Source organism: Sphaerisporangium sp. NPDC004334 (assembly GCF_053602655.1).
In genome coordinates, this window is sequence record NZ_JBSGDZ010000004.1 from 1 (window position 1) to 56,571 (window position 56,571).

The following is a 56,571-nucleotide window of genomic DNA, read 5'->3' on the forward strand; positions in this document are numbered from 1 at the left end:
TGCCGACCTCGATGACCCGTGCCGTGGAGAAGGTCGCCACCCGCCGCGCCGTGGCCACCTCGCGCAGGAACCGGCGCTCCGCGTCCGGGTCCATCGCCTGGTAGGCGTGCAGAACCTTGATGGCGACCCGGTCCCCCGCGGACGACTCGGCCAGATACACCGTTCCCTGGCCACCCTGACCGATGCGGCCGAGCACCCTGTAGTCGCCGAACCGGCCCGGCTCACCGGTGCGTAACGGGGACAGGTCGGACATCCACTCCTCCAGCGTGTCGGTCCGACGATAGGGGATCGCGCGCTTCCCGCGCGAGGAATCGCCGACGCGCCGGGGGTACCGGCGCGATCGGCTTCGTGGGCTCACGCAAGCAGAGAGTGGCCCGTCGACACGCACCGTTTGTATAACCAGATCTATAATAGATGCAGTTATACATCGGAGGCGCGTGTGGACAAGCCCAGTGAGATCTTCGCTCGGGACTTCGAGTGGGCGGAGCTAAGCCGCTTCGCCACCTACGAGGCCCCCCAGGCGACCCTGGGTGTGGTCTCCGGGCGTCGCCGCCAGGGCAAGACCTTCCTGCTCGACGCGCTCACGACCGCGACCGGCGGCTTCATGTTCACTGGCACCGAGACCACCGAAGCCGACGCGCTGCGGCAGTTCGGCGACGCACTCGCCGCGTACGTCGGCGAGCCCCATCCGTTCCGCTTCGCCACCTGGGACGAGGCCATCACCCGGCTCCTGCGCATCGCCACCGCCGGTCCCACGGTCGCGGTCATCGACGAGTTCCCGTTCCTCGCCAAGGCCTCTCCCGCCCTGCCCTCCATCATCCAGCGCGCGCTGGACCCGACCGCCCAGCGCGGCAACACTCCCGTCCGCCTGCTGCTGTGCGGGTCCGCCCTGTCGTTCATGGGACGCATCTTGTCGGGGAACGCTCCGCTGCGCGGCCGTGCCGGACTGGAACTGGTCGTGCCCACCCTCGACTTCCGTCTCGCCGCCCGGTTCTGGGACATCGCCGACCCGCGCACCGCCGCGCTGACCAACGCCGTCGTGGGTGGCACCCCCGCCTACCGTCGGGAGTTCACCCAGGGTGACACGCCCGCCGGCGCGGACGACTTCGACTCCTGGATCGTCCGCGCGGTCCTCAACCCCGGCCGCCCGCTCTTCCGCGAAGGCCGCTATCTGCTCGCCGAAGAACCCGAGCTGCACGACACCGCCCTATACCACTCTGTGCTGGCCGCGATCGCCGACGGCAATCACAACCGCGGCGGCATCGCCTCCTATCTCGGCCGCAAGTCGACCGACCTGGCCCACCCGCTCACCATCCTCCAGGACGTCGGCATGATCACGCACGAGCGGGATGCCTTCCGCGGCAACCGCTCCACCTACCAGATCGCCGAACCTCTTCTCGCCTTCTACCACGCGGTCATGCGATCCGCTTGGGGGGAACTGGAACGGCCCGGCCGCGCGCCGGACGTATGGCGTCGCCTCCAGCCGACCTTTCGCAGCAAGGTCGTCGGACCGCACTTCGAGCGCATCTGCCGCGAGTGGACCCGCTGGTACTGCCGCCCCGAGACCATTGGCGGTTTTCCCTCGACGGTGGCCGCCGGCACCGTTCCCGACGCGACCGACCGGACCGCTCACGAGGTCGATGTCGCGGCCTTCGGCCATGATGAGGCCGGTCGCGAGCGGCTCCTGGCCATCGGCGAATGTAAATGGAACGACATCATGGGCGTGGGACACCTGCGCCGGCTCGGCCGGATCCGCGACCTGCTCCGCGCCCGCGAAGGCGTCGACGCCGAGCGCACACGCCTGCTCCTGTTCAGTGGCACCGGCTTCAGCGACGACCTGCGCACCCTGGCCCGGCGTGATTCCGCCGTCCAACTCGTCGACCTGGACCGCCTCTACACCGGCGCATGAATGCGCTCAGGGGCGACCAGCCCTGATGGAGTGCCCAGATGCCGGTGGCGGCGTCAGTGCTTGACGGCTCGGAGGACGACGAACCTGGGGTCGCTCGCGGCGACGTCGCAGTTGCCGAAGAGCCGGCGCAACTTGGCGTGGTAGCCGAGATGCCGGTTGCCCACCACCCACAGCTCACCGCCGCGGCGGAGCGCCGCGCGTGACCCGTTGAACATCCGCCAGGCCGTCTCGTCGGTCGTCGTACGGTGGGCGTGGAACGGCGGGTTGTTCAGCACCAGGTCCACCGTGCCGGCGGGGACGCCGGACATGCCGTCGGCGGCGAGGAACCGTGCGGTGGTGCTCGCGTCCGCGTTGTCGATGTGCGCCCGGAAGGTCGTCTCCGCCGACGCCAGCGCCTGGTAGGACTCGTCGATGAACGTCACCTGGGCCTCGCCGTTGCCCAGCGCGGCGGCGAGCCCGACGACCCCGTTGCCGCAGCCCAGGTCCACGACGTGCTCGGGGCCGCGGCGCGACGGCAGGTGCTGGAGGAAGAAGCGGGTGCCGACGTCGAGGCGGTCGGCGCAGAAGATCCCCGCGTGGTTGGTGACGGTCAGGCCCGACACCGCGCCGATGCCGGCGGGCAGCGCGTAGCTTCGCGGCCACGGGTTCTCGCCCCGGGACAGCCCCGGATCGGGCGCGCAGAAGATGAGCCGCGCCTTCTTCACGGCCAGCGACGTCCTGGTCGGCCCGAGGATGCGTTCGAACAGCCTCAACGTCGAGGTGTGGATCTCGGTCACCATCCCCGCGCCGACGACCACGGTGCCCGCGTGCACGTGCGGGGCCAGGCGGTGCAGCTGGTCCTCAAGGAGGGCGAGGCTCTTCGGCACCCGGACGAGCAGCACGTCGATGCGGTCCGGCGGCGGGTCCTGGGTCGTGGCCAGTCGCACGGCGTCCGCCGCGACCCCGTTGCGCTCGATGTTCGCCTGGGTCGCTTGCTGGGTGAGGTAGGAGTCGGTGATCTGCACGGGACGGTGATCGGCGAGCGCCGTGACCAGGGCGCCCCACCGGTCGTTCAGCACCACCACGGTGCCCGACAGGTCCGTCGGGGCGCCGTCGATCCCCTCGAGCTCCCGCAGGAGATACTCGTCGGCGGCGTCCCAGGCGCGAAGCGGGTCACGGGGACTCTCGGGGAAGCGGGTGAGGTCGAACCCACCTCTCGACGTCGTCAAACGGTTCATCACGCCCCAGGTTAGCGACCCGCCGCCACCCCGGTCGCATCCCGTCCGCTCACCGTGGCATGTCCGGGGCGGGGACGTGGAGGGGGCGTTCGAAGAAGGTCTCCAGGGCGACGATGGTCTGGGTTCTGGCCACGCCGTCGACCTCGAAGAGTCTGCGCAGGACGTCCTGGAGGTCCTGCGTGGTCGCGACCCTGATCTTGAGGAGGAGGGACGCGGGGCCGGCGATGACGTGGGCCTCCTCCACCTCGGGGATGGCGCTGAGCGCCTGGCGGGTGTCGCCCATCCACGTGGTGCCGTCGACCAGCACGTACGCCAGGACGCCCCGGCCGGCGGCCACGGGATCGACGTCCACCGTCGTACGCCGGATGACGCCGCGTTCGCGCAGTTTGCGGACGCGCTCGTGGGCGGCACCGCTGGACAGGCCCACGGCCGCGCCCAGCGCGGCGTAGGAGCGGGTGGCGTCCTGCTGGAGAAGGCCGATCAGCGCCCTGTCGATGTCGTCCATGAGGGGACGTTATCACCCGACTCCCGAACGACATCTTGTGTCTATGCAGGTCCATGAGACGAGATATCGATATAAGGCTGATTGACGATATGGCGTTCGGTAGGATTTGCTGGGGTCATGACGGAGACCATTCCCACCGAGCTGGAGGAGCTGGACGAGCGGTTCGCCACGGTCGGGGGCGACGAGCGCGTCGAGCGCATCTACCAGGGCTGCCGGTGGGCCGAAGGGCCGGTGTACGTGCCGGCGGGGCGTTATCTGCTGTGGAGCGACATCCCCAACGACCGCATGCTGCGCTGGGACGAGTTGACCGGCGCCGTGGGGCCGTTCCGGACGCCGGCCGGGTACACCAACGGGCACACCCTGGACGCCCAGGGGCGGCTCATCTCCTGCGAGCAGGGGCAACGGCGGGTGACCCGCACCGAGCACGACGGCTCGGTCACCACCATCGCCGACCGGTGGGAGGGCAAGCGGTTCAACAGCCCGAACGACGTGGTGGTGAAGTCCGACGGGTCCATCTGGTTCACCGACCCCTCCTACGGGATCACCAGCGACTACGAGGGTCACCGGGCCGACAGCGAGATCGGGGCCGACCAGGTGTACCGCGCCGACCCGGTCACGGGCGAGGTGCGGGTGGTGGCGGACGACTTCGTCCGGCCCAACGGGCTGGCGTTCTCGCTCGACGAGCGACTGCTGTACGTCGTGGACACCCGCCGCAGGCACCTGCGGGTCTTCGACGTGCACGACGACGGCACGCTGACCGGCGGGAAGGTGCTCGCCGAGTGCACGGCCGGCTCGTTCGACGGCATCCGGCTGGACGACACCGGCCGCATCTGGGCGGCGACCCACGAAGGGGTGCACTGCTTCGCCTCCGACGGCACGCTCATCGGGAAGCTGCGCCTGCCGGAGAAGACCTCCAACCTGGTCTTCGGCGGGCTCAAGCGCAACTGGCTGTTCATGACCGCCTCGACGTCGGTGTACGCCATCATGCTCAACGTCCGCGGAGCCCGCCCCGTCCACGCCGCACCGGCCGGCGGGTGATCTACGCCTGAGGGTCCCGCGTCCATCGCCGTCGGCGGACCGCGAAAGCGCCCGGGACAGGGAGGGTCGCCCCGGGCGCCGTGGTCGGTCAGTGGGCGAGGACGCGCTGGTGGAGGTCGGTTACGGTCTTTCTGGCCGACTCCAGGGCGCCGGCCTGCCAGGCGATGAGGTAGCTGAGCCAGTCGCCCGCGAAGTGGACGTGGCCGGCCGGCCTGTTGAGAAGCTGGTAGCCGCCAGTGCGGGACGGCCAGCCGACCCAGGCGCCCTCGATGAACGGCTGACGCTTCCACGACACCGAGACCGAGGTGACCAACTCGTCGCGGTACTTGGCGCCGTGGATCTTCATGCCCTGTTCGATGGCCCGTTTCTCCCGTTCGGCGTGCGGGAGCGCGGCGTAGGCGTCCTGGTTGGCGCCGTTGTTGTAGTAGCCGATGACCAGGCCGCGCCGCTTGCCGTACCCGTAGGAGGGGTACCAGACGACCGACAGGTCGAGGTCGGTGTTGGTGATGCCGCCGTAGATGTTGTCGTCGATCTCCCACCAGCGGCGGCGGTACTCCAGGCCGATCTTGCCGGAGGAGGTGACGGTCGGCGTCGCGAGGGCGGCCTGGACGTCCGGGCCGAGGTTGTGCGGGGTCCTGGCGAGCAGGTGCGGCGGCATGGCGGCCACGCAGAAGTCGCCCTTGACGGTGCGGACCCTGCCGTTCTTGTCCTGGTACTCGATCTCGACGCCGTTCGGCAGGTCGGTGATCTTGGTGACCTTCGACCGCAGCCAGATCTTGTGCCTGCCGATGGCCTCGGCGAACGCCTTGGGGATGGCGTCCATGCCGCCGACCGGCTGGAACATCAGCATGGCCTGGTCGTAGCCGAGCTCAAAGGAGAAGCGCTGGCCGACGCCGCTGGCGAGCACGTCCGACAGGGACGGGACGGGGCCGAGGGGGACGCCCGGCTGCTCCCCCGCGCCGGGGTCGGTGCTGTACCCGCGGCGGTCGCCGCTGCCGGTGTAGGCGTACCCGTCGGCCTTGGTGCCGATCGCGCCGAAGCCGCGCAGGAAGGTGAGGAGCCGGTCCTTGTCCTGCGCGGTCAGCTTGGCGTCGAGCGCGCCGCCGTCGGTGGCGGTGGCGAGCAGTTCGGAGATGTAGCCGTAGACGTCCGCCTTCGCGGTGCGCCAGGTGACCGGGGCGGTCATCCCTGCCGAGGCGTTGAAGATGTAGGTCTGCGCGTTGGAGTTGGTGAACACTTCCAGGTCGACGCCCAGCTCGCGGCAGTAGTCCATGGTGACCATCCACTGCGCGAGCCGCGCCGGGCCGGCGTTCATGTAGATGCCATCGGAGAAGCGGGCGATCTGGGTAGACCCGTCGAGCTCGGTGATCCGGTCGCCTCCCCTGATGGTCCAGTTGCGGCCGCCGACCCGGTCGAGCGCTTCCAGGACGGTGCAGTCGTATCCCGCCTTGCCCAGTTCGTAGGCGGTGGCGAGGCCGGCGACGCCCGCGCCGAGGACGATCACCTTCTTCGCCCCTCTGCCGGTGAGGGTGAAGTCGGACGGCCGGGGTGGGTCGAACCGGGTGCGGCTCGCCGCCTCGGCCGTGGGCGCGAGTCCGAGCGCGCCCATCGTGGCCAGAAGTGCGCCGGCGCCGCCCGAGGCACCGACGGCGGTGAGGAATCCACGCCTGCTGTAGTCCACAGACACCTCCAAGATCTCTGGAGGCAAGTGTGAGCGTGATCTATTGCCATGATCCGACGATCACGTTTCGTCCGCATTTCTCCGCATACTGGCGGTTTGTCACGGCGTGCCGCCTCGGGGAGAGGGTCACTGGCCGGTGCGCCATGGGCGCCGGCCCGGATTGCTCCGCCAATGACACCCGGATACCGAAAGGTGCTGGAATAGGGAGCGTTTCGAAGGGGCGCCCTCCCGTTGGAGGACGGGCCCACACCCTGCGCGTGAGGAAGTACGCATGGCCTTCATCCACCACACCACCATGACGCCCACCAAGCTGGAGTTGCTCGCCGACTGGTTGCCGAAGCAGAGCTGGTACGTGGGCGAGACGGGAACGCCGGAATTGGTCAGGGCCGGCGGATTCCGCCTGGACGATCCGGAGGGCGCGGTCGGCATCGAGTTCATGGTCGTGGTGGACGCCACCGCGCAGGAGCCGACCGCGTATCTGGTGCCGATGGGATACCGTGACGCGGCGCTGGAGGAGGCTCCCGGCGAGGCGCTGATCGGCACCTCCGAGCACGGGGTCCTCGGCACCCGGTGGATCTACGACGGCGTCCACGACCCGGTGGTGATGGCGCGGTTGCGTGCCCTGCTGCGCGGCGAGGCGATCCCGCAGCACCAGAGCCAGAGCGACACCCCGGACCCGACCGTCACCGTGCACGCGACCGCCCCCGGCAATGGGGGCGAGGTTCGGGTCAACCGCGTTCTGCGGCCGGCGGATGCCGCGCAGAGCCTGCCCGGACACCTCGTCGCCGGGTGGACCTGGCCGGACGGGACGACCGCACGGGCAGTACTCGCGACCGTCGCGCCACTGTAGGAGGTCACGCGGACCACCCGCCTGACGTGAAGCCGGCGAGCAAGCGCGGCCGACCGGACATGCGGGCCGGCGGTGCCTTCGATGCGATGCGGCCACCGGGTCCGCCGCGTCGGGGCGCAAGGTTGCTCGACGTACGGCGGCGCCGCCATCTCCGTACACCTTCCCACCGACCCGGCGCCGTCCAGTGAGCACCCCGAGCGGAAGAACCCCTCCACAGCCGGTGGCGGCGGACCGTGACAGCCCAACCGGTCACAGGCCAGCCGGTCACAGCCCGACCGGTGACGGGACGGCCGGTGGTGGGTCAGCGGGTGGCGGGACGGCCGGTGGTGGGTCAGCGGGTGGCGGAGGTGAGGAGGGCGGCGGCGGGGAGGGTGACGCGGCCGTCGTCGGTGAGGTGGGGGGCGAGGATGGCGTGGTAGGCGGCTTTCACGCGTTCGATGGTGGCCGGGTTCTGCCGGGCGATCACGGCTGCGGTGCGGGCGGTTCCGTTGAGGATGGCGGTCCACCACTCCTCCGGGTCGACCGTGTGCTCCCATTCCAGGGTCCGCGCGCGCACCTCGGTGTACCCGGCGTCCTCCAGCAGACCGGCGAACGACTCCGGGGTGCCGTACGCCTGGAAGGGGGACTTCTCGGGGACGTCGGCGGGCCGGGGCACCCCCACCGCGGCGACCGCCTCGTCGAAGACGACGATGGCGCGCATCCTCGGGTAGTACCAGGAGGTCAGCGCCACCCTGCCGCCCGGGCGGACGACGCGGCGCAGTTCGCGTACGGCGGCGCGCGGGTCGCCGACGTGGTTGATGACGAGGTTGCCGACGGCGGCGTCGAACTCTTCGTCCCCGAACGGCAGGACGGGCAGGATCGCTTGCTCGACCCGCACGCCGGGCAGGCGCCGCGCGGTGGCCGCGACCATCTCGGGCTCGGCGTCCGCGGCCGTCACCTCCGCTCCCCGGGCCAGCGCCGCCGCGCTCACCCCGCCGGGGCCGCAGCCGACGTCCAGGACGCGGCTGCCGAGGCCGACCCGCGCCTCGTCCAGCAGCGGCTCGATCAGGTGGGCGGTCAGCGGCGCGATGCCCTGCTTGTACGCCTCACTGCGGCCACGCCAGCCGGCCCGCTCGAAGGCGTCGAAGTCGACGGCGAACTGCTCTCGTCTCATACTCCTCAGTATCGCCCAGCCACGTCGGGGGCGGCTTCCGTGAGCATGCGCGTCACTCCTGGGCGGTGCGGCGTTCCGGTGCGGTGTCCGCGAACGTTCACCGGCTCGGGCGCCGTAGCGGGCGCCGGCATCGCCGTACCACGACCCGCCGACCCGGCGCCGGCCACCTCCAGCACATGGCCGGGTGGAGAGCCGCGCCGGTGAACGTGTGTGGTCACCGCACTCGACGGAACGGCTGGCGCCGTCGCCCATGATGATTTGCTCGACGACATGACGAAAGGCCGATCACGATGACCGAAACCCATGACGCGAAGGCCGAGTCCGGAGAGAGCGCCGAGGACGCCGCGGTGGGGGGCGTCACGCTGCCCGTGCGTCCTGGGGCGTATCTGCTCGAACTGGTACCGGTGCCCGTCTCCGACATCGACCGGGCAAAGGCGTTCTACGCCGACAAGCTCGGCTTCGCCGTGGACGTCGACGTCCGGCCGGCGGAGGGGGTGCGGGTCGTCCAGCTGACCCCGCCGGGCTCCGCCTGCTCGATCACCCTCACCGAGGGCCTTCCGCAGGCCGACATGCCGGCCGGCTCGCTGCGCGCCCTGCACCTGGTGGTGAGCGACATCGAGCAGGCGCGCGCGGAGCTCGTCGCGCGCGGCGCGGAGGTGGGCCCCGTCGAGGACATGGGCGGCGTCTACTACGCCTTCTTCGCCGACCCGGACGGCAACACCTGGACGCTCCAGCACATGCCGTGGCGTACCTGACAAGGCCGCCGGTACCGAGCGCGCCAACCCGGATGGCGTAGCGCGGGAGAACATAGAGACCCGGTGCGGCGTGCCGACCGGACGGTGCAGCGCGGGGCCAGTGGAGCCCGGTGAAGCGAGGTGAAGCGGGGTGAACCGGACGGCGGAGTGTGGGTGCGGTGGGGATCCGGTGGGGGGTGGCGGCGGTCTGGTTGTCGGGCGGCTTGCTGGGGGGCGGGGGTCTCCGGGGCGGCCCTTGGGGCGCCGGGGCGGCCCTTGGGGCGCCGGGGCGCGTCAGGGGTAGCCCTGGGGCCTGTCAAGATCCTTTCTTTCCGGGCCCATTTCTCGGCCACCGGCCGCTGATCAGCGCAAACGTACGACGATATCCGGCGTGGCCGGTTGATCGGAGGAGCGGCTGATCCTCATGCTCGCCTGGTAGCCGTGCGGATCGTCACGGCAGGTGTCCGTCCAGCTTGCCGGTGACATGGAGTGTGGCCATGCGTGAACAGGGTCGCGTACGGTGGAAGCGCTTCGCGATGATCTTCACCCCCGCGACGGCCGCGGCGGCGATGCTGGTCGGCGCCACCGTGCAGGGCGCCGTCGGCGCGTCGTTCGTCGTCGCCGGGACGCCGATCAAGTCGTCGGCCGACCTGGTCAAGGCGTTCGGGGACGAGGAGTTCGGCGGCTTCGTGGAGACCAAGGACGGGCAGAAGATCCCCGTCTACATCGTCGCCAGCGGGCGCCTCGAGACCTTCAACCTGTGCCAGAGCTACCTGCTGAACACCCCGATCGGGCCGGTGACCGTGCGCACCACCGCCGGGAACGACGGACGGCCGGTCGTCGCCATCCGCCAGGTCCTCAAGGCGACGATGATCTCCGGCGATGTCACCTACACCGGCATCGAACTCGGCCGTGACGCCAGCACGCTGGACCAGATCCCCGGCATCACCGGCCCGCCCGGGACGCCCGGCGTGCAGGCGCCGAAGGTCGTCTCGCGCAACAGCCGGCAGGTGTTCCTGGCGCTCAGCGCCGCACGGCTCGAGTTGCCGAATCTGACGCTCCGAATCCTGCTGGGCGACCACGAGTGCTTCTGACGACCGATGACCGCCACCCCCTGCCCGAGCGCCCGGGCCCGCACCGGACGCCCGGCGTGAACGACGCTCCCCCCGTGGACGACGCTCCCGATCCTCCCGCCGCGCCCGCCGCACGGCCGCGAGGGCGGGCGGCGATGAGAGCGTGGCGGCGTTCGCGGCCGTTCTGGGGCGGCCTGCTCACCCTGCTGGCGGGGGTGGAACTCATCAGCCTGCCCTTCTCGCTGGACGCGCTGCCGCTGATCGTCCACTCGGTGGAGGCGGGGCTGGCGTACCTGCTCTCGATCACGATGATCGCCCTCGGCGTGCTGATCGTCTTCCAGCCGGCGCAGCGCGTGTTCCTGGGCGTCGTGGCGATCCTGCTGTCGATCGCCTCGGTCGTCTACGTCAACGTCGGCGGCTTCCTGCTGGGGATGGTCCTCGGGCTGCTCGGGGGCGCGCTGACCGCCGCCTGGACCCCCGTCCCGCAGGACCCGGCCGGCGCCGTCCCGCAGGACCCCGCCGGCGGCCCCGACGTCCCGGAGCCGCGGCCGGAACCGGCGGCCGAGGTCGGGGACTGACCCGCGCGGCGATGCGGAACAGACGCCCGGACAGGCGATGCGGGGTGCGCGCCGCCCGAGTGTGGGTAATAACCGGCAATGCCGGCCGACAAGCTCGACACCTACCGGAGCAAGCGCGACGCCGCCCGCACCCCCGAACCCGTCCCCGAGCCCGGGCCGCCGCCCACCGGGAACGACGACACCTTCGTCATCCAGGAGCACCACGCCCGCCGGCTGCACTGGGACCTGCGGCTTGAGCGCGATGGCGTGCTGGTGTCGTGGGCGATCCCGAAGTGCCTGCCGCTGGACCGCACGCCGAACCACCTGGCCGTGCACACCGAGGACCACCCGCTGGAGTACGCGACGTTCGAGGGGGAGATCGCCGCGGGCGAGTACGGCGGCGGGCTGATGCTCATCTGGGATCGGGGCACCTACGAGACCGAGAAGTGGACCGACCGCGAGATCAAGTTCGTGCTGCACGGCGCACGGTCCTCGGGCCGGTACGTGCTGTTCCCGACCGACGGCAAGAACTGGATGATCCACCGGATGGACCCGCCGCCGCGGGAGGGGCCGCCGCCCGCCGACGGCCTGCGTCCCATGCTCGCGGAGGACCGCAAGCGGCCACCCCGCGACCAGGAGGCGTACGGCTTCGAGTTCGACCTCGGCGGCACCCGCGCCCTGGCGATCCTGGGCGAGGGCAAGGCGCGCTTCATCGGCGCGGACGGCGCGCCGCTCACCCCGGAGACCACTCCCGGCCTGGAGGAGCTCGCCGGTCTGGGCAAGGCCGCCTGGGGCCTGCCCGCCGTGCTGGACGGCCGGATCGCCGAGGTCGGCGGCACCGTGATCTACATGATCTTCGACGTGCTGCGGCTGAACACCGGCGACCTGCTCGGCAGGCCCTACCGCGACCGGCGCAGGACGCTGGACCACCTGTCCCTGCGCGACCGCCACTGGCAGCCGACCCCGTGGTTCCCCGGCGACGGCAAGGCCGTGCTGAAGGTGGCCAGGGACCAGGGCATCCCGGCCGTCCTCGCCAAGCGCCTCGACAGCCCCTACCTGCCCGGCGCCCGCTCCCCGTACTGGCTCCGCGTCCCCCTGGAAACCGGCGGCTGACGGCGCCCCCGGACGTCCGTACCGGCCGGACGCGCCGGCCGGACGCGCCGGCGGGCGGGCAGCCCTCCAATCTTTTTTCGCCTTTTCCCTTTCCCGCCGCGAAAGAGCAGGTCAGAGGGATCCACAGCGGAAGAATTCGCCACCGCGACGGCCTTTCCCAGAATGGCGGTGAAAGGCGTTCCCGCAGGTGGCGGCCGTATGTGAATGCGACGTTCACGTTTGCCAGTTCCGGCCGGGCCGGTCGAAGATGAATCATCACCGAAACACCCCCGGCGGGGGTTCTCTCGCCATGCCCGTGAACGCCCGCAACCCCTTGAGGAGGGGACGATGATCCATGCCCGAGGACTGACCCGGCGGTTCACGGTGCGACGCCGTGCCGTCGAGGCCGTCCGCGGTATCGACCTCGACGTGGAGCCCGGACAGCTGGTGGCCTTCCTCGGCCCGAACGGCGCCGGAAAGTCCACCAGCCTGCGCATGCTGACCACCTTGCTGCCCCCGACCTCGGGGACCGCGACCGTCGCCGGCCGCGACGTGGTGTCCGACCCCGCCGGGGTGCGCGCCCGCATCGGGTACGTGGGGCAGAAGAACAGCGCCGGCGAGAGCTTCCGCGTCCGCGACGAGCTGGTCACGCAGGGACGCTGCTACGGCCTGCCCGTGCCGGTGGCGCGGCGGCGGGCCGACGAGGTGCTCGGGATGCTGGAGCTCGAGGCGCTGGCCGACCGCCGGCCGGGCACCCTGTCCGGCGGGCAGCGCCGCCGTCTGGACATCGCCCTCGGGCTGGTCCACCGGCCCGAGCTGCTCTTCATGGACGAGCCGACGACCGGGCTCGACCCGCGCGGGCGCGCCGACATCTGGGGGCACATCCTGCGCCTGCGCGCCGAGCACGGCACGACGCTGTTCATGAGCACCCACTACCTGGAGGAGGCCGACAGCATGGCCGAGCGGGTGGTGATCATCGACCGTGGCCGGATCATCGCCGACGGGACGGCGGAGAACCTCAAGAGCGACCTGGCCGGCGACCGCATCACCGTGACCGCCGCGACCGAGCAGGACGCCGCGCGGGCCGCGGTCACCGCCGGGCGCGTCGCCGGCCCCGAGGGGGTCGGCGTGTCCGGGACGGCCGTCGAGATGCGGGTGCCGCACGCCGCAGCGGTGCTGCCGGCGTACCTGCGGACGCTGGAGGAGGCGGGCGTGCGAGTGGCCGCCGCCGAGACGGCCCGGCCCACGCTCGACGACGTGTTCCTCGCGCTCACCGGGCGCACCCTGCTCGAGAGCGACGATGCCGGCCACGGCCCCCCGGCGGGGCCGGACGGGTCGGCCGATCAGGACGGCCCGAAGGACCAGCAGGACCATCAGCACCAGAACGGGCGCGACGGCCGGGACGGGCGCGACGGCCGGGACGGCCGGAAGGAGGGATGGGCATGAGCCGGCGCTTCTTCCAGGACACCCGGACGGTCTTCGTCCGGGAGATCGTCCCCGCGCTGCGCGAACCGTACAGCACGGTCTTCGCCATGGCGCAGCCGCTGCTCCTGCTGTTCCTGTTCGGCCCGCTGCTCGCGGGCACGACGGGCCAGGGCGGGTGGGCCGGAGCCGAAGGGGCGACCTCGCCGTGGCAGTGGTTCGTGCCCGGGACGCTCATCATGATGTGCCTGTCCGGGCCGATGCTGGCCGGGTACTCGCTGCTCATAGAGCTGCTGGGCGGCTCGATGGAGCGGATGCTGGTCACCCCGCTCGACCGCGCGTCGATGCTGGTCGGGCGCATCCTGAAGGAGTTCGTGATCCTGCTGGCCCAGGCGGCGGTGCTCATCGGCCTCGCGGTGCCGCTCGGCCTGCGGCTGCCCGTGGCGGGCGTGCTGGCCGCACTGGCGCTGCTGATCGTGTTCGGCACGGGGCTGGGCGCGCTGTCGTTCGTGCTGGCGATCGCCTCCCAGCCCAGCGGGCAGCTGTTCTGGGCGGTCACGCAGGTGGTGGCGTTCCCGCTCATGTTGCTGTCGGGCGTGCTGCTGCCGATCGACCGGGGGCCGGCCTGGCTGCGGACGGCCGCCGCGCTGAACCCGGTGACCTACGTCGTCGAGGCGGAACGGGCGCTGTTCGCGGGACGGTTCGCCGACCTGTCGGTGCTGTACGGGGTGGCCGCCGCGGCCGCCGTCGCCGCGATCGGCCTGACATGGGGCACCCGCGCCATGCGACGCGGGGTGTGAGAGGTAGAGTCGCGAGTGTTCGACTGGACACGGGGCCGCGCCGGTTCAACCGGCTCCGCAGGGCCGAGTTCGACGCCCGCTTCCCCGGCCTGCTGACCCTCGTCCTGGCCGAGGATACGGCCCCGCCGACGGCGCCACAGGTCTAGACCTCTACACCTGATCAAGGCGCTGACCAGCGAGGACGTGTGAGCAACGCCACTGCTTCCCTGTGACCATTTCACACGGCGTTCATAAACGGGCAACAGCTTCGAAACGGCTGATTGGAAACCTCGGCGTTGCGGACACGAGAGGGGTCTGCCTTGCTGAAGGGATCGTCGTGACCTACAAGGCCGAGTACATCTGGATCGACGGCACCGAGCCGACCGCCCGGCTCAGGTCGAAGACCAGGATTCTTGCCGACGGAGCCGACCTGCCGATCTGGGGCTTCGACGGCTCCAGCACCAACCAGGCACCGGGCAAGGCGTCCGACTGCGTGCTCAAGCCGGTGTTCACCTGCCCGGACCCGATCCGGGGCGGCGACAACGTGCTCGTCCTGTGCGAGGTCCTGCTCACCGACATGACGCCGCACCCGACCAACACGCGGGCGCTGCTCACCCCGGTCGCCGAGCGCTTCGCCGACCAGGAGTCCTGGTTCGGCATCGAGCAGGAGTACACCTTCTTCAAGGACGGCCGCCCGCTCGGCTTCCCCGTCGGCGGGTTCCCCGCCCCGCAGGGCTTCTACTACTGCGGCGTCGGCGCCGACGAGGTGTACGGCCGCGACATCGTCGAGGCGCACCTCGACGCCTGCCTGACCGCGGGCCTGGCGATCTCCGGCATCAACGCCGAGGTCATGCCCGGCCAGTGGGAGTTCCAGGTCGGCCCGGCCGGGCCGGTCGAGGTGGCCGACCACCTCTGGATCGCCCGGTGGCTGCTCTACCGCATCGCCGAGAACTTCGAGGTGTCGGCCACGCTCGACCCCAAGCCGGTGCAGGGCGACTGGAACGGCGCCGGCGCGCACACCAACTTCTCCACCAAGGCCATGCGCGAGGGCTACGACGCCATCATCACCGCCTGCGAGGCCCTGGGCGAGAAGGCCCAGGAGCACATCACGGGCTACGGCTCGGGCATCGAGAAGCGGCTCACCGGCATGCACGAGACCGCCCCGTGGAGTGAGTTCAGCTACGGCGTCTCCGACCGCGGCGCCTCGGTGCGCATCCCGTGGCAGGTCGAGGTCGACAAGCACGGCTACATCGAGGACCGCCGCCCGAACGCCAACTGCGACCCGTACGTGGTCACCCGGCTGATCGTCGGCACCTGCTGCGAGGGCCTGGAGAAGGCCGGCCAGGTCTGACCCGGACGAACGGCGCCGCCCGCGGGGAGACGCATCCCCGCGGGCGGCGCCGTCGTCATGTCAGCGCACCAGGGCGGCGACGCGCTTGCGGTTGGCGAAGATGTCGTCGACCAGGCCGTACGCCCTGGCCTCCTCGGCGGTGAAGATCTTGTCGCGCTCGATGTCGGCGCGCACGCTCTCGGCCGTGCGGCCCGAGTGCCGGGCGAGGAGCTCCTCCTGCAGGGCGCGCATGCGGATGATCTCGCGGGCCTGGATCTCCATGTCGCTGGAGGGACCGAAGCTGCCCTCCATCGACGGCTGGTGGAGCAGGACGCGCGACTGCGGCAGCGCCGCCCGCTTGCCCGGGGCGCCGGCCGCCAGCAGCACGGCCGCGGCGGAGGCCGCCTGGCCGATGCAGACGGTCTGGACCTCGGGCCGGACGAACTGCATGGTGTCGTAGATCGCGGTCATGGCCGTGAACGACCCGCCCGGCGAGTTGATGTAGATGCTGATGTCGCGGTCGGGATCGAGCGACTCCAGCGTCAGCAACTGGGCCATCACGTCGTTGGCCGAGGTGTCGTCGATCTGCACGCCGAGGAAGATGATGCGGTCCTCGAACAGCTTGTTGTACGGGCTCATCTCCTTGACGCCGTAGGTCGTGCGCTCGGTGAAGGACGGCACGACGTACCTGGCGGCGATGGGCGCCACGCCGGCGGAGAGCTCGGGTCGGCGTTCTGACATGGGCTTGACCCCTCCTCGTCTCGGGTCAGGACACCGGGCCGGCGGAGGGCACCAGCGCGGCGCTGCCCACCACCTTGTCGATGAAGCCGTACTCGCGGGCCTCCTCGGCGGTGAACCAGCGGTCGTGGTCGGAGTCGCGCTCGATCTGGTCCACCGGCTGACCGGTGTGGAAGGCGATGCGCTCGGCCAGCAGCTTCTTGGTGTAGAGCATCTGCTCGGCCTGGATCTTGATGTCGGAGGCCGTGCCGCCGATGCCGCCCAGCGGCTGGTGCATCAGGATGCGGGTGTGCGGGAGCGCGTAACGCTTGCCCGCCGTTCCGGCGCAGAGCAGGAACTGCCCCATCGAGGCGGCGAGCCCCATCGCCACCGTGGAGATGTCATTAGGGACATATTGCATGATGTCGTAAATCGCCATTCCGGCGGAAACGGAGCCGCCGGGCGAGTTGATGTAGAGAAAGATATCCCGCTTGGCATCCTCGGCGGACAGCAGAAGAAGCTCGCCGCAGATTCTGTTGGCGATATCGTCGTCCACCTCCTTTCCGAGGAAGACGATGCGCTCGCGCAGCAGTCGCTGGCCCAGGACGTCGAGCACCCCCGGCGGGGGCACCTCGACCGGGTGCGAACCAACGACGCGGCCCGCGCGGGCGGACGCGAACGGATCAAAGGAATGAACGCCGGAGAACACCATTGCCACCTGCTCCTGAATCGGACGCGTGAACGCCGCGCCTTTCCGGCGCGGCGAATTACGTCTTCAACGGTGCCAGGCGTTCCGGCCGGCCGACACCTTTTTCACTGTCGGCGTCACCGGCCGCGCTTTTTCCGCTGCCGGCGAATTGCCACGGGCCCTGTTCCGCCCTGGACGAAATTCCTTGACGACCGCCGGGCGAACGATCACTGCGGGCGGTCCTCCGGCGACGGGCACCGGTGATCACACACCGGTGCCCGTCGGATGACGATCATCCCCGGCCGTCCCGGCGGCGGTCACGCGCCGCCGGGGTTGTCGTAGGAGACGACGAGATCGCCGTCGGTCACCTCGACGCGGATGACCGCCCCGTCCCGCACGTCCCCGGCGATCAGCGCGCGGGCGATGCGCGTCTCGACCTCGCGGGCGATGAACCGGCGCAGCGGGCGGGCGCCGTACACCGGGTCGAAGCCCTGCTCGGCGATGAACCGCAGCGCGGCCCCGGTGACCTCCAGGCTCATCATCCGGTCGGCCAGCCGCGTCCTGACGTCGTCGAACATCAGCGAGACGATCCGCTCGACCTCCGGCTCGGTCAGCGGCTTGAACAGCACCGTGTCGTCCACCCGGTTGAGGAACTCCGGGCGGAAGTGCCCGCGCAGGTCCGCCATGACCAGGTCGCGCGCCGGCTGGTCGATCTCGCCCACGGCGGTCACGCTGTCCATCAGGAACTGCGACCCGATGTTGGACGTCATGATGATCACGGTGTTGCGGAAGTCCACCGTGCGGCCCTGCGCGTCGGTCAGCCGCCCGTCGTCGAGCACCTGGAGCAGGATGTTGAACACATCGGCGTGCGCCTTCTCCATCTCGTCGAACAGCACCACCGAGTACGGCTTGCGCCGCACCGCCTCGGTGAGCTGGCCGCCCTCCTCGTAGCCGACGTACCCGGGCGGGGCGCCGACCAGCCGGCTGACGGTGTGCCGCTCCTGGTACTCGCTCATGTCGACGCGGACCATGTTCTCCTCGGTGTCGAACAGCGCCTGCGCCAGCGCCTTGGCCAGCTCGGTCTTCCCGACCCCGGTGGGGCCGAGGAAGATGAACGAGCCGATCGGCCGGCGCGGGTCCTTGATGCCCGACCGGGCGCGCATGATCGCGTCCGCCACCGCCCGCACCGCCTCGTCCTGGCCGACGACCCGCTCGTGCAGGATCTCCTCCAGCCGCAGCAGCTTCTCCCGCTCGCCCTCCTTCAGGCGGCTGACGGGGATGCCGGTCCACCGGGAGACGATGCCGGCGATCTCCTCCTCGGTCACCACCTCGCGCAGCAGCCGGTGGGCGCCCTGCTTGGACTCCAGCTGCTCCTCGGCCGCGCGAAGCCTGCGCTCCAGCTCCGGCAGCGTGCCGTGCGTCAGCTCGGCGGCCCGGTCGAGTTCGTACCCGCGTTCGGCCCGCTCCGCCTCGCGCCGCACCGTCTCGATCTCCTGGCGCAGTTGCTGCACCTTCCTCAGGGCGTGCCGCTCGGCCTCCCACTGCGCGCGCATGGCGTCGGACTCGGCCCGCAGGTCGGCCAACTCCCTGCGCAGGCCCTCCAGCCGCTGGGCGCTCGCCGGGTCGTCCTCCTTGGCCAGCGCCGCCTCCTCGATCGAAAGGCGCGTCACCCGGCGCGTCAGCTCGTCCAGCTCGGCCGGCATCGAGTCGATCTCGGTGCGCAGCATCGCGCACGCCTCGTCCACCAGGTCGATGGCCTTGTCCGGCAGGAACCGGTCGGAGATGTACCTGTGGCTCAGCACGACCGCCGCGACGATCGCGGCATCCATGATCTTGACGCCGTGGTAGACCTCCAGCCGCTCGCGCAGGCCGCGCAGGATCGACACCGCGTCCTCGACCGACGGCTCCTCCACGAACACCGGCTGGAACCTGCGCTCCAAGGCGGCGTCCTTCTCGATGTGCTTGCGGTACTCCACGATCGTGGTCGCGCCGATCAGGTGCAGCTCGCCGCGGGCCAGCATCGGCTTGAGCATGTTGCCGGCGTCCATGGCGCCCTCACTGGCGCCGGCCCCGACGACGTTGTGCAGTTCGTCGATGAACAGCAGGATGCGGCCCTCGGACGCCTTGACCTCGGTCAGCACGGCCTTGAGCCGCTCCTCGAACTCGCCGCGGTACTTGGCGCCCGCGATGAGCGACCCCATGTCCAGGCTGAAGATCGTCTTGTCCTTGAGCCCCTCGGGGACGTCGCCGCGGGTGATGCGCTGGGCGAGCCCCTCGACGATCGCGGTCTTGCCGACGCCGGGGTCGCCGATGAGCACCGGATTGTTCTTGGTCTTGCGGGAGAGGATCTGCACGACCCTGCGGATCTCGGCGTCCCGCCCGACGACCGGGTCCATCTTGCCCGCCCTGGCCGCGGCGACCAGGTCCATGCCGTACTTCTCCAGCGCCTCGTAGGCGACCTCCGGATGCGTCGAGGTCACCCGCTGGTTGCCGCGGATGCGCGTCAGCACCGACAGCAGCCGGTCGCGGGCGATGCCGTGCCCCTGCAGCAGCCGCCCGGCCGAGGTCTCGACGCCCTCGTCGGCCAGGGCGAGCAGCAGGTGCTCGACCGAGACGTACTCGTCCTTGAGCCGCCTGGCCTCCTGGTCGGCCTGGTCGAACAGCCGCGACAGCCGGCGGGTCACGTACACCTCGCCGGGGGAGGCGCCGGGGCCGCCGACCCTGGGACGCCGCTGGAGCTCCGACTCCAGCTCCAGGGTGAGCTTGTCCGGGTCGCCGCCCGCCGCCGTCAGCAGCCGGGGCACCAGGCCGTCCTGCTGGCCGAGCAGGGCGAGCAGCAGGTGCTCGCCGTCGACCTCGGTGTGCCCGTGGCGGATCGCCTTGGTCTGCGCGTCGTGCAGGGCTTCCTGCGACTTCTGGGTCAGTCGGTTCGGGTCCACGATGACACTCCCGTCGTCGATGAGGCGTGGCGGCGCAGGGCCGCCTCAAGCTCCGCGATGCGGTCGAGCAGGTCGAGCACCACGCCCAGTGAGGCGTAGTTCAGCGACAGGCCCTCGTGCAGGCGCTCGATGCGCCCGAGCACGACCAGCTGCGACGGCGCGAACCTCAGCTCCTCCCCGCACCGGTCGATGGGCTCCAGCAGGCCGAGGGCGACCAGCCTGCGCACCAGATCGGGGTGCAGGCCGCCCGCCCGGGCGAAGGACTCGACGCCGATGCCCGGCGCCGGGGTCAGGGCCGTCGTCATGGGACGCTTCCGCGAGGTCACGGCGCTCACCTCCTGGGGTCGAAGCGGGAGACCGGCGCCGGGGTCACGGCGCTCCGCTCCTGGGGTTGAAGTGTGAGACCGCCGCCAGCCGCTCGAACGCGCCGCGCTCCTCGTCGGTGACCTTCGACGGCACCATGACGCGCGCCTCGGCGTACAGGTCGCCCGGCGCGCCCCTGGGGTCGGGCAGGCCGCGCCCGCGCAGCCGCAGCCGGCGGCCCGAGGACGTGCCCGGCGGCACCTTGACCTTCGCCTCCCCGCCGGGCGTGTCGACCGGCACGGTCGCCCCGAGCGCCGCCTCCCACGGGGTCAGCGGCAGCGGAACGTGGATGTCGCGCCCCTCGACCCGGTAACGCGGGTCGGCGATGCGGACGATCAGGTACAGGTCCCCCGCCCGGCCGCCGTCGGCGCCGTGGCCGCCCTGGCCGGCCAGCCGGATGCGCTGGCCGTCCGTCACGCCCGGCGGGATCGTCACCTGCAAGGTGCGCGACCCCTGCGCGCCCTGGAACGTGATCGGACGGCGCCCGCCGTGGAACGCCTCGCCGACGTCGAGGGTGATCTCGGCCTCCTGGTCGGCCCCCGGGACCGGGCCCCAGCGGCGCCGGCCGCCCCCTCCACGCCCGAACATGCCGCCCAGCAGCTCCTCCAGATCGATGTCCATGCCGGCCTGGTCGGAGGTGTACCGGAAGCCCTGGCCGCGCCCGGAGCCCGCGCCGGCCGCCGCATCCCACGGCGCGCCGGCCCAGCCCGCCCCCGCGCCGGCGCCGGCCCGGCGGTAGGCGTCGGGGTCCACGTCCTCGGGCACCGACCGCCAGTCCGGGCCGAACGCGTCGTAGCGCCGCCGCTTGGCCGGGTCGGACAGCACGTCGTAGGCCTCGGACACGTCCTTGAACCTCTCCTCGGCGCCGGGGTCCTTGTTGACGTCGGGATGGTAGGCGCGGGCGAGCTTGCGGTAGGCGCGCTGGATCTCGTCCTGAGTGGCCGTCCTCGGCACTCCCAGCACCTGGTAGAAATCCCGCGCCGCCATCACCCCGCCGGTTCCGGCCGCTCCGGCGCCGTCGCGACGATCACCGCCGTCGGGCGGAGCTGGCGCTCGCCGTCGCCGTACCCGGGACGCACGACGCCCGCGACCGTCCCCGCCGGGACCTTTGGGTCGGCGACCGTGCCCACGGCCTCGTGGTGGACCGGGTCGAACGGCACGCCCAGCTCCTCGTGCCGGGCGAACCCGAGCCGGGCCAGCATGGCGACGGCCTGGTCGCGTACCGCGCGCACCCCCTCGACGACCGCACCGGCCTCGGCGTCGGCGTGCCGCAGGGCGAGGTCCAGGTTGTCGACGACCGGCAACCACTCGCGCACGGTGCGGGCCCGCTCCTCGGCGCGGATGCGCTCGGCGTCCCTGGCGACGCGCTTGCGCAGGTTGTCCAGCTCCGCCGCCGACCGCAGCCAGCGGTCCTCCAGCTCGGCCATCCTGGCGTCGGTGTCCTCGGCGTTCCCGCCGTCCCCGGCGGGCGAGCGGTCCGGCCCCTGGCCGGGCGCCCGGGCCGGCGGACGCCCGGCGGGCTCGCCGTACGCCCCGGCGGGGGGCGGGCGCCCCGGGCGCCCCGTGCCCCCCGGGGTCTCACCGCGTTCCTCGGCCATGTCCGTTTCCTTCTGGTCCGACGTGTCGGTCCGGCGTCGTCACTCCCGCGTGTCGATCCTGCGTGTCGATCGTTCCTGTCGATCCTGCGTGTCGATCCTGCGTGCGGTCCCGGGGTCAGTCCGACGTGGTGAACTCGGCGTCGATGACGTCGTCGCCGCCCTTCGCCCCGCCGCCCTGCGCGGCCCCCTGGGAGGCGGACGGGCCGGCGCCCTGCTCCTGGTCCGAAGGCCGCTGCTGCTGGGCGGTGACCGCGGCGAGGCCGTGGAACACCTGCTGCAGCTCGGAGGACAGGTCGCGCAGCCGCTCGACCGGCGCCTCCTCCTTGACGGCCTGCCTCGCGTCGGAGACGAGCTGCTCGGCGCGGGCCTTCTCGTGGACGGGCACCGCCTCGCCCAGCTCGCCGAGCCGCCGTTCGACCTGGTAGGCGACCGAGTCCAGCTCGTTCCTCGCGTCGATCGCCTCGCGGACCCTCGCGTCCTCGGTGCGGTGCCGCTCGGCGTCCTGGATCATCCGGTCGATCTCGCCCTTGTCCAGGTTGGAGCTCTCGCTGATCGTGATGCGCTGCTCGGCGCGGGTGTCCTTGTCCTTGGCGGCGACGTTGAGGATGCCGTTGGCGTCGACGTCGAAGGTGACCTCGATCTGCGGCACTCCGCGGGGCGCCGGGCGGATGTTCTCCAGCCGGAACCGGCCGAGGGCCCGGTTGTCGGCCGCGCGCTCGCGCTCGCCCTGCAGGACCACCACGTCCACGGCGTTCTGGTCGTCCTCGGCGGTGCTGAAGGTCTCCGTCCTGCGGGCCGGGATGGTGGTGTTGCGCTCCAGGACCTTGGTCATCACCCCGCCGAGGGTCTCGATGCCCAGCGACAGCGGGGTGACGTCCAGCAGCAGGACGTCCTTGACCTCGCCCTTGAGCACGCCGGCCTGGACCGCGGCGCCGTCGGCCACCACCTCGTCGGGGTTGACCGTCATGTTCGGCTCCTTGCCTCCGGTGAGGCGGCGCACGAGGCTCTGCACGGCCGGGATGCGCGTGGAGCCGCCCACCAGGATGACCTCGTCCAGGTCGTCGGCCGACAGCTTGGCGTCCTCCATCGCCCGCTGGACCGGGCCCATGGTGCGCTCCACCAGCTCCCTGGTGATCTCCTCGAAGGTGGAGCGCATCAGCGTGGTGTTCAGGTGCTTGGGCCCGTTGGCGTCGGCGGTGATGAACGGCAGGCTGACGGTCGTCTGGGTCACCGACGACAGCTCCACCTTGGCCTTCTCCGCGGCCTCGAACAGCCGCTGGAGGGCCTGGGGGTCCCGGCGCAGGTCGATGCCGGTCTGGGACTGGAACTCGTCGGCCAGGTGGTCGACCAGCCGGCGGTCGAAGTCGTCGCCGCCGAGGTGGGTGTCACCGGAGGTGGAGCGCACCTCGATGACGCCCTCGCCGATGTCCAGGATGCTCACGTCGAAGGTACCGCCGCCGAGGTCGAACACCATGACCGTCTCGCTGCCCTTCTTGTCCAGCCCGTAGGCCAGGGCGGCGGCGGTCGGCTCGTTGATGATCCGCATGACCGAAAGGCCCGCGATCTTGCCGGCGTCCCTGGTGGCGTGCCGCTGCGCGTCGTTGAAGTACGCGGGCACCGTGATCACCGCCTCGGTGATCTTCTCGCCGAGGAACTTGGCGGCGTCGGCGACCAGCTTGCGCAGCACCAGGGCGGAGATCTCCTCCGGCGCGTACAGCTTGCCGGCGACCTTGAAGCGCACCGCGTCGTCCGGGCCGGGCGCCACGTCGAAAGAGACGGCGTGGATCTCGCTCTCCACCTCGTCGTACCGGCGGCCGATGAAGCGCTTGACGGAGTAGAGCGTGCCCTTGGGGTTGAGGATGGCCTGCCGCCGCGCGAGCTGGCCCACGAGCCTCTCCCCGGTGTCGGTGAAGGCCACCACCGACGGCGTCGTCCGCTGTCCCTCCGCGTTCGGGATGACCACCGGCTGGCCGTCCTCGGTCGTGGCGATGACGGAGTTGGTGGTACCCAGGTCGATGCCGACTGCCTTGGCCATTGCCGCCTCCGTAAGGACGCCGGGGATGGCGGCGTGCACGCTGACGCGACGCCGCGCAGCGCGCACGCCCACACCTTCGACACTGGCCAGCGAGGGACGGCCGCACATCCTCAATACGGGTAGTCGTTGGGCGCCAGAGCCCCTGTGTACTGTTGAAGAGCAGGTGAGAACGGGTGCCGTGCCCCACCGTCCAGGGGGCTCGGGCGCGGCCCCGACGGCCGGCGGAGCACGCCGCGACGACCCGGACCCTTGTCACGGGGGAGAAATGCGTGGACGCGAGCCCGAGTGGCACATCCTCGGCCGGCTGCTGAGCGCGGCCGAACACGGCGGCGGCGGAACGCTGCTCATCGAGGGCGAGCCCGGCACGGGCAAGACCCTGCTCCTGGCCGAGGCCGCCGCCCACGCCTCCCGGCGGGGGTTCGCGCTGGCCACCGGCAGCGCCGAACGGCTGTCGCCCGAGCGCCTCGGCACGCGCGCCTTGGAGCACCTGCGCGTCCGGCTGGCCCGCGGCGCGCCCGGCCGCCCGGTGCTGGTGGGCCTGGACGACCTGCAACGGGCCGACTCCGCCACACTCGCCACGCTGCGCGCCCTGCACCGCGACCTCGGATGCCGCCGCCTGGTGTGGCTGCTGTCCCGGTCGGTCACGACGGCCGGGCGTCCCTGCCCGGCGACGCGGGCCGGGGAGTGCAGCGAACACCTGTTCCAGGCCCTGGAGAGCCACGGCGCCACCCGCCTCGCGCTGCGCCCGCTGCCGGAGGAGGCGGTCGCCGCGGTGGCCGCCGACGTGCTCGGCGCGGTGCCCGACCCGGGCCTTCTGAGCTTCGCCGCGGGCGCGGGCGGCAACCCGTTCCTGCTGGTGGAACTGCTGCGCGGGCTGCGCGAGGAGGGCGCCGTCGAGGTGCGCGGCGGCCGTGCCCGGCTGCCGCCGCCCTCCCCGGCCGCCGCCCGGCCCGGCGGGGAGAGCCCGTGCCCGCCGCCCGAGCCGCCCGAGCGGGTGCGTGCCGCCGTTCGGTCGCGGCTGCGGGGGCTGAGCCGGGAGGGGCGCCAGCTGGTGGAGGTGGCGGCGGTGCTCGGCCGGCGCTTCTCCCCCGAGGACGTGGGCGACCTGGTCGGGACCGGCCCGGCGGCGTTGCTCCCCGCGGTCGAGGAGGCGCTGGACGCCGGACTGCTCCTCGCCGCCGGCGACACGCTGGAGTTCCGGCACGAGCTGGTCTGGCGGGCCGTCCTGCACGATCTGCCCGCGGCCATGCGCAACGCGCTGCACCACCAGGCCGGCCGCCTCCTGCTCGGCCGGGGCGGCGCGGCGGCGCGGGCCGCCGGGCACCTGGTCGAGGGGGTCCGGCCGGGCGACACGCGCGCCCTCGCCGACCTGGACCGGGCGGTCACCGAGGTCCGCGCCACCGCGCCCGGCGCCGCCGCCGACCTCGCCGTCCAGGCGGTCGAGCTGAGCGACTGCGCCGACCCGCGCCGGCCCGCGCGCGTGGTCACGGCCGTCGAGGCGGCCACCGAGGCCGGGCGACTCGCCGACGCCGAACGGCTGGCGCGTTCGGCGCCGGCCCGGGCGACGTCCCCGGCCGCCGCCGAGTTGCACTGCGCCCTGTCCGGGGTCCTGCTGCCGGCCGGGCGGCCGGCCGAGGCGGTGGCCGAGGCGGAGGCGGCGCTCCGCGAGCGAGCGCTGCCCGCCCCCTGGCGCGAGCGCGCCACGCTCGGCCTGCTGTACGGCCTGGCCGCCCTGCCCGACCGCGAACGGGCCGAGCGGGAGGCCGTCAGGGTCCTCGCGGACGCCGGACGGCACGGAGAGGCGGCGGAGGCGGCGGCCACGGCGGTGCTCGGGACGATCTGGTGGGAGTCCGGACGCCTCGCCGAGGGCCTGCGCGCGGCCAGGGAGGCCGTCGGGCGGGCGGAGGACGCCGGCGATCCGGAGGGGCGGGTCTGCACGCGGCTCGCGCTGGCCGCGATGCTGATCGACGTCCGCCTGATCGACGAGGCCCGCGCCGTGATCGGCGAGGCCGCCGAGGAGGACGAGTCTCCCGGCCACCACGCGTGCGCGGCGGGCGAGGCGCCCGGTCACGACGTGTGCGCGGCGGGAGAGGCGTCCGGCCACCGCGCATGGGCGGCGGGGGGAGATGTGCCCGGCCATGGTCCGTGGGCGGCGGGGGCGGCGGCCCTGTCCGCGCGGGCCGAGCTGGCCGTCGGGCATGCGGAGGACGCCGCGGTCCGGGCGAGCCGCGCGCTGGACCTCGTCCAGGCCACGGGCGCCCGCCTGTTCGGCGCCGTCGCGGCATCGGTGCTGGTCACCGTCGCGCTGCGCCGGGGCGACCTGCGCGCGGCCGAGCGCCACGCGGACGGTGACGACGGGTGGCCGCTCCAGGCCGGGACGGCCGCCTGCTGGTGCGCGATGGCCGGGGCGCAGGTCGTCGAGGCCCGGGACGGTCCCGCCGCCGCGCTGGAGCGGCTCGGCCCGCTCTACGCCGGGGTGCGGGAACGGCCGGGCCTCCTGGTGGCGGACCCGGCCGCCGCGCCGTGGCTGGTCCGCGTCGCCCTGGCGGCGGGCGACCGGCCCGGCGCCCGGCTCACCGTCGCCTCGGCCGAGCGCCTGGCGGAGGGCGCCCCCGGGTTCCCCACCGTCCGCACCGCCGCCACCCACGCGCGCGGCCTGCTCGACGGGGACGCCGAAGCGCTCGAACCGGCCGTCAAGGAGGGCGTGGACCCCTGGGCCCGCGCCTCGGCCGCCGAGGACCTCGGCGTGACGCTGGAGGCCGCCGGCGACCGGCGGGCGTGCGTGCGCAGCCTGGACCAGGCGCTGGCCGGCTACCAGGATTGCGGGGCGGCCAGGGACGCGGCCCGGCTGCGGCGCAGGCTGCGCCGGCTGGGCGTGCGGCACCGGCACTGGGCCACCGCCGATCGGCCGGTCACCGGCTGGGGCAGCCTCACCGACACAGAGCGCACGGTCTCACTGCTGGTCACCCAGGGGTGGACCAACCGGCGGGTCGCCGAGCAGATGTTCATCAGCGTGCACACCGTGGCCTTCCACCTGCGCCAGATCTTCCGCAAGCTGGGCATCGGATCGCGAGTGGAACTGACCCGGCTCGTGTTCGAACAGCACCACGACCCGGACGGTACGGAACGGCCGGAGTGAGGCCGGGCGAGCGCTCCGACCCTAAGGGTTTCGGTCGCAGCGGCCGGCACGGGTCGGTTCGTCACCGATCCGCCGGGCGGGTGTCCGCGGAGGCTCTCAGGCGCAGCGGAGGCGCTCAGGGAGGCTCTCAGGCGCGGCCGAGGCGCTCAGGGAGGCTCTCAGGCGCGGCCGAGGCTCAGGCGGAGGCGCGGTTGTGCCCGTAGGCGACGGTGGCTGTGGCGGTGGGGGCGATGAAGGCGGCCCAGACGAGCTTGCCCTGGCCCTCGGTCATCCTCCAGCCCCAGGAGCAGCTGAGGCTCTCGACCAGGTGCAGCCCCCGGCCGCTCTCGGCGAAGTAGTCGGCGCGGGTGACGACGGGCGGCCCGTCGTAGGGGTCGGAGACGGCGCAGACCAGGTGCGAGGCCCGGTGGAGCAGGCGCAGCCGGGTGGGTTCCCCGGCGTGCCGCATGGCGTTGGTGACCAGCTCGGACACCACGATGCGGGTGTCGTACGCCAGCTCGCCCAGCCCCCAGTTGTTCAGCGTCGCCATGGTGAAGTCTCGGGCCATCTTGATCGTCGCACCGGTGCGGCCGAGTGAGCACAGCTCGGCGGCCACCGGCTCCCAGGAGTCGCCCTCCATCGCGGGCAGCAGCCACCAGGGAGCCTCACCCCGTACAACGGACTGCCGGCAAGCCTGGTGGTGTGCGGTCATCAAGGTCCTCACTACGTTGGGGCCGTTCACGCGGTCCGGACATGACGGGGCGAGTCAATCTTTCTTCACGACACGTTCTGATGCAAGTGCCGATGCACGTGCAAATGCTACTTTTCCCCACGGAACTCAGACATATGCCCGTCTATGACCGTTTCCATGCAAAGAGAGGACCAAAAACCTCGCCGATGTCGCGTGGTGTACGAGCACCACTCAGGGATGAGACACTGTCGGCTGCTCATTCATCCGTGGCTCCAGGAGCTCGCATGATCACGGCCCTCGGACAAGACGACGACGTACCTGACGGACATATCCTCGCCTATTCGCGAGGCGGCCCCACCGCCTTGCGCATCCTGCTCGGCGCGAACCTTCGCCGGCTGCGCATCGCCAAGGGCATCACGCGCGAGGCCGCGGGCGACGCCATCCGCGCCTCGCACGCCAAGATCAGCCGCCTGGAGCTGGGCCGGGTCGGTTTCAAGACGCGCGACATCACCGACCTGCTCACCCTCTACGGCGTGCTCGACCCCGACGAGCGTGCCACGTTCCTCAAGCTGGCCCAGCAGGCCAACGCCCCCGGATGGTGGCAGAAGTACAGCGACCTGCTGCCGACGTGGTTCGAGCTGTACGTCGGCTTGGAGGAGGCCGCGTCGGTCATCCGCACCTACGAGATCCAGTTCGTCCCCGGCCTCACGCAGACCGAGGACTACGCCCGTGCGGTGATCATGCTGGGACACTCCGAGGCCTCGGTCGAGGAGATCGACCGGCGCGTGGCGCTCCGCATGGCCCGCCAGCGGCAGGTGATCGGGCCGGAGGGCCCCCGCCTGTGGGCCCTGGTGGACGAGGCGGCCCTGCGGCGCCCGCTCGGCGGCCGCAACGTCATGCGGGCCCAGGTCGACCGCCTCCTGGAGCTCACCGAGTCGCCCACCATCACGGTGCAGGTCGTGCCGTTCGGCCAGGGCGGCCACGCGGCGGCGGGCGGCCCGTTCACGATCCTGCGCTTCAACGAGCGCGACCTTCCCGACGTGGTCTACATGGAGCAGCTCACCAGCGCTCTTTACCTGGACAAGCGCGAAGAGACCGACCCGTACATGAAGGTCATGGACCGTCTCTGCGTCGAGGCCGCCACCGTGGCGGAGTCCCGGCGCTTCCTTGAGGCGCTCCGCACGGAGATGTGAAGGGTTCCAGATATTCGCGTATATAAGGCGAAAAGTCGGGCACGGGACGTCGAGTAAGGGAGAAAACGCAGCTCAGAGGAGGCACCATGCTCCAGGGCAAGACGATCGCCTTTCTCGTGGCCCCCGAGGGCATCGAACAGGTCGAGCTGACCGAGCCGTGGAAGGCCGTGGAACAGGCCGGCGGCACCCCGCGCCTGGTCTCCACCCAGCGCGGCAAGGCCCAGGCGTACAACCACCTCGACAAGGCCGACGCCTTCGACATCGACGCGACCGTCGATGAGGTGAGCGCGGGCGACTTCGACGGCCTGATCCTGCCCGGCGGGGTCGCCAACCCCGATGCCCTGCGGATGAACGACGACGCCGTGCGGTTCGCCCGGTCGTTCTTCGACGCCGGCAAGCCGGTGGCGGCGATCTGCCACGCGCCGTGGACGCTGATCGAGGCCGGCGTCGTCGGCGACCGCGCGATGACGTCATGGCCGAGCCTGAAGACCGACCTGCACAACGCGGGCGCGTCCTGGGCCGACCAGGAGGTCATGGTCTGCACCAACGGGCCGAACACCCTCATCACCAGCCGCAAGCCCGACGACCTCAAGGCCTTCTGCCAGGCCGCGGTCGACGCGTTCGGCGGAGGCTGACCGCCCGGTACCCGCGGGTGATCGGAGCCGAAACCGCGCCTTCTCGTTGTGAGCGATATCGGTCTCTGCCATGCTTTCCGCCATCAGCGGCAGATGGGCATGTCGCGTGGCAGGAAAGAACCTGACATGACCGAGATCTTCACGCTCGGCGAGGCGCTGGGCGTCGTCTCCGCCGACCGGCTCCGGCATGACACCGACGTCCGGCTGGACGTCGCGGGCGCCGAGCTGACCGCCGCCGTCGGCCTGGCCCGGCTGGGGCACTCCGTGACCTGGCTGGGCAGGGTCGGCGTCGACGAACTGGGCGCCCGCGTCCTGACGGTGCTGCGGGGCGAGGGAGTGGACGTCTCGCACGCCCAGACCGACTCCACCGCGCCGACCGGGCTCGCCATCCGGCAGCGGCGCATCGGCCGGGTGGGGCACGTCGTCCACTACCGCGGCGGGTCGGCCGGCTCGCGGCTCGGCCCGGGCGACATCCCCGCGCGCGCCCTGCAGTCGGCCAAGGTGCTGCACGTCACCGGCATCACCCCGGCCCTGAGCGGCACCGCCTGGAGCGCGGCACACCACGCCATCAAGCTGGCCAGGGAGGCCGGCGTCGCGGTGTCGGTCGACGTCAACCACCGGCCGCAGCTCTGGGTCGACCGCCAGGAGGCCGTCGAGGCGCTCACCGAGTTGGCGGTGAGCGCCGACGTCCTGTTCGCGAACCAGGACGAGCTGCAGCTCATCGAGCCGGCCATTGGAACGGTCCGCGAGCTGGTGGTCACCCGGGGAGGCAAGGGCGCGAGCGCGACCATCAACGGCATGCGCTACGACGCCCCGGCCGCGCCGGTCACCGTGGTGGACCCGGTGGGCGCCGGAGGGTCCTTCGTCGCGGGCTACCTCAGCGGCATGCTGGAGGAACTGCACCCCACCGACCGGCTGCGCCGCGGCTCGGCGCTGGCCGCGTTCACCGTCGCCAGCCACAGCCCCTGGCAGGGCCTGCCCACCCGCTCCGAACTCCCCCCGCTCACCTTCTGACCGAGTCCGCGCCTCGAACGCCCCTTCCGTCGCGCCTGGGACGGCCATCTGACCGGTCCGCGCCCTGTCCCTGCTCCGGCCGCTACCAGGCCAGGCCGACGCTGAGCCCGTTCGGCCACAGCACGGGCAGGCTGCTCTGCTGGCCCACACCGCCGACCAGCGTCCCCGTGCAGCCGGCGCCGGCGAACACGGCCGCCACGGCGGGGATGCCGGGCGAGCCGAAGGTGTTCCTGATCGAAGCGATCGGGAACGGCGCGGCCACGCACCCGCCGCCCGGCGGCAGGTAGACCATCTTGCCGCTGTAGTTGTATCCGCTGTACGCGCAGATCGACCCGGGCTTGCAGTCCTCGGCGGCGGCGTTCGCCGCGGGCGGGGCGAACGACAGCGCGGCGGCTCCCGCGAGCACGGCCAGCGAGACCAGACGCGCGCCTCGGCGTACGGACATTGACTACCCCCTTCTCGGACGAACACCGAGCGGCCCCTACCTCTTGCTCCGGCCGCACCGCCGTACGGGCTCCGCCGCACGTGCGGAGCCGGTTCACCCTCGGATCAACGCACCCGCGCCCGAGCCGGTCAACCCCGCGCCGGACCCGACACACGTCCGCCATGGCCAGCGCACCACCCGCCCCCGAACCCGGTGAAATTTTCGCCGCCCCACCCAGCCTCACCCGTGCACTGATCGCGAACGACGTCGCCCGCCGCACAACGGCGCCGCACTCACCAGGCCCGGCCCACTCCACCTGTCGAGGGCGTCGCTCGGGTGCGCCGGGTCCAGTGGGGGTTACATGCCTTGACCGGCATATGCATGGCGGGGCATACTGGCTGGTGTGCCCGATGTCATCTGGTCCGTGCTGATCGATCCGCATCGCCGCGCCATGCTCGACCTCCTGCGTGAACGTCCGCGCACGGTCGGCGAGCTGGTCGACGCGCTGCGCCTGTCACAGCCCACGACGTCCAAGCACCTGCGGGTGCTGCGGGACGGAGGCTTCGTGCAGGTCGCGCGGGACGCTCAGCGCCGTGTCTACACCATCGACCCGGCCCCGCTGGCCGAGCTCGACGCCTGGCTCGCCCCCTACCGGCGGCTGTGGAACGACCGGCTCGACGCGCTGGGGCGCCACCTCGACACCACCAAGGAGAACTGATGGATCTCGGAACCTTCATCGAACACCGGGGCCGCCCCGCGGTGCGCTTCGAGCGCGTCTACGACCACCCGGTCGAGCGGGTCTGGGAGGCCGTCGCCACGCCCGGAGGGCTGGCGCACTGGTTCCCCTCGGCGGTCGAGCTCGAACCCCATGCCGGAGGAAAGATCACCTTCTCGGGTGACCCGAACCTCGAGACCATGACCGGCACCGTCGTGGCGTTCGAGCCGCCACGCCGCCTGGCCTTCACCTGGGGCGGCGACGAGCTGCACTTCGACCTCGAACCCGCCGGCGACCACGGTTGCCGGCTCACGCTCGTCAACGTCCTGGAGCGGGCCGACACGGCCGCGCGCAACGCGGCCGGCTGGACCGTCTGCCTGGCCGAGCTGGACAAACACCTGGCCGGCGCCGCGGCAGGCGGGCCGCACAGCGTCACCGCGCTGCCGTGGCGGCAGGTGTACGAGGCGCATGTCTCCTCCGGCATGCCGTCCGGAGCCCCGATCCCCGGCGCTCCGCAGGAGACGACCGACACCGCGAACTGAGGCCGGCCGCGGCGGTCGGACCGAAACAGGGTGTCCTGCGCGGTCAGAGGCGGAGCGGGGAGCGGGCGCGGCCGAGCGGAGTCCAGATGGCCGACGCGGTCGGACCGGAGCCCGGTGGCCGGCGCGGTCCGACCGGATCCGGGGGGCCGGCGTGGTGGGAGTGGAGCCGGGAGGCGGCGTCAGAGGTGGAGGGGGAGGCGGGCCAGGCGCCAGGAGCCGGGCATGGGCTGGCGTTCCAGATCTTCGGGTGCGACGGCCAGGGCCATGCCGGGGAAGCGCCGCAGCAGCCCCGCGAAGGCCACCTCGGCCTCCTGGCGGGCGAGCGCCGCGCCGAGGCAGTAGTGCAGGCCGTGCCCGAACCCCACGTGGGTCTCCCTGCGCCCGTCCGGCTCGCGGGTGACGTCGAGCCGCTCGGGGTCGTCGAACACGCGAGGGTCGTAGTTGCCCCCGACCAGCACCGCCATCACCGCCTCCCCCTTGCGCACCGGCATGCCGCCGATCTCGACGTCCTCGGCGGCGTACCGCAGGCGGGTGCCCTGCACCGGCCCGCACCAGCGCATCAGCTCGTGCACGGCGCGAGGCGTCAGCCCCGGGTCGCCGCGCAGCAGGGCGAGCTGCTCGGGGTGGGTGAGCAGGGCGGCGACGCCGTTGCCGATCAGGTGGGCGGTGGTCTCGTGCCCCGCCAGGACCAGGGTCAGCACGAGGGTGACCATCTCGGTGTCGCCGAGCCGGTCGCCGTCCTCGTCGTGGGTGCGGATCAGGCCGGTCAGCAGGTCCGCGGTCGGCGCGGCGCGGCGCCGTTCGATCAGGGCGTGGATGTGCTCCACCATGTCCCGCAGGGCGCCGGCCATGCCGCCCGCCTCCAGGGTCACCAGGGCCTTGCCCCATTCGCGCCACTGCGAGCGGTCCTGTTCGGGGATGCCCACCAGTTCGCAGATGACGGTGATCGGCAGCGGGTAGGCGAAGTGTTCCATCAGGTCCACCACCCCGTGCCGCCCGAGGCCCTCCAGCCGGTCGAGGAGGGACTCGGTGATCTCCTCCACGCGCGGACGCAGTTCCAGGACCCGGCGCGCGGTGAAGGTGCGCGACACCAGCCTGCGCAGCCGCAGGTGGTCGGCTCCGTCGGCGTCCAGGACGCTGTCCAAGATGTACGGCGCGTACTCCTCGGGGATTCCGCGCGCGGCGAGTTCGCGCTCGCGGATGTCGCCGACGTCCATGTCAGGCACGTTCGCCGGATCGTTCACGAAGCGCGGGTCGCCGAGGACGGTCTTGACGTCGGCGTACCGGGTGACCAGCCAGATCGGCGTGCCGCGCCCGAAGAACGTCCCCCGGACGAGCGGGGCCCGCTCGCGCAGCCGCGCGTAGCCGCGGAAGGGGTCGCGCATGAGCTCGAAGTCCATCAGGTCGACGGCGTCCCCCGCCCCGGCGGACGTGCCGGGACCGCCGGACGTGCGGCTGTGTGCGGGAGTGCCCATGCTCGCCTCCTGGAGCGTCAGGTGAGGTCGCGCCGTGTGCCCCTCCTCGTCGGACACTCGGCGCTCGCCGGCCGCCACCGGAACAGGACACCGCGGAATCAGGAGGACCGCGTACAGGTATGCGCGGTAGGAATGATTTTCAATCCTGCCGCACCGCAACTGTGGAACGGTTGTGAAGCCGCCCTTACGCTCCGGGGAGGTGACGGACCCGGCTGTTGCCCGGGTCGTACAGCGGCTCGGCCGCGATCTCGGCCGGCACCCACCCGCCGTTCACCCCCACCTCGACCACGCCGGGCGGCGCGGCGTCCGGTCCTTCCTCGCCGACCGGCAGGTAGGCGTACGCGATCGAGCGGTCGACGCGGTGGCCGTAGCCGCCGCTGGTCACCCGGGAGGCGGGCACGCCGCCCACGCGTACCGGCTCGCCGCCCAGGCAGACCTGCCGCGGGTCGGCGAGCACCAGGCAGCGCAGCGAACGCCGCGGGGCGGTGAGGGCGTCGCGCCCGACGAAGTCCTTGCCCGCCGCGACGGCGAAGCCGAGACCGGCCTCCAGCGGCGTGGTCTCCGGCGTGATGTCCAGCCCCCAGACGCGGTACCCCTTCTCCAGCCGCAGGCAGTCGAGCGCCCGGTAGCCGGCCGGGCGCACGCCGTGCGGCGCGCCCGCCTCCATCAGGACGTCCCACAGGGTCAGGCCGTACTCGGTGGGGCAGTAGAGCTCCCAGCCGAACTCGCCGGCGAAGGTCACCCGCTGGGCCAGCACCGGCACGTTGGCCACGCTGATCTCGCGCGCCCGCATGTAGCCGAAGGTCAGGTCGTCGTCGCTGAGCTCGCCGAGCACCTCCAGAGCCTTCGGACCCCACAGGCAGTAACAGGCGTGGGCCGAGGTGACGTCCCGCACGTCGAGCCCGTGGCGGCGCAGCCAGGCGGCGTCGTGCACGCCGAACGCGGTGCCGGTGACCATGCGGAAGCGGTCGGCGGCCAGGCGGGTGACGGTCACGTCCGCCTCGATGCCCCCGCGCTCGTTGAGCAGCTGGGTGTAGACCACCGAGCCGACGGGGCGGTCGAGGTCGTTGGCGCACAGGCGCTGCAGGCCGGCCAGCCCGGTGATCTCCAGTTTCGCGAAGGAGGTCTGGTCGAACAGCGCCGCGGCGTCGCGGGCGGCCAGGCACTCGGCCCGGATGGCCGGCGACCAGAACCTCCCCGCCCATCCGGCCGGCCGGAACTCCTCCCCGCCGCCGTCCCCGGCCGCGACGGCGGCGCCCATGGACGCGGAAGCGGGGGCGGCGAACCAGTTCACCCGCTCCCAGCCGGCCTTCTCGCCGAACTCGGCGCCCAGCGCGAGGTGGCGCGGGTAGGCGGGAGAACGGCGCAGCGGGCGGGCGGCCGTGCGCTCCTCGCCGGGATAGACCACGTCGTAGTACTTGCTGTAGGAGTCCAGCGCCTTCGCGCGGGCCCACCGCGCGCCGCGGGCGTGCGCGTCGAACCGGCGCACGTCCATGCCGAAGACGTCGTACTCCGGCGTGCCGTCCACGATCCACTCGGCCATGACCTTGCCCACGCCGCCCGCCGCCGCCAGGCCGTGGACGCAGAATCCGGCCGCGACCCACAGGCCGGCGACCGCGGTCTCGCCGAGCAGGAACTCCCCGTCCGGGGTGAACGCCTCGGGCCCGTGCACCACCTTGGCGAAGTCCGCCGCGTCCCGCCCGCCCGTCTCGCCCGTCTCGCCCGTCTCGCCCAAGCCGGGGAGCCTGCGCCGGGCCGACTCCCACGATTCGGCGAACTTGCCCATGTCGGGCTCGAACAGCGTCCGGGGCTCGGACAGCGGCTCGGCGGCCTGCCAGACCTGCGGAGTGCGGATGTAGCCGCCGACCAGGATGCCGCCGTCCTCCTCCCGGAAGTACACGATGTTGTCCGGGTCGCGCACGGTGGGCGTCGAGGCCGGGACGCCGAACGGCCGGGTGACGACGTACTGGTGCTTGATCGGCACGATGGGGATGTCGGCCCCGGCCAGCCGGCCGAGCCGCCCGGCCGCCGCGCCGGCCGCGTTGACGACGGTCCCGGTGGCGATGACGTGCTCGCCGACCCGGACGCCGCGCACGCGCCCGTCCCGCACGTCGAAGCCGGTCACCTGGACGCCGGTCACGATGCGCGCTCCGAGCTTCTCGGCGCCGGCGGCGAGGGCGCGGCCGAGGCTGGCCGGGTCCAGCCAGCCGTCCCCGGGCAGCCACAGGGCCGCGCGCACGTCCCCGACCTCCATCAGCGGGAGCATGTCGCGGGCCTCGCGGGCCGAGACGAGGTCCATGCCGAGCCCGTAGGTCTCGGCGGCGCCGGCCTGGCGCAGCAGTTCCTCGTGCCGCTCGGCGGTCGTGGCCAGCCGCAGCCCGCCCACGCCGTGCCAGCCGGGGTCGAGGCCGGTCAGCTCGCGCAGCTCCGGGTACAGCCCCGCCGAGTACATGATCATGCGGGTCTGGGTGACCGTGGAGCGAAGCTGGCCGACGAATCCCGCCGAATGCCAGGTGGTGCCTTCCGTCAGCCCGTGCTGTTCGAGCAGGATGACATCCGTCCAGCCGAGTCGTGCCAGGTGGTAGGCGACGCTGCACCCGGCGACGCCGCCGCCGACGACCACGGCCTGCGCCTCGGCGGGAAGTTCCACCATCGATACCCCCGTGTAACGACCGGCCCGCAGAATCGGATCAATGGTCTGAAGGTAGACCAAAGGAGGCCCGCGTGCCAGACCTCGGCTCGGCACTCGAACTCGTCGCGGCCTGGGCGGGCCGGCCGGTCATCCCTACCCCGATCAAGGGCGGGTTGAGCCACCACATCGTCCGCGTCGACACCGAGGCCGGCGACCGCTGGCTGCTGCGCGTCCTGGACCCGCGCGTCTCCGCCGCCGGACTGGGCATCCCCCTCGACCTGGAGATCGTCAACACGGTCCGGGCCGCCCAGGCGGGAGTGGGGGCCAACGTGCTGCTGCGCCTGCCCGGCGCGGTCCTGCTGGAGTACATCGACGGCGCCACACTCGACGCCGCCGCCGTGCGCGACCCGAAGATGACCGAGGGCATCGCCCTGGCCTGCCGCCGCCTGCACGCCGGGCCGCGCTTCGCCACCGACTTCTCGATCTTCCGCAAGCTCGACGAGCTGCTGTCGCTGTGCCGCGGCCACGCGCTGCGCATCCCGGACGGGTACGAGGACCGGCTGCCCGCCATCGCGGCGATCGAGGCCGCCATGGCCGCGCGGCCGGCGCCCACCGTGCCCTGCCACAACGACCTGCTGCCGGAGAACCTCATCTTCGACGGCTCGGCGGTCCGCATCGTGGACTACCAGCTGTCGGGCAACAACGACCCGGCGTTCGAGCTGGGCGACATCGCGGCGGAGGCCGATTACGACCCCGAGATGGCCGGGCGGTTGACGCGGGCCTACTTCGGGGACGAGGATCCCGCGGCAAGAGTCCGGCTCTACCTGCTCATGTCCAACTTCACCTGGACGCTGTGGTTCAGCGTCCACCACGGCCTGCTCGCCGAGCATGCCGCGGCGGCCGGCTTCGACTATGAGGCCGAGGCCGCCGACAAGTACGCCCAGGCCGTCCGCGATCTCGACGATCCGGGGTTCGGCCGGCTCCTCGACGACGTCCGAGGCGGGCGGCGCCCGGCGGGAGGCGCGGTGCCGCCCTCCGCCCCGCCGTCCGCGCATCCTTCACCGGCCCCTCCTCCTCCCACCGCCCCGTCTCCGGCCCCCTCCACCGACCCGTCTCCGGCTCCTTCCACAGCCCCGCCTCCGGCACCCGTCTCCGACCCGTCCCCGGGAAACACCTCCGGCCCGTCCTCGGCCCCCTCCACAGGCCCGCCCCACGGAAACGCCCCCGAGGGGCGGGACCCGCGGGCCGGCTGACCCGTCCGACCTCCCGGCAGTTCCCTCGCAGTACGCACCCCCCGCACCGCACCATGGCACCACCCGCGCCACCAAGGAGGCCTCGATGGCCCAGCCCACCCTCGACGACGACGCCAAACGCCTCGCCGAACTCGGATACAAGCAGGAGCTCTCGCGATCGTGGAGCGGCTTCTCCAACTTCGCGATCTCCTTCTCGATCATCTCCATCCTGGCCGGATGCTTCACCACCTTCAGCCAGGCGTGGAACAACGGCGGGCCGATCGCCATCTCCATCGGCTGGCCGCTGATCTCGGCGTTCATCCTCATCATCGGCTTTTGCATGTCCGAGCTGGTCTCGGCCTACCCGACGGCCGGCGGCATCTACTGGTGGGCCGCCAAGCTGGGCCGTCCCGTGCACGGCTGGTTCACCGGCTGGCTGAACCTGATCGGCCTCATCGCTGTCACCGCCTCGGTGGACTACGGCTGCGCGACGTTCCTCAACATCACCATCGGCCGGTTCAGCGACGGCTGGGCGAAGGGCGACCCGCTGCACCAGACGTTCCTGCTGTTCGCGATCGTCCTGGTGCTGCACGCGCTGATCAACATCTTCAGCCACCGGCTGATCTCACTGCTGCAGAACATCTCGGTGTGGTGGCACGTGTTCGGCGCGGCCGTCGTCGTGCTGATCCTGATCTTCGGGCCGTCGGAGCACCAGAGCGTCGGCTTCCTGTTCGAGCGGTTCAACAACTCGGGCTTCGGCTCGGGCGCGTCGGGGCCGACGTTCTGGCTGTACGTGCTGCCGCTGGGCTTCCTGCTCACCCAGTACACGATCACCGGCTTCGACGCCTGCGCCCACGTGTCGGAGGAGACGCACGGCGCGGCCACCTCCGCCGCGAAGGGCCTGTGGAAGTCGATCTTCTACTCGGCCATCGGCGGATGGGTGCTGCTGCTGGCCTTCCTGTTCGCGGCCACCGACGTGGACGCCGTCAACAAGGAGGCCGGCTTCGTCGGGGCGATCTTCACCTCGTCGCTCACGCCGAGCCTGGCCACGGTGATCTTCGGCATCTCGACCATCGGCCAGTTCTTCTGCGGCATGAGCTGCGTGACCTCGATGTCCCGGATGACCTACGCGTTCTCCCGCGACGGGGCGGTGCCCGGATGGCGTCTGTGGTCGCGCGTCGACCGCAACAGGACGCCGGTGAACGCGATCATCGCAGGGTGCGCCATCGCCCTGCTGATCACGCTGCCGGCGCTGTACGCCCCCGCCGGCACCACCACCCCGGTGGCCTTCCTGGCCGTGGTGTCCATCGCCGTGATCGGGCTGTACCTGGCCTTCCTCATCCCGATCTGGCTGCGGCTGCGGATGGGCGCCGCCTTCCGCCCCGGGCCGTGGACGCTGGGCGGCAAGTACAAGGTGCTCGGCTGGATCGCGGTCATCGAGATCATCGTGATCTCGGTGTACTTCGTCCTGCCGATCAGCCCGGCCGGCGTGCCGGGGTCGGCGGACTTCACCTGGACGTCGGTCAACTACGCGCCGATCGCCGTCGGGGCCGTGCTGCTCGGCATCGCCCTGTGGTGGACGCTGTCCGCGCGCCACTGGTTCACCGGCCCGCGCCGCAACGTCGACGAGCTCCCCATGGACGAGCCCGTCGGCTGATCGGGCCGCCTGACCGGCCGCCGGCCTCGTGGGACACCCGTCCCCATGGTCGTCGCCGGACGGCCGGGGCGCGGGCGGGCAACGCCGGCCGAGCGGGCTGAGAGCACGCAGGCGCGACCGCCCGCTCCCCGGGGGCCTTCCCGCCGGCGCCGCGTCGGCGAGAAGGGGGCCGGCGGATCCGGCGCCGTCCTACGGCGAGGAACCCGGCCTCGTCCGCGCGGACGACCTCCGCGCGGAGGGCCTCTCACGATGTGGTCCGCGGCGACGACCTCTCAGGAGGCGGACGCCTCGTAGGCCTCGGCGACCACGCGGCGCACCTGGTCCATGGACGGCGGCTCTGGCAGCTCGCGGGCCAGCGAGGTCATGTCGACGTCGGGCATGCCACACGGGATGGCGTAGTGCCACGGGTCGAGGTCGCCGTCGACGTTCAGCGCGAAGCCGTGGCTGGTGACGCCCCGGCTCGCGCGCATGCCGATGGAGACGACCTTGCGGCCGGTGCCGCGCGTCCAGACGCCGGTGAGCAGCTCCGACCCCGGCGGGGTCTGGCGGCGCTCGGCCGGCAGACCGAGCTTCTCCAGCGCCTCGACCATGCGCAGCTCCACCTCGCGGACATAGTCCACGACGCCCTCGTCCGGGCGGAGCCGGACGATCAGGTAACCGACGAGCTGCCCCGGCCCGTGGTAGGTCAGCTGGCCCCCGCGGCCGGTGAGGACCACGGGGATGCCGTGCGAGGGATCGGGCAGGTGCTCGGCGGCGGTGCGCTTGGTCGCCGTGAACACCTGCGGGTGGCTGAGCAGCCACAGGGTGTCGGGCGACTCGTCGCGCTGCCGCGCGGCGACCAGGTCGTTCATGCGGTCCATGGCCTGCTCGTAGTCGACGAGGTCGTCGTCCACCAGGGTCAGCGGCCGCGCACGTACGCTTCGTTCGCTCACGGCTCCGAGCATACGTCCCATGAAAGGATGACAAGCCGCCCATGCGCCGTCGCGGGACGGCCTCGCCCCCGCGACCGGCCGCCGCCGGCCGCGGGCCCAGGGACGACGGGCCCGGGGACCACGGGCCCGCGCGGCGTCAGTGCCGGTAGGCGGCCGCCGAGTCGTAGGCCGCAGGGGCCTTCGGCACGAAGGCCCACATGATCAGGTAGATGACGAACTGCGGGCCCGGCAGGATGCAGGACAGGATGAACAGCAGGCGCACCATGGTGGGCGGCCAGCCCCACTTCTCGGCGATGCCGCCGCAGACACCAGCGATGATCTTGTACCTTCTCGAGCGATACATTAAGACTCCTCCCCCGTTCCGTTGTCTTGACCAACGAACGAGACTCCTGCCCCGTTCCGGAGTGGACATTCGTCATCACCCGCCCACGTACGCCGCCGGGAGGCGGACAAGCCTTAGGGTGGCAATCCCCTGACTATGGAGAGCAACGTGGACCTCCCCACCCTGCAGGCACAGCGCCGCCTGCTCGTCCGGCAGAAGATCACCATGATGGTGAACCGCTATGTGGTCCACATAGAGCAGCCCGACGGCTCCGAGGGGCCGATGGTGGCGTTCGCCGAGCAGAAGCGCCTGGCGTTCAAGGAGCAGGTGACCCTCTACACCGACGAGTCGCGCCAGTACGTGCTCGCCGGGTTCAAGGCCCGCAAGGTGCTCGATTTGGGCAGCGGTTACGACGTCGTGGACCACGCCGGCCAGCCGATCGGCTATTTCCGCAAGGAGTTCGGCGCGTCGCTGCTGCGCTCCACGTGGCACTTCCAGCAGCCGGGCATGCCGACGTTCACCGGGCAGGAGCGCAATGTGCTGGTCAGCATCCTGCGCCGGTTCGTCGACTCGCTGTCGTGGCTGCCGTACCACTTCGACTTCGGCGCCGGGGCGCAGATCGCCTTCTCGGTGGACCGCAAGTACGGCCTGCGCGACCGCTACATCGTGGACATCCAGGATCCCCGGCTCGACCGGCGAGTGATCATCGCGATGGCCGTCGCCCTGGACGCGCTCCAGGCCCGATGACGCCCGGCGACACCCGTGTGCCCCGTGTGGCCGTGGCCGGTGTGGCCCGTCCCACGTTGAGCACGGCCCCGTACGAGATCAGGCGGTAGACCGCCACTACGGCGGCCGCGGCCGCGTCGGCCTCGCCGACGAAGGTCGCGGCCCATCGGCCTGCCGGCCGGTGCCGGCACCCGCCCGAATGCGGTGAGCCACATCATCGCCCGTGCCCCGCACTGTGCCGGGTGCGGCAAGCTCGGTACATGACCGTGGAGGAGTCGCGCGCGGGTGACCTGCCCGTCCGCCAGGCGCTGCCCGAACTGCGCGCGGCGCTGGAGGGGGCCGGCGGCGCCGTGCTGGCCGCGCCGCCCGGCACCGGCAAGACGACCCTGGTGCCGCTGGCCCTGGCCGGGCTGTACTCCGGTGGCCCGGCGCGCCGGGTGATCGTGGCCGAGCCCCGGCGCGTCGCCACCCGGGCGGCGGCCCGGCGCATGGCCTGGCTGCTCGGCTCGCGGGTCGGCGAGGAGGTCGGCTTCACCGTACGCGGCGAGCACCGGCCCGGCCGGCGGGTGCAGGTCATGACGACCGGCGTGCTGCTCCAGCGGCTCCAGCGCGACCCCGACCTGGACGGCGTCGACGCCGTGCTCGTCGACGAGTGCCACGAGCGCCATCTGGACGCCGACACCGCGCTGGCGTTCCTGCTCGATGTCCGGGCGACCCTGCGACCTGACCTGCGACTGCTGGCCGCCTCCGCGACCGCCGACACCGCGCCATGGTCGCGACTGCTCGGGGATGCCCCCGTGGTGCGCGCCCCCGGCACGGCGCACACGGTGCGGGTGGTGTGGGCCCCGCCCCCGCGTCCGGTCGCCCCGCCGCATGGCATGCGGGTGGACCCCGCCCTGCTCGCCCACGTGGCCGGGGTGGTCCGGCGAGCCCTCGACGAGCGGGAGGGCGACGTGCTGTGCTTCCTGCCCGGCGTCGGGGAGATCGGACGGGTCGCCTCCGCGCTGGCCGGCCTGCCCGCCGAGATCGACGTGCTGCGCGCCCACGGCAGGGCGGAGGGGCTGGAGGAGATCCTGTCACCCGGGGCACGCAGGCGGGTCATCCTGGCCACCTCCGTGGCCGAGTCCAGCCTGACCGTCCCCGGGGTGCGGGTGGTGGTGGACGCCGGGCTCGCGCGCGAGCCGCGCACCGACCACGGCCGCGGCCTCGGATCGCTCACCACCGTGCGGGTCTCCCGGGCCTCCGCCGAGCAACGCGCCGGGCGCGCGGGCCGCGAGGGGCCGGGCACCGTCTACCGGTGCTGGACCGAGGCCGAGCACGAGCGGCTGCCCGAGCAGGCCCAGCCCGAGATCGCCCTGGCCGACCTGACGGCGTTCGCCCTCCAGGCCGCCTGCTGGGGCGCCCCGGACGCCTCCGGGCTCGCGCTGCTCGACCCGCCGCCCCCCGCGTCCATGGCCGCCGCGCTGCGCACGCTCCACGCGCTCGGCGCCCTCGCGGACGGGCGGGTCACCGGACGCGGCCGGCGGATGGCCGGGGTCGGCGTCCATCCCCGGCTCGCCCGCGCGCTGCTCGACGGCCCGCCCCGGGCGGCCGAGGTGGTGGCGCTGCTGTCGGAGGAGCTTCCCCGCACGGCCACCGACGACCTGGTGGCGCTGTGGCGCGAGGCCCGGCGCGGCGGGTCCTCCGCCTGGCGCAAAGAGACCCGCCGCCTCACCCAGGCCGCCCACGCCGCCGTCCACGGAACCGAGGACGACACGGCGGCCGGCTCGGGGACCGGTGACCTCACGGCACTCGGTGCGGGGACGGGAAACGACACGGCGGCCGGCTCGGGAGCCCCGCGCCAGGCCATGACGCGCCGTGGAGCCCGGAGAGAAGCGAGGGCACACGACGCAGCCCGGGAGGAGGCGGTGACACGCGGCGGAGCCCGGAGAGAAGCGAGGGCACACGACGCAGCCCGGGAGGAGGCGGGCACGCGCGGCGGAGCCGGGGACGACGCGGTGGCCGGGCTCGTGGTGGCGCTGGCCTATCCCGAGCGGGTGGCGCGCCGCCGCGGCGGCGGGTACCTCATGGTGTCGGGGACGGCCGCGACGCTGCCCCGCGACTCCCGGCTGGCCTCGGCGGAATGGCTGGCCATCGCGGTCGCCGACCGGCCAACCGGCGCGGCCTCGGCACGGGTGGCACAGGCCGTGGTCATCGACGAGGACGTCGCCAGGCTGGCCGCGGCGCCGTTCCACCGCGTCGAGGAGGAGGTCGGGTGGGACGGCGAGGTCGTGGCGCGCCTGGTCGAGCGGCTGGGCGCCGTCGAGCTGTCGTCCACCCCGTTGCCGGCGACCCGCGCCGGCGAGGCGATCATGGCGGGCCTGCGGGCCGAGGGGCTGTCCCTGCTGCGCTGGACGCCGGAGGCCGTGGCGCTGCGCGACCGCATGGCCTTCTGCCACCGGGTCCTCGGCGCCCCCTGGCCGGACGTCTCCGACGCCGCTCTGATCGAGGCGGCGCCCACCTGGCTGGAGATGGCGCGCCTGCGCCGCCGCGCCGACCTGGCGCGGGTGGACGTGGCGGCGGCGCTCAGGCGGCTGCTGCCGTGGCAGGCCAGGCTGGAGGAGGTCGCCCCCGAGCGGATCACCGTGCCGAGCGGCTCCCGCGTCCGCGTCGACTACTCGGGAGACCAGCCGGTGCTGGCGGTCAAGCTCCAGGAGCTGTTCGGCTGGGCGGCCGCGCCGCGCGTCGCCGGGGTCCCGCTGGTGGTCCACCTGCTCTCGCCGGCCGGACGGCCCGCCGCCGTCACCGCGGACCTGGCCTCCTTCTGGCGGGAGGGCTACCGCGCCGTCCGCGCCGAACTGCGCGGCCGCTACCCCCGCCACCCCTGGCCCGAGGACCCGAGCACCGCCGCCCCCACCCGCCACACCAACCGCCGAGGACCGGGCTGACCGCCCCCCTCATCCTTCAAAGCGGTTGAGCATCGAAGAATGCCACTTAAAGACCAATAATTTCGATAGACAGTCGTTTTCGCAATATAACCGTACGAACATCGGCTCCTGAGTCTCGTTTCCATCAAGAAAGCCGGGGCCGCTACTCTCCGTGTCAACCTCCGGTGCCGGTCGGGCGATTCTCCTGTGTCAGGTACGCGTGGCACCGCACCCACACACCGGAGAGGTTCGGGTCCCTCAATGAAATGGTCCAATATCTGCTGCGTGGCGCTCGGGGCGGTGAGCGCGGTGTGCGGCTGGCTGGCCCTGCTTCCGCTCCCCGGCGACGACGGCATGCTCACCGCGCGGCCGGCTCCGCTCGTCCATCCGCGCCCCTGGATGCTCGCGGCCTGCCTCGCCGCCGCCGTCGCGCTCGTCATCCTGCGTGACGGCCGGTATCGCAGGCGGGCCAAGGCGCATGAGCCCTCCCACTGGGACGGCGTCACGGTGGCCACCATGCAGAGGGTCCTGGCGCTGCGTGACGAGGCCACCCGCCCGGACATGCTCGCATCGGTGCCGGTCTTCCTGTCGATGATCCTCCAGCCGGAGAAGTCGCGGACACGGACGGTGGAGACCATCTCCCTGGAGAGCCGCGTCGTCGTCCAGGACGTGCGCATCGAGATGTCCTTCCCCGCCCTGGAGAGCGGGCCCTGGACCCTCCCGCGCACCGAGCCCGGCCCCGGCCGGCGCCCCAGGCGGCGGGGGGCGGAGCAGGCTCCGGCCGAGCGGCCGGGCGGTGAGACGTATGTGCCGATCCTCACCTGCCTCAAGCGCGAGATGGTCGACAACTTCGAGGTCAGGGCGCGCGACGGGGCCCTGCTCGACATCCTCTGCCATGACGAGACGATCCAGCTCATCTCCTCGTCCCTGTACTTCCTGATCGAGCTCGTGCTGAGCGACGCGAACGCGGGCGCGCCCGTCTCCACGGAGCGCGTCCAGAAGGCCGCGGTGTCGTTCCTGATGCCGATCTGCGGCCGCCTGTCGGAGGAGGCCGCGGCCACGGCCATCGACAAGGGCCTCGGCTACATCGGCGTCCGCGCGGACAGCCCCTGCGAGAAGGTGCAGTGGCTGCGGGAGTTCGTCTACACCCTGGGCGAGGCCGGCCCGATCGTCGCCGTCGTCCCCGAGGCGATGAAGTCGCGGCGCCTGCAGGTGTCCTACCGCCGCACGATGGTGCCTCCGAGCACGTCGCGGCAGCCCCGCCACCGCCTGCGCCTGGCTCTCGGGCTGCGGCCGGTGACCATGCAGATGGCGCCGGGGATGGCGCACAACTCCACGTCCTACCATCTGCAGATCAAGGCGCCCGAGTCGCAGTACCTCATGGAGCAGACGCTGCGCTGCGCCGACTGCGGCGACCCGCTCAGCGCCTCGGAGATCGAGACCGACGGGTCGCAGACCTGCGTCCACCTCAAGCTGTCACAGGACACCGAGCCCTACTTCCAACTGCTCGGCAAAAGAGGCCAGAACTACGCCCACCTGTACATGCGCGGCTTCACCGGCATGGACTGGCGGAAGATCAAGTTCACCTCCTCGTTCGGGGAGGTGCCGCCCGGCACACTGGCCAGCGCGGTCGTCACCGCGGCCACCTCGCTGTCCCTGATCGGCGCGGTGGCGCTGGCCGAGGCCAGAGGTCTGCCGCGCACCAGCGACGTGCCCGCCCTGCTGCTCGCGCTGCCGGCCGTCGCGGCCTCGTGGTTCGGCTTCTCCTCCGACAACGAGGCCGGGCTGCGCTCCTCGCTCGCCGCCCGATGTTCACTGATTTTGGGCGGTTTAACGTCATTAGTGGCATGCGCCCTGTTTATCGTTACCCGAACCATCGAAGACGCACAGAAAGCCGATTCACTGCCCCTGATGGACAACGGGATGCGATGGTGGGCATGGGTCGGTCTGGCCTACCTCGCCGGCGCCAACTTCGGTTACGTGTCGATCCAGCTGGTAATCCGCTCCAGCGCCTACCGCCGTCTCTTGCGAAAGGAGTCCGCCGTCGATGACAATACGATTAACTGACGAGGTGGTGCCGCCTATGACCGCTGACCGACCAGACGGGGTCTACGTCGTCGAGCCCATCGAGTACATCCGGTCACGCGCGCTCCCCGACCTCCCGACGCTCCGCGACCGCGAGCAGGTGCGGACGCTGCTGCGCGACACCCGCGACTCCATGCGGTCCTGTTCCGCCGAGCACATCGCCGAGTTGATCAACGAGGTCTTCCAGGACCAGGCCGAACCGGACCGCACGACCCGCTGAGCCGGCGTCGCGCCAGCGCACAACCGCGCCAGGCCCGGACAGCGGTGCGACGGCCCCGGCGTGCCAAGGCCGTCGCACCGCATCGCCACCTCGCGCCGGGTCAGACTCCGATCGGGTGCCAGACGGTCTTGGTCTCCAGGAAGGCCGTCATGCGGTCGGTGCCGGGGTCGGCGAGCCAGTCGGTCTTGCCGGCCGGGCGCAGCACGCGCTTGAGGTTCTCGGCCGCGGCCTGCTGGCAGGACACCGCCAGCTCCTCCGGGCAGCCGGTGAGGTCCACGGCGTTGACGTCCATGTGCGACGCCAGCCACGGGGCCAGCTCGGCGAGCCTGCCGGTCAGCAGGTTCACCACCCCGCCCGGCAGGTCGGAGGTCGCCAGCACCTCCGCCAGCGTGATCGCCGGCAGCGGCGCGCGCTCGGAGGCCACCACCACGCAGGTGTTGCCCGTGACGATCACCGGGGCGATGACCGACACCAGGCCGAGCAGCGGGCCCTCCCCCGGCGCCATGACCGCGACGACGCCGGTCGGCTCGGAGGTGGACAGGTTGAAGTAGGGCCCGGCGACCGGGTTGGCCGCCCCCTGGACGGCGCCGATCTTGTCCGACCAGCCCGCGTACCAGACCAGCCGGTCGACGGCGGCGTCCACCAGCTCGCCGGCCTTGCGCGCCGACACCCCGTCGGCGGTCGTCACCTCCTCGACGAACTGCGCCCGGCGGCCCTCCATCATCTCGGCGATGCGGTAGAGGATCTGGCCCCGGTTGTACGGCGTGGCGCCGGACCAGCCGGGGAACGCCTTGCGGGCCGAGGTCACCGCGTCGCGGGCGTCCTTGCGCGAGGCCAGGGCGGCGTTGGCGAGGAAGTCGCCCTTGGAGGAGGTCACGGCGTAGGACCTTCCGCTCTCCGAACGCGGGAACGCCCCGCCGATGTACAGCTTGTACGTCTTGCGCACGGCGAGCCTGCCCGGCTCAGTCATCGCCTCTCCAGGTGATCTCTTCCGGCGAGAGCCGCGCCGTCAGGATCACCTGGCGGCAGCGGCTCACCCCGCAACGATGGGCGAACCAGCCCTGGCGGGCGGTCGTGGCCGTAAGGCCGGAACGGGCGTGGGCGTGCCCGCGGGTGATCTGCGCCCGGCGGGCCCGGCGGGGCGCCCGGCGGTGCTCACAGGGGTCAGACATCGAGGTAGGCCTCCAGTCCGTGCCGCCCGCCCTCGCGCCCGTATCCGGACTCCTTGTAGCCGCCGAACGGCGATGCCGGGTCGAAGCGGTTGAAGGTGTTGGCCCACACGACCCCGGCGCGGAGCTTGTCGGCCATCCACAGGATGCGCGACCCCTTCTCGGTCCACACGCCGGCGGACAGCCCGTAGGGGGTGTTGTTGGCCTTCTCGACCGCCTCCGCGGGCGTGCGGAAGGTGAGGACCGACAGCACCGGGCCGAAGATCTCCTCGCGGGCGATGCGGTGCGACTGGGCGACCCCGGTGAACAGCGTCGGCGGGAACCAGAAGCCCTTGTCGGGGATCGGGCAGGGCGGCGACCAGCGCTCGGCGCCCTCCTGCTCGCCCGCCTCGCTTAGCGTCCTGATCCTGTCGAGCTGCGCCGCGGAGTTGATCGCGCCGATGTCGGTGTTCTTGTCCAGCGGGTCGCCGAGCCGCAGCGTGGCCAGGCGACGCTTGAGCGCCGCGAGCAGCTCCTCCTCGATCGACTCCTGGACCAGTAGCCGCGAGCCCGCGCAGCACACGTGGCCCTGGTTGAAGAAGATGCCGTTGACGATGCCCTCGACGGCCTGGTCGAGCGCGGCGTCGTCGAAGACGATGTTGGCGGCCTTCCCGCCGAGCTCGAGCGTCAGCTTCTTGCCCGTCCCGGCCACCGAGCGGGCGATCTGGCGGCCGACCTCGGTGGAGCCGGTGAAGGCGACCTTGTTCACGTCGGGGTGGGAGACCAGCGCCTGCCCGGTCGCCCCCGCCCCGGTGACGATGTTGACCACGCCGGGCGGCAGGTCGGCCTGGCGGCAGATCTCGGCGAACGCCAGCGCGGTGAGCGGCGTCGTCTCGGCCGGCTTGAGCACGACGGTGTTCCCGCAGGCCAGCGCGGGCGCGATCTTCCAGGCCAGCATGAGCAGCGGGAAGTTCCACGGGATGACCTGCGCGGCGACCCCGAGCGGCCGGGGGTCGGCGAAGCCGCCGTCGGGCGTCCTGCGGGCGAGCCCGGCGTAGGACAGCTTGTCGGCCCACCCGGCGTAGTAGAAGAAGTGCGCCGCGACCAGGGGAAGGTCGACGTCGCGCGACTCGCGGATCGGCTTGCCGTTGTCCAGGGACTCCAGCACGGCCAGCTCGCGGGCGCGCTCCTGGATGATGCGGGCGATGCGGAACAGGTACTTGGCGCGCTCGCGGCCGGGGAGCCGCCCCCAGACCGACTCGTAGGCCTTGCGCGCCGCGGAGACCGCCCGGTCGACGTCGGCGTCGGAGGCGAGGGCGAACTCCGACAGGACCTCTTCTGTGGCCGGGTTGACGGTCTTGTCGCGCTCGTCCCCCAGTGAGTCGACCCACTCCCCATTGATGAACAGGCCATAGGACGGCCGGATGTCGACGATGTCGCGCGACTCGGGCGCCGGTGCGTATTCGAACATGGGGGCCGCCTCAGTCGAGGGTGAAGTAGTCGGGGCCGGCGTAGCGGCCGGTGGCCATCTTCTGGCGCTGCATCAGCAGGTCGTTGAGCAGGCTGGAGGCGCCCAGCCTGAACAGGGCCGGGTCGAGCCAGTCGGCGCCGGCGGTCTCGTTGACCAGCACCAGATACTTGATCGCGTCCTTGGTGGTGCGGATGCCGCCGGCCGGCTTGACGCCCACGACGCGGCCCGCCTGCTCGCGGAAGTCGCGCACGGCCTCCAGCATCACCAGCGTGACGGGGAGCGTCGCGGCCGGGGACACCTTGCCGGTCGAGGTCTTGATGAAGTCGGCGCCGGCCAGCATGGCGAGCCAGGACGCCCGCCGCACGTTGTCGTAGGTGGCGAGCTCCCCGGTCTCCAGGATGACCTTCAGGTGGGCGTCCTCCCCACCGGCGTCGCGGGCGCAGGCGGCCTTGACCGCGACGATCTCTTCGTACACCTTGCGGTAGTCGCCGGACAGGAACGCGCCGCGGTCGATCACCATGTCGATCTCGTCGGCGCCGTCCTGAACGGCCTGCCTGGTCTCCTCCACCTTGACGCCGAGGGACGATCTGCCGCTGGGGAAGGCGGTGGCCACGCTCGCCACCTTCACGCCGGACCGGCCGAGCGCGTCCACGGCCTGCGGGACCAGGTCGGGGTAGACGCAGACGGCGGCGACCTTGGGGACGGAGGGGTCTGCGGGGTCGGGCCGAACGGCCTTGGCGCACATCGCGCGCACCTTGCCGGGGGTGTCGGCTCCTTCCAGGGTGGTCAGGTCGACCATGGAGATGGCCAGGTCGATGGCTCGGGCCTTGGCCGTCGTCTTGATGGAACGGGTGCCCAGCATCGCGGCGCGCTGATCGGCACCCACACGATCGACACCGGGCAGGCCGTGCAGGAATGCCCTCAGGGACGCGTTCGACGACGCGATCTCCGTGGGCGAGGTCGTCAGTGTTGACACCTCACCAGCATCGCCGACCGGCCTGATTGTTCCAAACCGGGCCGCCCGGCCGGCGGGGCCTGCGGCATTTCATCACCTGTCGCCTACGGCCTTATTCAGGGGCCTAAGGCGGCTCAGAGCGCCTTAGACGGTCCTAGGCCGTAGGACGCCCGGGAGATAAGGCATCCGCCCGATGTGGGAGGGGGCGCCTTAGCCCGAGTCTAGAGATGTCAGAGAAGACGACATCGAAGGAGAAGCCGAAATGGCTCCCGAGCTCCACTACCAGCTCATCATCAGCCGCGTGGCCGAGCTGCACGCCGAGGCCGGCGAGCACCGCCGCGCCCGTGAGGCCGCCTCCGGCCGCAAGGCCCGGTCCGAGGGCTCGCAGCACCGCCTGCGCGCCGCCTTCGGCAAGCTGCGCACCTCGTGACCGCCCTCGGTCACAACCTCCCCGGCGTGCCGCGGGCCCGGTCGCGGGCCTACGGCGAGCCGGAGGGGCGAACCCCGCAAGCTCATCCGCGGCGATCGCGGCTGAGACCCTCGCACACGATGCCCGGCCGGGACCTCCCTCCCGGCCGGGCGTCACAGCCGCCGTAATGGACCCGGAGGGGACGCTCCCCATCCTGTTCACCCTGACCGAAAAGCAGTACGAAAGACGCTATTGGGCATGACATGCTGGCAGACATGGTGGGCCGGATGGTGAGTCCTGTCTTCGTGGGCCGACAAGCCGAGTTGCGCACTCTCTCGGACGCCTTCGAACAGGCGCGCAAGCAGGCGGCCTCCGCCGTTCTCCTCGGGGGCGAGGCCGGCGGGGGGAAGACGCGCCTGGTGTTGAGCTTCACCGACGAAGCCGCCTGCACCGGCGCGCACATCCTGGCCGGCGGCTGCGTCGAGCTGTCCACCGAGGGCCTCGCCTACGCGCCGTTCACCGCCGCCCTGCGCCAGCTCGTCAGGGAGATGGGCGCCGCCGAGGTGGCCGCCCTGCTCCCGGACGGCGCCGCCCGCGACCTGGCCCGCCTGCTGCCCGAGTTCGGCGAGCCCAGCGGCGAGCGGGAGACCGAGACCGGCCGCGCCAGGCTGTTCGAGCAGATCCTCACCCTTCTCGAACGGCTGGCGGAGCGCCGGCCGGTCATCCTGGTCATCGAGGACATCCACTGGGCCGACCGGTCCAGCCGCGACCTGATCGCCTTCCTCAGCCGCAACCTCAGGACCGCCCCGATCTTGATGATCATGACGTTCCGCTCGGACGAGCTGCACCGCCAGCACCCGCTGCGCCCCGTGCTGGCCGAGCTCATGCGCGTCGAAGGGGTGGCGCGCATCGACCTGCCCCGCCTGAGCGAGAGCGAGGTCGCCGCGCAGATCACCGGCATCCGGGGCGACGCGCCCGAGGCGGCGGTCGTCCGCAAGGTCTACCAGCGCAGCGAGGGCATCCCGCTGTTCGTCGAGGCGCTGATGGAACGCGGCGACGACTGCTCCAGCGTCCCCGACTCCCTCCAGGACCTGATCATCGGCTCGGTGGAACGGCTGCCGGAGGACAGCCAGCGCGTGCTGCGCATCGCCTCCGCCGGCGGCAACCGCGTCGGCCACGAACTGCTGGCCGCGGTCACCGGCCTGTCCGACATCGACCTGGAGAACGCCCTGCGCCCCGCGATCGCCGGCAACGTCATGCTGGTGGACGGGCGGGCGTACGTCTTCCGGCACGCCCTGATCCGCGAGGCCGTGCACGATGAGATGCTCCCGGGCGAGCACAACCGCATCCACGCGCGCTTCGCCGAGGAGATCGACCGCGACCGCAAGCTCGTCCCGCCCGGCCGCGCCGCCATCGAGATCGCCCACCACTGGTACTCCGCGCGCGACCACCTGTGGGCGCTGACCTCCGCCTGGGAGGCCGCGGGCAAGGCCGCCGACGCCTTCGCCTACACCGAGCAGATGCAGTTGCTGGAGCGCGTGCTGTCGCTGTGGGACCGCGTGCCGGACGCCGCCGAGCGCATCGGCGCCGACCACGTCGGCGTCCTGGAGCGGGCCTCGGAGGCCGCCGCCATCAGCGGCGAGATCGAGCGGGGCCTGAAGTTCGTCAAGGGCGCCCTGGCCGAGCTGGACGAGGCCGCCGAGCCCGAACGGGTCGCCTACCTTCTCGTGCGCCGGGCGCAGCTCACCATCGACCGGGGCCGGCGGGGCGCGCTGCCCGACCTGCGCTACGCCGAACGGCTCGTGCCCGCGCCGAGCGCCGCCCGCGCCCAGGTCCTGTCCCGGCTCGGCTCGTTCCTGATGTTCAGCAACGAGACCGACGAGGGCACGGTGCTCACCGAGGAGGCCCTCCAGATCGCCCGCGACCTCGGCGACGTGTGCATGGAGGCCGACCTGCTCTGCACCCTCGCCCTCGGCCACTCGCTGGCGGGCGACCTCGAGGGCGCGCTGCGCACCAACGAGCGTGCCATGGAGGCCGCCGCCGAGCTCGGCAACCAGCGCATCGTCCTGCGCACCATCGGCAACAAGGTGGACGCCCTGAACAACCTCGGCCGCTCCGAGGAGGCCGTGGCCCTGGCGCTGGAGGGCGACGCGCTGGCCCGCGAGTACGGCCGCTACCGGGTGAGCGGGGCCTTCATCGCCAACAACCGGGCTGAGGCCCTGGAGGCGCTCGGCCGCTGGGACGAGGCGATGGAGGTCATCGAACAGGCCCTGGCGCTGGACCCCATCCCGAAGATCCGCGGTCACCTGCGGCGCCTGCGCGGCCAGCTCGCCGCCGGACGGGGCGAGGTCGAGCTGCTGGAGCAGGCCCTCGCCGATGTCGGCGCCCTGCAGAACGAACGCGACGAGTACGCCCAGGAGTGGCTGACCAACCTGCGCCTGCGCGTCGAGCTCCACCTGCTGCGCGGCCGGCCGGGCCCGGCGCTCGACGACGTCGAGGAGATGCTGCGGGCCGGCGACATGCCGCACTCCAACAAGGCGATGCTCGGCTGGCAGTTCATGGCGCAGGCCCGGCTGACCTGCGAGGTGGCCGCCGCGGCGCACCCCGAGCGGGCGCGGGAGGTGTGGCACCGGGCCCAGGGGCTCTTCGCGACCATGAAGTCCGACGGCCCGGTCGCCGACGCCTTCGGGCTGATGTTCACCGGCGAGCACGACGCGGCCGCCGCGGCCTGGCAGCGGCTGGGCCGCCCCTACCCGCGTGCCCGCTCGCTCACCCATGCCGCCGCGGCCCGCGCCAAGGCCGGCGACCGCGGCGGGGCGGCGGCGCGGCTGACCGAGGCCCGCACCATCGCCGCCGGCCTGCGCGCCCGGCCGCTCATGGGGGAGATCGAGGCGCTCGCCCGCCGCGTCGGGGTGACGGTCACCGCGGGCCCCGCGGCCCCGCTGGACGCCTCGGCGGCCCCTGATCTCACGCCGCGCGAGCTGGAGGTGCTGCGCCTGGTCGCGCTCGGCCGCTCCAACCGCGACATCGCGGGCGAGCTGTTCATCTCGGCGAAGACGGTCAGCGTGCACGTGTCCAACATCCTGGGCAAACTGGCGGTCTCCACCCGCGGCGAGGCGGCCGCCGCCGCCCACCGCCTCTCCCTGTTCACCTGATCCGCGCCGGAGCCGGTGGCCCGACGTGCGGGTCCACCCCCTAAGTGCCGTCGGGTAGGGTGGGGCGAACACCGAAGGGGAGTAGTCCCGAACCGCGTGGTCGACATGCTGGCGTGAGCCCGGTCGCGTGGGCCTCGATGAGGCGGACGAGACCTTCGGCCCGTTGTCGTGCACGCGCGCGGCCGGGCCGAAGCCGACTCCCCCGAGCTCTCTGGTGATGCCGCTTCCGGCCCGGTCGCAGGAACAAGAAGGGCGACCCCCCTGTGGAAGCGTTCTGGATAAGCCTCGGCGTCATCTTCGTGGCCGAGCTGGGCGACAAGAGCCAGCTCATGGCCATGACCTTCGCCACCCGCTTCAAGCCGTTGCCGGTGCTCGCCGGCATCACCCTGGCCACCGCCGTGGTCCACCTGCTCAGCGTCGGCCTCGGCGGCCTCATCGGTGACGCCCTGCCGACCACGGCCATCTCGATCGTCGCGGGCGTGGCCTTCCTCGGCTTCGCGCTGTGGACGCTGCGCGGCGACGAGCTGAGCGACGAGGAGTCGCGCAAGGCCGAGCGCACGACCCGCAACGCGCTCGCCGCCGTCACCGTGGCGTTCTTCCTCAGCGAGCTGGGTGACAAGACCATGCTCGCCACCATCACCCTCGCGACCCAGCACGGCTGGTTCGGCACCTGGGTCGGCTCCACGATCGGCATGGTCGCCGCCGACGCGCTGGCCATCCTCGTCGGGCGCATGCTGGGCAAGCACCTGCCTGAGAAGGTCATCCGCTACGGCGCCGCCGCCGCCTTCGCCGTCTTCGGCATCCTCCTCATCGCCGAGGCCCTCATCGGCTGACCAGCGGTGATCAGAGGGTCAGGCGGACCAGGACCGGTTCGGGGACCAGGGTCACGCCGAAAGCGGCGCGGACGCCGTCGCGGACCTCGCGGGCCAGCGCCAGCAGGTCGGCCGCCGTCGCCGGGGCCGGAGACGGGCGGGACGGGACTCCGAGGGCGACCTCCTCGGGGTCGCTCGGGAAGCCGGTCACCGCGTGCCCGCCGGGGTTGGTGAGGGCGAGGGTGTGCTTGGTGGAGATGCGCGCCGGGCCCCGCCGGTGGCCCTTGGCGAACCCCGCGTGCTCGATGAGCCAGGCGGCCGGCACCTTGACCGCGCCGCCGGGCATGTCCCAGCGGGGGTACCCGGGAGCCCGGGTCTCCAGCTCGGCGGCCCGCTCCGCGGAGAGCACGGGGTTGGTGAAGAACGACCCGGCGCTGCAGGTGTCCGGATCAGCGGCGTCCAGCACCATGCCCTTGCCCCGGCGCAGCTCCAGCACGGCGTGGCGGGCTTCGTGCAGGGTGACCCGGTCGCCGATGGCGACGCCGAGCTTCGCGGCGAGCTCCTTGTACGCGATCGGTCCGGACTTGTCCGACCTTTCCAGCACGTACGTCACGGACAGCACGACATAACGGGCCAGGTCTGCCTTGAACGCGCTGTGCCGGTAGGAGAACCCGCACTGGGCGGCGTCCAGGTCGAGCACCTCGCCCGAGCGCCGGTCGTAGACGCGCACGCCGGTGACCGTCTGCGAGACGTCCTGACCGTACGCGCCCACGTTCTGGATCGGGGTCGAGCCGACCAGCCCCGGCACGCCGGACAGGCACTCGACGCCCGACCAGCCCTCGGCGACCGCCCGGGTGACCAGCGCGTCCCAGTCTTCCCCGGCCCGCGCGGTCACCACGACGCGATCGGCCTCGTCGCGCACCTCGACCCCGCGCGTGCACACGCGCACGACCAGGCCGTCGAAGCCCTCGTCGGAGATGACCAGATTGCTGCCGCCGCCGAGGACCAGCACGGGCTCACCGGCGCGGTCGGCGCCGGAAACCAGCTCGACGAGCTCCTCGTCGGTGGACGCCTCCGCGAAGGCGCGGGCGGCGCCGCCCACTCTCAACGTGGTGAACGGCGCGAGCCGCACCCCGGCCACTCGGTCAGCCATGCGTCTTCCCCAAGGACATGCGGAACGGCACGCGAAGGCCGCATGCCGGCCATCAGCCTAGTGCCGCCCCGGCGCCCGCCGGCGTCACCGGGCCCGGCTCCGGCGCCCGTCGGCGTCACCGGGCCCCGGCTCCGGCGCCCCGCCTGGTCAGTAACGGCGTGGCACGTCCGCGTTGCGCGCGTCCTCGGCCCTGTCCTCGTCGTCCGGTCTGTCCCCGCCGGAGCGGAGCTTGGCCAGCACCCGGTCGTAGGTGCGGCGGGACTCCCGATCGCGGTAGTCGGGGTCGACGTCGTGGTAGCCGCGGTGGCGCTCCTGGTGGACCGGGAGGGGCTCGTGCGGGACGACCAGCGTGCCCGGCAGCGACAGCGAGAATTCCAGGTCGGCGTTGCGGTAGTACCGCGCCTTCTCCGGGAAGCCGCCCGCCGCGAGGGCCTGGTCACGCCGGACGGCGAACAGGTAGCCCAGCAGCCCGCGCACCCGGCCCGGCCCCGCGTCGTGCCAGTCGAGGCCGCCCTCATCGGGGTCGACGCCCTTCCAGCCGGCGGCGACGACGTCGCCTCCGAGCGCCGCGACCAGCGGGGTGATCGCGTCGCCGTCGAGGATCGTGGAGGTCTCCATGACGACGTGCACGTCCCCGGAGTCCAGCGCCAGGAGCTTGTTGCGGACCGTGCCCCACCCGGCCGGACCGCCGCGCCAGTGCGGGGCCTCGGCGACGTGCCAGGCCTCGATGCGGCCGGGATGACGCTCGGCCAGCTCGTGCAGGACGACCCCGGCCTCCTCGACGTTCCCGAGGTCCACGGCGAGGATCTTGGCCTCGGTGTGGCCGATCAGCGCGTCGACGCACGTGCGCAGCTCGGCCGGGCCGCCGTCGACCAGGAGGGCCACGGTCACCGCTCCGGGGGCGCCCTCGGAGTGGTCGCGCGCCGGCGTCGCGGCGCCGGCCGCCTGGTCCAGCCGGGAGGCCGCCAGCGTCGAGTCCCACAGCATCTGCGAGGCGACCATATTCCGGGTGCCGGTCTCGGCCTCGGTGCTCTCGGCCACGTCAGAGGCTCTGTCGGCGCCACCGCCCGGCCAGTCGGGCGTCAACGGGACGGGAATCGACGCGACCGTGGGCCAGACCTTGAACGGCTTGGGCGTCAGCTCGAATCCGCCGGCCTCGTCACGGACCAGCCAGCCCGCGTCCTCGATCTGCCGGCGCAGCACGTCGGCCGCGGCGAAGTCACGCTCCGCACGGGCCTTCGCCCGTTGCTCGGCGAGTCCATATACGTG

Annotated in this window: 48 protein-coding genes and 1 pseudogene (1 of these 49 only partly in view); 25 read left to right on the plus strand and 24 right to left on the minus strand. The window is 72.3% G+C overall.

Annotated elements, in window-relative coordinates:
• A pseudogene (locus ACWEN6_RS05405) lies at positions 1 to 253 on the minus strand (serine/threonine-protein kinase); the annotation flags it as partial.
• Positions 254 to 439: 186 nt separating this feature from the next.
• On the opposite strand from ACWEN6_RS05405, the gene ACWEN6_RS05410 reads away from it, so the two are divergent.
• On the plus strand, positions 440 to 1,909 hold the full coding sequence (locus tag ACWEN6_RS05410) for an AAA family ATPase (protein ID WP_354916837.1): 1,470 nt from the start codon (positions 440 to 442) through the stop codon (positions 1,907 to 1,909).
• A 53-nt stretch (positions 1,910 to 1,962) separates the two neighbouring features.
• Here ACWEN6_RS05410 and ACWEN6_RS05415 read toward each other — a convergent pair whose 3' ends face one another.
• Positions 1,963 to 3,126 carry a methyltransferase gene (locus ACWEN6_RS05415; protein ID WP_452569090.1) on the minus strand — a complete coding sequence of 388 codons (1,164 nt, stop codon included), beginning with the start codon at positions 3,124 to 3,126 and terminating at the stop codon, positions 1,963 to 1,965.
• Positions 3,127 to 3,175: 49 nt separating this feature from the next.
• The gene (locus tag ACWEN6_RS05420; RefSeq protein ID WP_452569091.1) at positions 3,176 to 3,631 is read right to left on the minus strand and encodes an Lrp/AsnC family transcriptional regulator; all 456 of its coding nucleotides are present in this window, start codon (positions 3,629 to 3,631) and stop codon (positions 3,176 to 3,178) included.
• A gap of 117 nt (positions 3,632 to 3,748) precedes the next feature.
• Here ACWEN6_RS05420 and ACWEN6_RS05425 point away from each other — a divergent pair, with 117 nt between their 5' ends.
• Complete coding sequence (locus ACWEN6_RS05425; RefSeq protein ID WP_452569092.1) at positions 3,749 to 4,669, plus strand: SMP-30/gluconolactonase/LRE family protein; 921 nt, start codon at positions 3,749 to 3,751, stop codon at positions 4,667 to 4,669.
• Between the two features lie 88 nt (positions 4,670 to 4,757).
• On the opposite strand, the gene ACWEN6_RS05430 is transcribed toward ACWEN6_RS05425, so the two are convergent.
• Positions 4,758 to 6,350 carry a flavin monoamine oxidase family protein gene (locus ACWEN6_RS05430; RefSeq protein WP_452569093.1) on the minus strand — a complete coding sequence of 531 codons (1,593 nt, stop codon included), beginning with the start codon at positions 6,348 to 6,350 and terminating at the stop codon, positions 4,758 to 4,760.
• Positions 6,351 to 6,621: 271 nt separating this feature from the next.
• Here ACWEN6_RS05430 and ACWEN6_RS05435 point away from each other — a divergent pair, with 271 nt between their 5' ends.
• Positions 6,622 to 7,200, plus strand: coding sequence for a maltokinase N-terminal cap-like domain-containing protein (locus tag ACWEN6_RS05435; RefSeq protein WP_452569094.1), 579 nt, complete (start codon positions 6,622 to 6,624; stop codon positions 7,198 to 7,200).
• A gap of 331 nt (positions 7,201 to 7,531) precedes the next feature.
• Here the strand turns inward: ACWEN6_RS05435 and ACWEN6_RS05440 are convergent, their stop codons facing one another.
• Positions 7,532 to 8,353: a class I SAM-dependent methyltransferase gene (locus ACWEN6_RS05440; protein WP_452569095.1), complete on the minus strand. Its 822-nt coding sequence runs from the start codon at positions 8,351 to 8,353 to the stop codon at positions 7,532 to 7,534.
• Positions 8,354 to 8,643: 290 nt separating this feature from the next.
• On the opposite strand from ACWEN6_RS05440, the gene ACWEN6_RS05445 reads away from it, so the two are divergent.
• From ACWEN6_RS05445 to glnII, 7 genes are all read left to right on the plus strand, one after another.
• Complete coding sequence (locus tag ACWEN6_RS05445) at positions 8,644 to 9,108, plus strand: VOC family protein (protein WP_452569096.1); 465 nt, start codon at positions 8,644 to 8,646, stop codon at positions 9,106 to 9,108.
• 476 nt (positions 9,109 to 9,584) lie between these two features.
• Positions 9,585 to 10,181 (plus strand): DUF6230 family protein, encoded by a 597-nt coding sequence (locus ACWEN6_RS05450; RefSeq protein WP_452569097.1) that lies wholly within the window; start codon positions 9,585 to 9,587, stop codon positions 10,179 to 10,181.
• A gap of 134 nt (positions 10,182 to 10,315) precedes the next feature.
• Complete coding sequence (locus ACWEN6_RS05455; RefSeq protein WP_452569098.1) at positions 10,316 to 10,738, plus strand: DUF6114 domain-containing protein; 423 nt, start codon at positions 10,316 to 10,318, stop codon at positions 10,736 to 10,738.
• A 78-nt stretch (positions 10,739 to 10,816) separates the two neighbouring features.
• Positions 10,817 to 11,830: a DNA polymerase ligase N-terminal domain-containing protein gene (locus tag ACWEN6_RS05460; RefSeq protein WP_452569099.1), complete on the plus strand. Its 1,014-nt coding sequence runs from the start codon at positions 10,817 to 10,819 to the stop codon at positions 11,828 to 11,830.
• Between the two features lie 327 nt (positions 11,831 to 12,157).
• Entirely contained in the window at positions 12,158 to 13,255 is a 1,098-nt protein-coding gene (locus ACWEN6_RS05465) for an ABC transporter ATP-binding protein (RefSeq protein WP_452569100.1), read from the plus strand.
• Positions 13,252 to 14,031, plus strand: a complete 780-nt coding sequence (locus tag ACWEN6_RS05470; protein WP_452569101.1) for an ABC transporter permease — start codon at positions 13,252 to 13,254, stop codon at positions 14,029 to 14,031. Before ACWEN6_RS05465 ends, ACWEN6_RS05470 begins: the two co-directional genes overlap by 4 nt.
• Positions 14,032 to 14,347: 316 nt before the next feature.
• Complete coding sequence (gene glnII / locus ACWEN6_RS05475) at positions 14,348 to 15,361, plus strand: glutamine synthetase (protein ID WP_452569102.1); 1,014 nt, start codon at positions 14,348 to 14,350, stop codon at positions 15,359 to 15,361.
• 60 nt (positions 15,362 to 15,421) lie between these two features.
• Here glnII and ACWEN6_RS05480 read toward each other — a convergent pair whose 3' ends face one another.
• The 7 genes from ACWEN6_RS05480 to dnaK all read right to left on the minus strand — a co-directional run bounded on the left by ACWEN6_RS05480 (position 15,422) and on the right by dnaK (position 23,680).
• On the minus strand, positions 15,422 to 16,081 hold the full coding sequence (locus tag ACWEN6_RS05480; protein WP_380824702.1) for an ATP-dependent Clp protease proteolytic subunit: 660 nt from the start codon (positions 16,079 to 16,081) through the stop codon (positions 15,422 to 15,424).
• 25 nt (positions 16,082 to 16,106) lie between these two features.
• Positions 16,107 to 16,769 carry an ATP-dependent Clp protease proteolytic subunit gene (locus ACWEN6_RS05485; protein ID WP_452569103.1) on the minus strand — a complete coding sequence of 221 codons (663 nt, stop codon included), beginning with the start codon at positions 16,767 to 16,769 and terminating at the stop codon, positions 16,107 to 16,109.
• Between the two features lie 293 nt (positions 16,770 to 17,062).
• Positions 17,063 to 19,684 carry an ATP-dependent chaperone ClpB gene (clpB, locus tag ACWEN6_RS05490; protein ID WP_452569104.1) on the minus strand — a complete coding sequence of 874 codons (2,622 nt, stop codon included), beginning with the start codon at positions 19,682 to 19,684 and terminating at the stop codon, positions 17,063 to 17,065.
• Positions 19,666 to 20,010: a chaperone modulator CbpM gene (locus tag ACWEN6_RS05495; protein ID WP_452569105.1), complete on the minus strand. Its 345-nt coding sequence runs from the start codon at positions 20,008 to 20,010 to the stop codon at positions 19,666 to 19,668. Before ACWEN6_RS05495 ends, clpB begins: the two co-directional genes overlap by 19 nt.
• A 43-nt stretch (positions 20,011 to 20,053) precedes the next feature.
• Positions 20,054 to 21,034 (minus strand): DnaJ C-terminal domain-containing protein, encoded by a 981-nt coding sequence (locus ACWEN6_RS05500; RefSeq protein ID WP_452569106.1) that lies wholly within the window; start codon positions 21,032 to 21,034, stop codon positions 20,054 to 20,056.
• Positions 21,034 to 21,645, minus strand: coding sequence for a nucleotide exchange factor GrpE (locus ACWEN6_RS05505; protein WP_452569107.1), 612 nt, complete (start codon positions 21,643 to 21,645; stop codon positions 21,034 to 21,036). The genes ACWEN6_RS05500 and ACWEN6_RS05505 overlap by 1 nt, the downstream gene beginning before the upstream one ends.
• A 115-nt stretch (positions 21,646 to 21,760) precedes the next feature.
• Entirely contained in the window at positions 21,761 to 23,680 is a 1,920-nt protein-coding gene (gene dnaK / locus ACWEN6_RS05510) for a molecular chaperone DnaK (protein ID WP_452569108.1), read from the minus strand.
• Between the two features lie 265 nt (positions 23,681 to 23,945).
• Between dnaK and ACWEN6_RS05515 the strand changes: the two genes are divergently transcribed.
• The gene (locus ACWEN6_RS05515) at positions 23,946 to 26,819 is read left to right on the plus strand and encodes a LuxR C-terminal-related transcriptional regulator (protein ID WP_452569109.1); all 2,874 of its coding nucleotides are present in this window, start codon (positions 23,946 to 23,948) and stop codon (positions 26,817 to 26,819) included.
• Between the two features lie 175 nt (positions 26,820 to 26,994).
• Here the strand turns inward: ACWEN6_RS05515 and ACWEN6_RS05520 are convergent, their stop codons facing one another.
• Complete coding sequence (locus ACWEN6_RS05520; protein ID WP_452569110.1) at positions 26,995 to 27,510, minus strand: ATP-binding protein; 516 nt, start codon at positions 27,508 to 27,510, stop codon at positions 26,995 to 26,997.
• Between the two features lie 263 nt (positions 27,511 to 27,773).
• On the opposite strand from ACWEN6_RS05520, the gene ACWEN6_RS05525 reads away from it, so the two are divergent.
• From ACWEN6_RS05525 to ACWEN6_RS05535, 3 genes are all read left to right on the plus strand, one after another.
• On the plus strand, positions 27,774 to 28,682 hold the full coding sequence (locus ACWEN6_RS05525; protein ID WP_452569111.1) for a helix-turn-helix domain-containing protein: 909 nt from the start codon (positions 27,774 to 27,776) through the stop codon (positions 28,680 to 28,682).
• 86 nt (positions 28,683 to 28,768) lie between these two features.
• The gene (locus ACWEN6_RS05530) at positions 28,769 to 29,317 is read left to right on the plus strand and encodes a type 1 glutamine amidotransferase domain-containing protein (RefSeq protein ID WP_452569112.1); all 549 of its coding nucleotides are present in this window, start codon (positions 28,769 to 28,771) and stop codon (positions 29,315 to 29,317) included.
• Positions 29,318 to 29,443: 126 nt separating this feature from the next.
• Positions 29,444 to 30,331, plus strand: a complete 888-nt coding sequence (locus ACWEN6_RS05535) for a sugar kinase (RefSeq protein ID WP_452569113.1) — start codon at positions 29,444 to 29,446, stop codon at positions 30,329 to 30,331.
• Positions 30,332 to 30,413: 82 nt separating this feature from the next.
• Here ACWEN6_RS05535 and ACWEN6_RS05540 read toward each other — a convergent pair whose 3' ends face one another.
• Complete coding sequence (locus ACWEN6_RS05540; protein ID WP_452569114.1) at positions 30,414 to 30,776, minus strand: peptidase inhibitor family I36 protein; 363 nt, start codon at positions 30,774 to 30,776, stop codon at positions 30,414 to 30,416.
• Between the two features lie 382 nt (positions 30,777 to 31,158).
• Here ACWEN6_RS05540 and ACWEN6_RS05545 point away from each other — a divergent pair, with 382 nt between their 5' ends.
• Positions 31,159 to 31,473, plus strand: a complete 315-nt coding sequence (locus tag ACWEN6_RS05545) for an ArsR/SmtB family transcription factor (RefSeq protein WP_354838206.1) — start codon at positions 31,159 to 31,161, stop codon at positions 31,471 to 31,473.
• Positions 31,473 to 32,012, plus strand: coding sequence for an SRPBCC family protein (locus tag ACWEN6_RS05550; RefSeq protein ID WP_452569115.1), 540 nt, complete (start codon positions 31,473 to 31,475; stop codon positions 32,010 to 32,012). Before ACWEN6_RS05545 ends, ACWEN6_RS05550 begins: the two co-directional genes overlap by 1 nt.
• 179 nt (positions 32,013 to 32,191) lie before the next feature.
• Here ACWEN6_RS05550 and ACWEN6_RS05555 read toward each other — a convergent pair whose 3' ends face one another.
• Positions 32,192 to 33,487, minus strand: a complete 1,296-nt coding sequence (locus ACWEN6_RS05555) for a cytochrome P450 family protein (RefSeq protein WP_452569116.1) — start codon at positions 33,485 to 33,487, stop codon at positions 32,192 to 32,194.
• A gap of 184 nt (positions 33,488 to 33,671) precedes the next feature.
• Positions 33,672 to 36,140 carry a GcvT family protein gene (locus ACWEN6_RS05560; protein WP_452569117.1) on the minus strand — a complete coding sequence of 823 codons (2,469 nt, stop codon included), beginning with the start codon at positions 36,138 to 36,140 and terminating at the stop codon, positions 33,672 to 33,674.
• Between the two features lie 71 nt (positions 36,141 to 36,211).
• Here ACWEN6_RS05560 and ACWEN6_RS05565 point away from each other — a divergent pair, with 71 nt between their 5' ends.
• Complete coding sequence (locus tag ACWEN6_RS05565) at positions 36,212 to 37,372, plus strand: phosphotransferase (protein WP_452569118.1); 1,161 nt, start codon at positions 36,212 to 36,214, stop codon at positions 37,370 to 37,372.
• 85 nt (positions 37,373 to 37,457) lie between these two features.
• On the plus strand, positions 37,458 to 39,008 hold the full coding sequence (locus ACWEN6_RS05570) for an amino acid permease (protein ID WP_452569119.1): 1,551 nt from the start codon (positions 37,458 to 37,460) through the stop codon (positions 39,006 to 39,008).
• A 272-nt stretch (positions 39,009 to 39,280) separates the two neighbouring features.
• Here the strand turns inward: ACWEN6_RS05570 and lipB are convergent, their stop codons facing one another.
• Both lipB and ACWEN6_RS05580 read right to left on the minus strand, forming a co-directional pair.
• Positions 39,281 to 39,940, minus strand: a complete 660-nt coding sequence (gene lipB / locus ACWEN6_RS05575) for a lipoyl(octanoyl) transferase LipB (protein WP_452569120.1) — start codon at positions 39,938 to 39,940, stop codon at positions 39,281 to 39,283.
• A 136-nt stretch (positions 39,941 to 40,076) separates the two neighbouring features.
• On the minus strand, positions 40,077 to 40,283 hold the full coding sequence (locus ACWEN6_RS05580; RefSeq protein ID WP_354838193.1) for a PspC domain-containing protein: 207 nt from the start codon (positions 40,281 to 40,283) through the stop codon (positions 40,077 to 40,079).
• Between the two features lie 147 nt (positions 40,284 to 40,430).
• Here ACWEN6_RS05580 and ACWEN6_RS05585 point away from each other — a divergent pair, with 147 nt between their 5' ends.
• The 4 genes from ACWEN6_RS05585 to ACWEN6_RS05600 all read left to right on the plus strand — a co-directional run bounded on the left by ACWEN6_RS05585 (position 40,431) and on the right by ACWEN6_RS05600 (position 46,199).
• A complete protein-coding gene (locus ACWEN6_RS05585) occupies positions 40,431 to 41,009 on the plus strand; it encodes an LURP-one-related/scramblase family protein (protein ID WP_354838191.1) in 579 nt (192 codons plus the stop codon).
• A 239-nt stretch (positions 41,010 to 41,248) separates the two neighbouring features.
• Positions 41,249 to 43,915 carry an ATP-dependent RNA helicase gene (locus tag ACWEN6_RS05590; protein ID WP_452569121.1) on the plus strand — a complete coding sequence of 889 codons (2,667 nt, stop codon included), beginning with the start codon at positions 41,249 to 41,251 and terminating at the stop codon, positions 43,913 to 43,915.
• Between the two features lie 240 nt (positions 43,916 to 44,155).
• Positions 44,156 to 45,961: a hypothetical protein gene (locus ACWEN6_RS05595; protein ID WP_452569122.1), complete on the plus strand. Its 1,806-nt coding sequence runs from the start codon at positions 44,156 to 44,158 to the stop codon at positions 45,959 to 45,961.
• Positions 45,962 to 45,977: 16 nt separating this feature from the next.
• Entirely contained in the window at positions 45,978 to 46,199 is a 222-nt protein-coding gene (locus ACWEN6_RS05600) for a hypothetical protein (RefSeq protein ID WP_452569123.1), read from the plus strand.
• 100 nt (positions 46,200 to 46,299) lie between these two features.
• On the opposite strand, the gene ACWEN6_RS05605 is transcribed toward ACWEN6_RS05600, so the two are convergent.
• From ACWEN6_RS05605 to deoC, 4 genes are read right to left on the minus strand one after another with little or no spacing between them, the layout of a single operon-like run.
• A complete protein-coding gene (locus tag ACWEN6_RS05605; RefSeq protein ID WP_452569124.1) occupies positions 46,300 to 47,169 on the minus strand; it encodes an aldehyde dehydrogenase family protein in 870 nt (289 codons plus the stop codon).
• The gene (locus tag ACWEN6_RS05610; RefSeq protein ID WP_354838181.1) at positions 47,162 to 47,371 is read right to left on the minus strand and encodes a hypothetical protein; all 210 of its coding nucleotides are present in this window, start codon (positions 47,369 to 47,371) and stop codon (positions 47,162 to 47,164) included. The genes ACWEN6_RS05605 and ACWEN6_RS05610 overlap by 8 nt, the downstream gene beginning before the upstream one ends.
• A complete protein-coding gene (locus ACWEN6_RS05615; RefSeq protein ID WP_452569125.1) occupies positions 47,364 to 48,818 on the minus strand; it encodes an aldehyde dehydrogenase family protein in 1,455 nt (484 codons plus the stop codon). The genes ACWEN6_RS05610 and ACWEN6_RS05615 overlap by 8 nt, the downstream gene beginning before the upstream one ends.
• Before the next feature lie 10 nt (positions 48,819 to 48,828).
• Positions 48,829 to 49,785: a deoxyribose-phosphate aldolase gene (gene deoC, locus ACWEN6_RS05620; RefSeq protein ID WP_452569379.1), complete on the minus strand. Its 957-nt coding sequence runs from the start codon at positions 49,783 to 49,785 to the stop codon at positions 48,829 to 48,831.
• Between the two features lie 250 nt (positions 49,786 to 50,035).
• On the opposite strand from deoC, the gene ACWEN6_RS05625 reads away from it, so the two are divergent.
• From ACWEN6_RS05625 to ACWEN6_RS05635, 3 genes are all read left to right on the plus strand, one after another.
• A complete protein-coding gene (locus ACWEN6_RS05625) occupies positions 50,036 to 50,203 on the plus strand; it encodes a hypothetical protein (RefSeq protein WP_354838177.1) in 168 nt (55 codons plus the stop codon).
• A 266-nt stretch (positions 50,204 to 50,469) separates the two neighbouring features.
• On the plus strand, positions 50,470 to 53,337 hold the full coding sequence (locus ACWEN6_RS05630) for an ATP-binding protein (RefSeq protein ID WP_452569126.1): 2,868 nt from the start codon (positions 50,470 to 50,472) through the stop codon (positions 53,335 to 53,337).
• 263 nt (positions 53,338 to 53,600) lie between these two features.
• The gene (locus ACWEN6_RS05635; protein WP_452569127.1) at positions 53,601 to 54,170 is read left to right on the plus strand and encodes a TMEM165/GDT1 family protein; all 570 of its coding nucleotides are present in this window, start codon (positions 53,601 to 53,603) and stop codon (positions 54,168 to 54,170) included.
• Positions 54,171 to 54,180: 10 nt separating this feature from the next.
• Here ACWEN6_RS05635 and ACWEN6_RS05640 read toward each other — a convergent pair whose 3' ends face one another.
• Together ACWEN6_RS05640 and ACWEN6_RS05645 are read right to left on the minus strand one after the other, a co-directional pair.
• Positions 54,181 to 55,302: a UDP-N-acetylmuramate dehydrogenase gene (locus ACWEN6_RS05640; RefSeq protein ID WP_452569128.1), complete on the minus strand. Its 1,122-nt coding sequence runs from the start codon at positions 55,300 to 55,302 to the stop codon at positions 54,181 to 54,183.
• A gap of 147 nt (positions 55,303 to 55,449) precedes the next feature.
• Positions 55,450 to 56,571, minus strand: the 3' portion of a protein-coding gene (locus ACWEN6_RS05645; RefSeq protein ID WP_452569129.1) for a CysS/YqeB C-terminal domain-containing protein. 18 nt of this gene lie beyond the right edge of the window; 1,122 of the gene's 1,140 nt are visible here — the last part of the coding sequence; its start codon lies beyond the right edge, outside the window; its stop codon occupies positions 55,450 to 55,452.

Bases quoted from the DNA above. Each gene is read 5' to 3' on its own strand.
- ACWEN6_RS05590 (WP_452569121.1), top strand. From the start codon at position 41,249: ATGACCGTGGAGGAGTCGCGCGCGGGTGACCTGCCCGTCCGCCAGGCG.
- ACWEN6_RS05470 (WP_452569101.1), top strand. From the start codon at position 13,252: ATGAGCCGGCGCTTCTTCCAGGACACCCGGACGGTCTTCGTCCGGGAG.
- ACWEN6_RS05485 (WP_452569103.1), bottom strand. From the start codon at position 16,769: ATGGTGTTCTCCGGCGTTCATTCCTTTGATCCGTTCGCGTCCGCCCGC.
- ACWEN6_RS05420 (WP_452569091.1), bottom strand. From the start codon at position 3,631: ATGGACGACATCGACAGGGCGCTGATCGGCCTTCTCCAGCAGGACGCC.
- ACWEN6_RS05505 (WP_452569107.1), bottom strand. From the start codon at position 21,645: ATGGCCGAGGAACGCGGTGAGACCCCGGGGGGCACGGGGCGCCCGGGG.
- ACWEN6_RS05615 (WP_452569125.1), bottom strand. From the start codon at position 48,818: ATGTTCGAATACGCACCGGCGCCCGAGTCGCGCGACATCGTCGACATC.
- ACWEN6_RS05450 (WP_452569097.1), top strand. From the start codon at position 9,585: ATGCGTGAACAGGGTCGCGTACGGTGGAAGCGCTTCGCGATGATCTTC.
- ACWEN6_RS05640 (WP_452569128.1), bottom strand. From the start codon at position 55,302: ATGGCTGACCGAGTGGCCGGGGTGCGGCTCGCGCCGTTCACCACGTTG.
- ACWEN6_RS05465 (WP_452569100.1), top strand. From the start codon at position 12,158: ATGATCCATGCCCGAGGACTGACCCGGCGGTTCACGGTGCGACGCCGT.
- ACWEN6_RS05540 (WP_452569114.1), bottom strand. From the start codon at position 30,776: ATGTCCGTACGCCGAGGCGCGCGTCTGGTCTCGCTGGCCGTGCTCGCG.
- ACWEN6_RS05530 (WP_452569112.1), top strand. From the start codon at position 28,769: ATGCTCCAGGGCAAGACGATCGCCTTTCTCGTGGCCCCCGAGGGCATC.
- dnaK (WP_452569108.1), bottom strand. From the start codon at position 23,680: ATGGCCAAGGCAGTCGGCATCGACCTGGGTACCACCAACTCCGTCATC.
- ACWEN6_RS05480 (WP_380824702.1), bottom strand. From the start codon at position 16,081: ATGTCAGAACGCCGACCCGAGCTCTCCGCCGGCGTGGCGCCCATCGCC.
- ACWEN6_RS05580 (WP_354838193.1), bottom strand. From the start codon at position 40,283: ATGTATCGCTCGAGAAGGTACAAGATCATCGCTGGTGTCTGCGGCGGC.
- ACWEN6_RS05595 (WP_452569122.1), top strand. From the start codon at position 44,156: ATGAAATGGTCCAATATCTGCTGCGTGGCGCTCGGGGCGGTGAGCGCG.
- ACWEN6_RS05630 (WP_452569126.1), top strand. From the start codon at position 50,470: ATGGTGAGTCCTGTCTTCGTGGGCCGACAAGCCGAGTTGCGCACTCTC.
- ACWEN6_RS05500 (WP_452569106.1), bottom strand. From the start codon at position 21,034: ATGGCGGCGCGGGATTTCTACCAGGTGCTGGGAGTGCCGAGGACGGCC.
- ACWEN6_RS05525 (WP_452569111.1), top strand. From the start codon at position 27,774: ATGATCACGGCCCTCGGACAAGACGACGACGTACCTGACGGACATATC.
- ACWEN6_RS05555 (WP_452569116.1), bottom strand. From the start codon at position 33,487: ATGGGCACTCCCGCACACAGCCGCACGTCCGGCGGTCCCGGCACGTCC.
- ACWEN6_RS05445 (WP_452569096.1), top strand. From the start codon at position 8,644: ATGACCGAAACCCATGACGCGAAGGCCGAGTCCGGAGAGAGCGCCGAG.
- ACWEN6_RS05460 (WP_452569099.1), top strand. From the start codon at position 10,817: ATGCCGGCCGACAAGCTCGACACCTACCGGAGCAAGCGCGACGCCGCC.
- ACWEN6_RS05435 (WP_452569094.1), top strand. From the start codon at position 6,622: ATGGCCTTCATCCACCACACCACCATGACGCCCACCAAGCTGGAGTTG.
- ACWEN6_RS05600 (WP_452569123.1), top strand. From the start codon at position 45,978: ATGACCGCTGACCGACCAGACGGGGTCTACGTCGTCGAGCCCATCGAG.
- ACWEN6_RS05515 (WP_452569109.1), top strand. From the start codon at position 23,946: ATGCGTGGACGCGAGCCCGAGTGGCACATCCTCGGCCGGCTGCTGAGC.
- ACWEN6_RS05455 (WP_452569098.1), top strand. From the start codon at position 10,316: ATGAGAGCGTGGCGGCGTTCGCGGCCGTTCTGGGGCGGCCTGCTCACC.
- ACWEN6_RS05520 (WP_452569110.1), bottom strand. From the start codon at position 27,510: ATGACCGCACACCACCAGGCTTGCCGGCAGTCCGTTGTACGGGGTGAG.
- ACWEN6_RS05425 (WP_452569092.1), top strand. From the start codon at position 3,749: ATGACGGAGACCATTCCCACCGAGCTGGAGGAGCTGGACGAGCGGTTC.
- ACWEN6_RS05440 (WP_452569095.1), bottom strand. From the start codon at position 8,353: ATGAGACGAGAGCAGTTCGCCGTCGACTTCGACGCCTTCGAGCGGGCC.
- ACWEN6_RS05570 (WP_452569119.1), top strand. From the start codon at position 37,458: ATGGCCCAGCCCACCCTCGACGACGACGCCAAACGCCTCGCCGAACTC.
- ACWEN6_RS05415 (WP_452569090.1), bottom strand. From the start codon at position 3,126: ATGAACCGTTTGACGACGTCGAGAGGTGGGTTCGACCTCACCCGCTTC.
- ACWEN6_RS05625 (WP_354838177.1), top strand. From the start codon at position 50,036: ATGGCTCCCGAGCTCCACTACCAGCTCATCATCAGCCGCGTGGCCGAG.
- ACWEN6_RS05610 (WP_354838181.1), bottom strand. From the start codon at position 47,371: ATGTCTGACCCCTGTGAGCACCGCCGGGCGCCCCGCCGGGCCCGCCGG.
- ACWEN6_RS05535 (WP_452569113.1), top strand. From the start codon at position 29,444: ATGACCGAGATCTTCACGCTCGGCGAGGCGCTGGGCGTCGTCTCCGCC.
- ACWEN6_RS05560 (WP_452569117.1), bottom strand. From the start codon at position 36,140: ATGGTGGAACTTCCCGCCGAGGCGCAGGCCGTGGTCGTCGGCGGCGGC.
- ACWEN6_RS05550 (WP_452569115.1), top strand. From the start codon at position 31,473: ATGGATCTCGGAACCTTCATCGAACACCGGGGCCGCCCCGCGGTGCGC.
- ACWEN6_RS05605 (WP_452569124.1), bottom strand. From the start codon at position 47,169: ATGACTGAGCCGGGCAGGCTCGCCGTGCGCAAGACGTACAAGCTGTAC.